Source organism: Arthrobacter sp. Bi83 (assembly GCF_918698095.1).
GTDB lineage: Bacteria > Actinomycetota > Actinomycetes > Actinomycetales > Micrococcaceae > Arthrobacter.
In genome coordinates this window covers 1-54,255 of the sequence record NZ_CAKKLY010000033.1, presented here as the reverse complement: position 1 = coordinate 54,255, position 54,255 = coordinate 1, and the positions used below count along the sequence as shown (strand labels likewise).

Genomic DNA, 54,255 nt, shown 5'->3' with positions numbered 1-54,255 from the left:
ACCCGCCCCAGTGGCACCTGCTCCTGCGCCAGCTCCAGTGCAACCTGCCCCCTCACCCGGAGGCTCCACCCAGACCGCCATTTCCGTGGCCCTGGGCAAGGTGGGCAAGCCCTACTTCTACCAATGGGGCGGCACCGGCGCCTACGGCTTTGACTGCTCGGGACTGGTTCAGAACGCCTTCGCCGCGGCAGGGAAATACCTCCCGCGGACGGCGTCGGAGCAGTTCGCCCAGGCGCCCGTCCACGTTCCTCTGTCGCAGGCGGAGCCCGGCGATCTCCTGGTGTGGGGATCCGCCCCGGGCTTCTATCACGTGGCCATCTACCTGGGCGGCGGCAGGGTAGTTCAGGCCCTCAACCCCGCCGCAGGCATCACGGTGACGGACCTGAGCGCGATGGCAGGCATGCAGCTCTATCCGGTGGCTGCGCGCTACTAGCCCGACGGTTTTCCGTGCAATGTTCGCCAGCCGGTGAACGTCAGGACAGCACGTCCTTGCTGACGAACCTGCCGTACGCCAGTGCCCCGAACACGGCGATGTAACCTGCCTGCAGGAGGGCGTTGCTGGTGAACGAATCCCACCCGATCGGCTGGCGCAGCAGGTCCGCGAAACCGAACCAGTAATGGCTGAACAGCCATGGATGCAGCCACTCCAGCTGCGGCAACTGGTCCAGCACCTGGGAGCCGACGGACAGCACGATCGTGGCGGCCATGGCACCCACCGGCACATCGGTAAGCGTGGACAGAAAGAGCCCGATTGCGGAAAGTCCCAGCAGCGACACCATCTGGTAGGCGGCGATCAGAAGCATCCGCCCCACTGCTTCGCCGGGCTCCACGACGTCGCCGGACAGCAGGGTTACCGGCCCCACGGGGAAAAGTGCCGCCCCGATAGCCGCGCCGGCGAGCGCCACGGCCACCGGGGCCGCAATACAGAAGGCAGCCGCCCCCACGTACTTCACAATGAGCAGGCGGACCCGCCCCGCGGGAGCCACGAGCATGTACCGCAGGGTTCCGAGGCCGGCCTCCCCCGCGATAGTGTCGCCCGCAACCACTCCGATGGTCAGCGGCAGGAACAGCGGTACCGAAACGATCAGCGCCGTCACTCCGACGAAGAGCCCGTTTTGGGTGATGCGGTCCAGGAACGCGGGCCCGCGGCCCGCGGGCACCGCCGTCGAGACCCGGACGACGACGGCGATCAACACCGGGATCGCAGCCAGTGCCAGCAGCAGGGCCTGGGTCCTCCTCCGGCGGAACAGCAGCGTCAGCTCCGACACAACCAGCGAAGCGCTCGACGGCGGCCGCCGGGCCTCACGCGCGGCCATGCCGGTGTCATCACTGCGCGACATCGAAGCCCTCCCCCGTCAGCGCCACGAAGCGGTCTTCCAGGCTGCCCCGCTCCACGGTGAAGCCGCGGACGCGGACGCCGTCAGCCACCAGCGCGGCGACGATCGATTCCGGTGCGAAGGTCTCTGTGCTGCGGGCGCCATTCCCCGGCAGGCCGCCGGCGCCGTCGGGCAAAGTTGCGGTGATGACCGCTCCGGCACCGTCCGGATGACCGACGACCGGGGCCATGCCGAACCGGACCAGAACGCCCGAGGCCGCAGCGGCGTCGGGCGTTAGCAGGCGGAGCTGCGCTGAACCCGCCTGGCGGAGCTCCGGCAGCGGCCCCTGTGCCACCAGCCGACCAGCACTCATGATCGCCGCGTGCGTGCAGATCTGCTCCACTTCGGCGAGCAGGTGGCTGGAAACGAACACCGTGGCGCCGTCGGCGGCCAGCGACCGGACCAGGCTGCGCACCTCCCTGGTGCCCTGCGGGTCCAGTCCGTTGGTGGGTTCGTCCAGGACCAGCAGTTCCCTGTGGGAAAGCAGGGCGTTGGCGATTCCGAGCCGTTGCTTCATGCCCAGCGAATAGGCCCGCACCTTCTTCCTGGCAGCGTGTGATAGCCCCACCCGCTCGAGGGCTTCCGCCACCCGGGCGCGCCGCGTGCCGGGCGTTGCATGCCGGTCCGCAGCGTCAAAGCGGTGCAGATTTGCTGCGCCGGAGAGGAACGGATAGAACGCCGGGCCCTCGACGAGGGCGCCCACCTGCGGCAGTACCTCGTCGAGCCGGCGCGGCATGTCCAGTCCGAGCACGGTGACCGAACCGGCCGTGGCCGCGGCGAGGCCAAGCATCATCCGGATGGTGGTGGTCTTTCCCGAGCCGTTGGGGCCCAGGAACCCGAACACCGATCCCCGGGGCACGGCCAAGTCGATGGCGTTCACGGCCAGTTGGTGGCCGAAGCGCTTGGTCAGCCCCCTGGTCTCGATGGCGAGTCCGGCGCCGCGGTCAGCGGGAGTCACCTCGCGGCAGCGGCAGCCTGCAGCCGCTCCAGCGGTACAGACCCGGCAAAGACACGGCCGTCGTCGGTCAGCAGAACGTTCAGCAGGGACGTCGAGATCGCCCGGCCGCCGGGAACAGTGATTATGGCCTGCCGAAGCAGCGGGTCCTTCAGCAGGGTATCGGCGGACGGCGCATCGGCATTCGCACCGCCGGCACGGGCGGGGAACCCGACCACGGTCTCCCAGCCGGAGCCCGTCAGCGACGGGGACTTTCCGGTCGCGTTCGTAGCTTTACCCTTGGCGTGGTGCTTGCCCATGTCCTTCGCGGCATGGGGCGTTGCCGGCAGCGCCAGGTTCTTGATCGTGGCACCGGGCGGCGGCGTGAAGTTGAAGAGGCCGGCATCCGGGGCACCCAGCGTCAGGCTGGAGAACGCGGTCCGGAACGCAGGCTCGGCCTGGCCGCGTGCCCGCACCTCCACGCTGAGCGGCAGCCCCTTCTCACCGTCCACGGCGATGGCCACGGATTCGACCAGCGTCCCCTGCGAGCGCGGAGTCAGCGTCAAATTGTAGGCAGCGCGTCCCGCCACCTCGACGTCGTTACCGACGGTCACGTCCGTGGACGAGTCGATCTTTGCCAGCATCCGGGCCGCGAGCTCCTCCGGCGTTGCCATGGTTCCCGGCGTGCGGGAGTCGGGCGATTTGTGGCCTGCGGCCTTCTCCGGCAGCGTCACGTGGGTGGCGGTGTTGTCTTTGGAGTTGTACAGCCAGACGTCGTTGCCCTGCCGCACTGCGTCACGCTCGGCGAGCCGGTCCATGACCTGGACCCGCACTTTGGTGGGGCCGTCGACGTAGACGCGCGCGCTGTGCGGTCCTGCCAGCAGTTCCGCAATCGAGCCCGTGCCGGCACCGGACGAGGGACCGATCTGGGGAACATCGGGCAAGCCGAACTCGGACGTCTGTTCCAGCGTTCCTGACAGGGACTTGGTAGTGTGCTGTCCAATCATGGCGAGCACCTGGGCAGGCGTCTTGTCGGGCAGGGGATCCCGGGCGCTGGCGGGAACGGACCCTGCCAGCACTCCGGCAGCAATTACAGCAGGTACGGCCACGGCGGGCGTCCACCGCAGCCACTTGGAGGCCATCTCAACTCCACTCCGACGTCGCAGGTTATATCCTCAGGGTACGCCTCGGCACATCCCCTGACAGCCCCTAATTCCGGCGCCGCGCTTTCGCCCGCGAACGTACTGGGCCAGACTGGACGGGACGCCGTCATCCAGCCGTGGGAGCCCGAGCAAATGAGCATCTATGCTGCCTCAACCACCCCGGCGGACGAGCTGACCGGGATAGTCGGCTTTGCCGCCCAGTCCATGGACGCGCTGGGCGAATGGGGCGTAGGGCTGTTCACGCTCGCAGAAACGATTTTCCCGCCGATCCCCAGCGAGGTCATCCTTCCCCTCGCCGGATTCCTGACCCGGCAAGGATCAATGAGCCTGGGCCTGGTCTTCCTCACCAGCACCCTGGGCGCCTACGTGGGTGCGCTGGCACTGTATTTCCTCGGAGCGAAGCTCGGGCTGGAACGGTCCATCCGCTGGCTCTCCAAGCTGCCGCTGGTTGACCGGGAGGACTTCGAAACCGCCGAGCGCTGGTTCCGGCGCCACGGCAAGTCCGCCGTCTTTTTCGGCCGGCTCCTTCCCGGCGTACGCAGCCTCATTTCGCTGCCTGCCGGCGCCGAGAAGATGCATCTGGGAACGTTCAGCGTCTTCACCATCGCTGGAAGCGGGATCTGGAACGGGCTGCTGATCGGTCTGGGTGTCCTGCTGGGCAAACAGTATTCGATGGTGGAACAGTACGCCCGCTATCTGAACTACGCGGTGTACGCCGCCTTGGCAGTCGTCGTTGTCTGGCTGGTCATCCGCTACATCCGGCGGAGGAAGTCGGCGGAGGACCCAAATTGACTCGCATTTTAGGCCGCTTTGAGCCCGCAAAACGACATTAAGTAGGCCAGTTTGGGTGCGCGGGAGCCGTCAGCTTCCGGGCAGTATGGTGCCCGCACCGCCGTCGACCGTTATGCTCTGTCCCGTCCGGAGAACCGACGTGGCGTCCGCGACGCCCACGACAGCGGGGATGCCGTACTCCCTGGCGACCACCGCGCCGTGCGAGTTGGGGCCGCCCATTTCCATGACGAGGCCTCCGGCGGTGAGGAAGAGCGGCGTCCAGCCCGGATCGGTGGAGGGCGCGACAAGGATCTCACCCGGCTCCAGGTGCGCGCCCACCGGATTCAGGATGACCCGGGCCGGAGCAGTCACAGTTCCCGCCGATGCCGGGCTTCCCGTCAGGGCACCTTCCCCGGCAGCCCCGTCCGACGAAAGCAGGGTCTCGGGCTCGGTGCCGTCGGAGAGAAGCAGCCGCGGGATTCGCCGCCGCTCCAGCTCGAGGTAGTAGGCCCCCTGCCGCCGGGCCACGAGTTCCTGCATGTCCGCGCCGTCCAGTGCTTGCCCGGCCTCGGCAAAGTCCAGGAAGAAGACGTCGTCGGCGCGGGCGATCCGCCCCTCGGCCGCCAGAGTGGCGCCCACCTCGGCCACCTGCCGCCGGACCTCGGCCAGCGCCACCACGAGCTGGTACTTGGGAAGTTCCCGCAGGCCTGCGAACAGCCGGGCCCGCCGGAGCGCCGCGCGGACGAGGGCGCCCCGGACCCGGCTCCTGGCCGTGGTCTCGGCCACCAGCCGGGCCACCTGTGCCTCCGCTTCGTCTTCCGCTTTGCGGAACTGGCGGTCCGGGGCCAGGTCCGGGTCGTCGAGCCGCAGGTAATTGGCGAGCACGCCAAGGATATGGGTCGGGTCATCCCGCCAGCGGGGCATGCCGACGTCGATTTCAGCCACAGCCCGGTGGCCGAACCGCTCCAGGAACCCGGCCAGGCCCGCCTGCGCCACGGCGGGAAGTTCGCCGGCGCTGAAACGCTGCGCGAGCACGGTCAGCGGCTGCCCGGAGAACATTCGGGCGGACCCGTCGTCGGCACGGATCGCCGCTGCCAGCCGCCACAGCTCCAGGTCCATCGCGGTGGTGACGTTGTTGGGCAGGCCCCGGAGAATCGGCTGCAGCTCGATGCTCCGTTCACTTCCGGAACGTTCCTTCCCTCCCGCAAGCTTTCCTGCGAGCGCCAGCATCGCAAAGCCGAGGGCAGGCAGCGGAAGGATGGCGGTGACTATGGGAAACATTCGGGCCAGGACTTGCTCAGCGTAGTCAAGACGCTGCCGCGGCGAAGCCCCCGGTGGCAGGTTCAGGGAATCGCTGAAGTTCCTGGTAAACGCTTCGAGGCGCCGCAGTGCGGCTTCCGGGCGGAACAGCGCGCGCAGCAGGGATTCCGGCACGTGGGCACGCACCGCCACGGGCCCCACGTGTTTCAGGAGCCCCAAGGGAGTTCGCCGGGTGATGGAAAACCGCGGGTCCACGAACACCCGGCGCAGGACCGCCGCGGAGCGCGCCTCCATCACGTCAAACACCTTAGGGACGATGCGGCGTCCCACGGTGCTCCGCGCCACGGTGGTCAGGTCGAAGAAGATGCGCTGGCCGGCCTCGACGTAGGGAGAGGGGCCATTCCGTGCGTCCGGCACGTCGAAGCCTGCCGCACGTCCAATGGAGGACGCAATGATCCGGATGGCCGCGAGCCCCATCGGAGTGATGGGCCGGGTCAGCCCCTGGGCGAGGCTGAAGCACAGGTAGACGCGGATGTCCTCCCCCGGCCTGGCTTTGTCCGCCAGCGGATACAGCGTGGTGATGGGGCGGGACTGCGTCAGCCAGGCCTTGCCGCGCGTGTCGATCGCCCACTCGGTATCCTGGGGCGATCCGTAGTGGTTTTCTGCCCGGCCGCCCAGCGCGGCCAGCTCCCGGATCTGCGGGTCCGTCAGGCAGGGCTTCCCTGCCGCAGCAGGCTGGTCCACGCTTTCAGTGCCGCCCCCGGGCAACGCGCGGACCACCAGCCGTTTGTCTCCCAGCCGGCGCTCCAGGATCTTCCCGGACGCGATGTCCACCACGAAATGGTCCGGGTTGACCGCGCCGGACACCACCGCCTCGCCCAGGCCCGGGCTGGCATCGATCACCGACTCGCGGCGGCGGCCGGTCACGGGGTTCGCTGTGAACATGACGCCCGCCGATGCGGCGTCCACCATGCGCTGGACAACGACGGCGAGCGCCACCGTGGACGGGTCAATGCCGCGGCTGGCGCGGTAGGCGACCGCGCGGTCCGTCCAGAGGGACGCCCAGCATTTCCGCACGGAGGCCACCAGGGCATCCGCCCCCACCACGTTGAGATAGGTGTCCTGCTGGCCAGCGAAACTGGCGAACGGCAGGTCCTCGGCCGTGGCCGACGACCTGACCGCCACCGGAACGTCCGGCCGGTCCGTGCCGCCCATCGCCTCGTAGGCGGCCTGCACCTGGGCGGCGATCCCCGGCGGGAGCTCGGCCGCCTCAATCAGGCTCCGGGCCCGGCCTGCCAGCTCGGCGAGCCTGTCCAGGTCATCCGTCGGGGTGGCCTCCAGGGTGCGGTGCACGTCGGCGAGCCCGAGCGGGGCCACCGCTTCAACGTACGCCTCGGTGGTAAGGCAGAAGCCGTCCGGCACGGGCAGGCCGGCGGATAGGAGCTCGCCGAGGTTCGCGGCCTTGCCGCCCACCAGGGGCAACATGTTGGCGCTGATGTCACCGAGGCCGAGAACCAGCGCGCCCATCGGCTACGAGGCGCCGAGCATGGGGCCGAAGCTGGCGCGGTCGGCAAGCCGCAGATCCTCCCTGTCCGGCACCACCATGACCGGGCTCTTGGCGTGGTGCAGGACGCCGTCCGACGTGGAACCCAGGAGCATCCCGGCGAAACCGCCGCGGCCGCGGGTGCCGACGACCACCAGCTCCACGTGGCGGCTGGCCTCAACGAGCACTTCCACAGGGGAGCCGTCCAGGAGCCGGGTTTCGATGGCGAGCCGGGGGAAGTGGCTCTGCAGCCAGGCGACGCCGGCCTTGAGCTGGATCTGGATGTCAGCAAACAGCGCTTCCCTGTCCAGCGGCGCCGGCACCCACGCCAGCGATCCGCTGTACTGGGGCACCGCGCAGATCACCCGAAGCGGCGCTCCGAGCCGCTCGGCCTGGGCCGCGGCCTCAAGTACGGCGACGCGGGCCTGCTCGGAGCCGTCCACGCCCACCACAACGACGTTCTCCACGGGAGCGCGGCCCGCTTTGGCCTGTTCAGCCCTGATGTGCTTGTCCTGCGTGGTCTCCCCCAGGCGGTCCGAGCAGATCAGGGGGACGGTCACTGTGGCGCATTTGGCGTGCGCCGGCAGCGCGCTGCTGACCGAGCCGAGGAGCCGCCCCACGAAGCCTCCGCGGCCGCGCGTTCCAACGACCAGAAGCTCGGCGGTTTCGGACATTTCCAGCAGCACCCCGGAGGCGTCGCCGTTCTCGACGGCGGCGCTGACGTCGATGTTGTAGCCGGCAACCTTGTCCGCCGCATGCTTCAGGATTGCCTCGGCACCCTCGCGGATCACCGAGTCGTCCACGGTGGCGTACCCGCCGTCGAGGCCCGACGCCGCGAAAATGGGGACAGAGTATGCGGTGACGATGTGAAGCGGACGACGGCGGCGCTCGGCTTCACGGGCTGCCCACACCAGCGCACACTGCCCATGGTCTGAACCGTCGACGCCGACCACTATCCCCTGGGGCCTGGGGGACCTGCCGTCGCCATTCCGTGCCGGGTCCGGATGCAACTCGTGTGCGCCCATTCGGTCCGCCTCCTCGCGATACTGCCCTGATGATGCGGCTATTCTGCCAGACAGAGGCACAATCGCCGTCACCCTGCAGGCCTTCTTTACCCGGGTGTAGAAAACCTGCTCCTTGACACAACTATTCTCGGTCAGAGAGTACTTAGCAAGCATGCCCGGAGCACAGCAATCGTGCCTCCGGCGACTGAATCTCAGGCCGTGTTAAGCATGGCTGCCCGGGGGCTTTACCCTGACCCAGGGCCGTTCTCCGCCAATGTTCCCGGAGGACTATCCAGAGTCCGAAAAAGTCTGTATTCTTCGAGGCACTGTTGATCCGAGATTTGTGTTTCAGAACACGTCCGGACCATATTTTGTGTCTGCTTGCTGGGGCAGCGGACCGTGCAGGGCACGGACGCCCTGCGCTTCGAAAATCTCGAGGAGGAAGCTCTAGTGTCAAGCATGCCCGGTCTCAGCGGAGCTGAACGGACCACCACGGTGGTCATCGGCGCCGGCCTTCCCGGCCTGGCAATCGCCACCGAGCTTCGGCGGCGAGGGGTGGACTCCATCATCGTGAGCGGGCTGGAGTCCCCGGGCGGCGGCCAGACGTCCCAGACGCCGCCCCTTCAACGGTGCGACGCCGCCGATGGCTCTTCGCGGGAGGAGCGCAACGAGATCCTGCGCCACCTTCGCAACTATGCTTCGAGCCACCAGCTGGACATCCGCAGCGACACCTCTGCGGTGCTGCTGGACAAGATGGGATCCGGGACAGCCGGACCCACCCTCCACCGGTGGGCCGTCCACACCCCCGACGGCGTACTGCTGGCGGACCATATCGTGCTCACGCGCTGCGCCAACAGCCAGCTCCGCAGGATGCTCACTGATCTCGGCATCTCGGTGGGTCAGAACCTGGTGGCTGCCATGCGCGCTATCGGCATCTATCTGGTAGGGGTGGGCGGGCTCATCACCCCGACACCCAAGGAAGTGCTCCGCCAGGCCAAGGTGGTGGGCCAGGCCATCTCGGCCAAGGTTCACCCGGACAGCGTCCCCTCAGTCCTCACGGGAAGCTTCGCGGCCCTCCCGGCCTCCGTCCAAGCCGTGTAACCCGGCTACGACGACAGGCCTCCCGGGCGCGCCCCGGTGCCCTCACCTTCGGAGTCAGCCGTATCCCCCGCGCCGGAATCCTCGTCGTCGCTCCCGGCCACGAGCCTGCGGCGAGCGAGGACACCGAGTGTAACCAGCAGCCCCAGCGCCACGGCTGCGAACACCACCAGGCTCCACGGGAACGGTTCCGAGGCGTCCGGCACCTTGTCCGGAGCCGGGGTGATTCCCGGCTGGGGTGTGCCTGCCGTGGGAACCGGAGCGGCCGCCGTCGAGCCTGCCGCCCCGGCGGTTGCAGTGAAAGTGAAAGTCCCCTCAATGGGGTGCGAGTCCGAACTGACCACGCGCCAGACCACCGTGTACTTGCCCGCAGGCGCGCCGTCCCGCAGCTTCTGCGAGGCCACGTTGTCAACGATCTCCACCTTGCCGTCTGCCCAGTCGCTTCCGGATGCGTCGCTGACCTTGATCTGCGAGCCCAAACCGAGCGGGTTGTTGTTAAACGTGACGGACACCTTCGCGGGAGGCGTTGCCACGGTGGCACCAGCGGCCGGGCTGCTGGACTCGGCGGCGTCATGGGCTGAGGCCGGGCCGGCGCTGAAAAGCATCGCGGCAAAAGCGACGGCGCCCAGTACGGCGATGAGCAGCTGGCGGGTGGAACGCATGGGCGGATTTCTCCTCGTGTTGGCTTCCTTACAGACTAGGCGAATTTGCCTGGGAGGATCCCTTCAACCCAATAGGATTCAACCAACCCCAAAACTCCCGGAGGACTAATGCTTAAGCAGGGCTCTGCACTGGACCGGTATTTCAAGATTTCCGAACGGGGGTCCAACTTCTCCCGCGAGATCCGCGGCGGTTTTGCCACGTTCTTCGCCATGAGCTACATCGTGGTGCTGAACCCGCTGATTCTTTCCGGCCCGGATTCCTCCGGCGCCACGCTCGGCTTTCCTGCCGTGGCTGCTGTCACCGCATTCGTGGCGGGCATCCTCACCATCCTCATGGGCGCCTGGGCCAAGCACCCGTTCGCCATGGCCACGGGGCTGGGCGTCAACGCGTTCGTGGCCGTCACCGTGGCCACCAACCCGGGGCTGAGCTGGCCGGACATGATGGGCCTGGTCCTGCTGTCCGGCGTCACCATGCTGATCCTGGTCCTCACCGGATTCCGCATCGCGGTGTTCAAGGCTGTTCCGGACGGACTCAAGACGGCGATCGTGGTGGGCATCGGCCTGTTCATCGCCCTGATCGGGCTCGTCAACGCCGGGTTCGTGCGCCGCATCCCGGATGCGGCCGGCACCACTGTCCCGGTGGGCCTGGGCTTTGACGGCAAGCTCCTGGGCTGGCCCACGCTGGTATTCGTGTTCGGCCTCATCCTGACCATCGGCCTGCTGGTCCGCAAGGTCAGGGGTGCCATCCTGATCGGCATCATCGCCTCCACCATCCTCTCCGTCATCCTGGAATTCACCCTGCACATCGGCCCGAGCTTCGACGGCAAGAACGTCAACCCGCAGGGCTGGTCCCTCGTTGCCCCAACGTTCACGGAGTGGGCTGCCCCGGACCTTTCCCTGATTGGCAAGGCCAACCCGCTTGGCGCCTTCGAACACCTGGGCTTCATCGCCGCGACACTGCTGGCGTTCGTGATCCTGCTGAGCATCTTCTTCGACGCCATGGGCACCATGGTGGGCCTGGCCAACGAGGCCGGAACCGTGGACAAGGACGGCAACATCCCCAACGTTGACCGGGTGCTGCAGGTCGACGCACTCGGCGCGATCGTGGGCGGCGGCGCGTCCGTGTCCTCCAACCAGATCTTCGTCGAATCCGGTGCAGGCATCGGCGAAGGCGCACGGACGGGCCTGGCCTCGATTGTGACCGGGCTGCTGTTCCTGGTGGCCATGTTCTTCACGCCGCTCATCAACCTGGTGCCGTTCGAAGCCGTGGCCCCCGCCCTGGTGGTGGTCGGCTTCATGATGGTGGCCCAGGTGGGCAAGATCGACTGGAAGGACTGGGGCATCGCCCTTCCGGCCTTCCTGACCTTTATCCTGATGCCGTTCACGTACTCGATCGCCAACGGCCTGGGCGCGGGCTTCATCGCGTATGTGCTGGTCCGCACTTTCCAGGGCCGCGCACGGGACGTTCACCCGCTCATGTGGGCCGTCGCCGCCGCGTTCCTCCTGTTCTTCGGCATCGGCACCCTCGAGCAGGCCCTGGGCATGGCCTAACCGCGTTCCCCTTCGCCGAGGTGGCATTTTGCGGCAGTGTTTTTCGAGAACATTGCCGTGAAATGCCACCTCGCCGTTTAAGCCGAATGGCCCGGGGCGCGGTTCCGGGATTTCAGACAGGACGACGACGGCCTGGCTGGTTTTCGCTGACTGCATGCGGTGAGCTTGAAGCATGGATTTTCCCGCGCTTTCCGTTGATGCCCAGCCCCAGCCCTGGACGGGGCGTTTCGACGGCGACGGCGATGCGCACCGCCGGTGGTGGCAGGCGGTGGCCCCCTACACGGCGGCCGCCGGCGGAGCCACCGCTCCAGACAAGGCTGCCCGCCCGGCAGTGATCCTCGGCTTCTGCAGCGATGAGGGCGTGCGGCGCAACAAGGGCCGGACCGGCGCCGCCCAAGCGCCTGCCGTCATCCGGAAGGCGCTGGGGCCCCTGGCCTTCCACCTGCGCAGGCCTGTCCTTGACGCCGGGGACGTGGCAGTCACGGACCGCGGACTTGAAGCCGGACAGGCCCGGGCCGGGGCGGCGGTCGCAGCACTGCTCGACGCCGGCAACCTCACCGTACTGCTGGGCGGCGGCCACGAAACCGCCTTCGCAAGCTACCTCGGTGTGGCCGGATCCGAGGCCGTCCTAGGGGGCAAGCGGCTCGGGGTGCTGAACCTGGATGCCCACTTCGATCTCCGCGACGAAGCCGCGCCCAGCTCGGGCACGCCGTTTCTCCAGATGGCCCGGGCGGAAGCCGCTGCGGGGCGCGAACTGAAGTACGCCGTCGTCGGCATTTCCGAACCGAACAACACGCGTGCACTGTTCGACACCGCCCACCGCCTCGGGGTGGAATATCTCCTGGATGAGGACTGCACAGCGGACGCGGTGCACGCGTTCGTTGCGGACTTTCTTGCTGACATTGATGTCCTGTACCTGACCATCGACCTCGACGTGCTGCCGGCGTCGGTTGCCCCCGGGGTGAGCGCGCCGGCGGCGTTCGGCGTCCCGCTTCCGGTGATCAGCGCTGTGTGCCGCCAGGCCGCTGCCAGCGGGAAGCTGCTGCACGCGGACGTGGCGGAACTCAACCCGGCACTGGACCTCGACAACCGCACGGCCCGCTTGTCGGCGCGGCTCGTCAACACCCTGCTGGCGTAGGCCAGCGGGCGGGTCCTCAAGTCACATCAGCACCGTTCGGCACCGTTCAGCACCGTTCAGCGGCGCGGGGCCGGCGTGGCAGGCCGGCTCGTGGCCGGGCTGCCCGGCGGGCGGGCAGGTTTAGCTGCGGGCGGCCGCGGAGCGGGGGGAGGCTTCCTGACCATTGCAGCGGGCGGCTTGGGGAAGGCCGCCGCCGGGTAGAGGCTGGCCACCCTGAGCATGTAATTTGCCCATTGGGGTCCGGCGATCATGTACCCGTCGATGCGGCTGTAGAACTTTCCGTTGATGGTCAGGTTCCTGCCGGGCCGCTGCTGACCCTCCAGCGCGTCGCCGAAGAAGGACGCTGTGGCCAGCCCGGTAGTGTAACCGAGGACCCACGTGGCGCCGTTGCTGTTGTTCGTTCCTGTCTTGGCCGCGACGGGGACCCGGCTTTGGACCTTGGGGTTGATGTAGATGCCCGATCCCACCTTAAGCACATCCTGAAGCGCCGCATTCACTCCGCGGGCCACGTCCTTGTCTACGGCGTCGCGGCAGCTGGGGGCCTGACCCGGCAGCGGCTGGCCGGCAACGTCCGCCACCCGCAGGACCGCGAACGGCTCACAGTAGCGGCCATCGGCGGCGAAAGTCGCGAAGGCATTGGCCATGTGCAGCGGTGCCACGCCGGTGGCGCCCAGCAGATTGCCCAGCTGGTGCATGTTGACCGGGGTGCCGTCCAGGCCGCTGTGGATGCCTACGGCGTCGACCATGTTCTGAATTCCGCAGAAGTCCAGCTGCGACGCTGAGGCAAACGTGGCCGTGTTGATGGAGTTGTACAGTCCGTAATTGACGGGCATCTTCCGGTAGTAGCCGTCCGAGGCGTTCTGAAGGTCGTCGGCGGCTTCCAGGCCGGCCCTTCGCTGTTTCGTGCTGTAGGCGCCGAGCACTTTCCCGCAGGAAGACCGCCAGCGGAATCCCAGCGGGTACTCCCGCTTTGAGGCGTCCACCGTCTCCGTCATGGTCCTGCCCTCGTGCAGCCATTCGGCGAAGGTGAACGGCTTCATGGTGGAACCCGGCTGGAAGCCGCCAGCGCCGTTGAGGTCGTTGCCGTTGACGTCCTTGGAATCCACGTTGAAGTTCAGCTGGGTATCGAACTTTCCGCGCTGGGGAAGGAACACCGTATTCTGCGCCATGGCGAGGATCTTGCCGGTTCCAGGCTGGACGGAGACCAGGGACGAGCCCCATTTGGCCGGATTAGCCCCGGCCGTCGAGTCCACCTGTGCCTGCGCGGCCGCCTGCAGCCTGCTGTCCAGCGTGGTGGTGATGGTCAGCCCGCCACGGTACAGCTTTTGCTCGCGCGCCTGGGTGTCCGGGCCAAACGCCGGGTTGTTGAGGATCAGATGGGTGACGTAGTCGCAGAAGTACGGGGCTATCGCGGCGGCGGCACAACCCTGCCGGGACGGCCTGACCTTCAGGCCCACGCCGGAGGCTTTGGCGGCGTCATGCTGTTTCTTGGTGATCTTGCCCTGTTCCAGCATCGCGTCCAGGACCTGGTTGCGCCGCTTGACGGAGTTCTTCGGATTGGTCACCGGATCATAGAAGCTGGGGCTGTTGACCAGCCCGGCCAGCAGGGCCGACTGCGGCAGGGTGAGTTTGCTGGCCGGAACGCTGAAGAAGTACTGGGCGGCCGCCTCGATGCCATACGCGTTGCGGTTGAAGAAGACGATGTTGAGGTAACCCTCGAGGATCTGGTCCTTCGTGTACTTCTTTTCCAGCGCCATGGCGAGCCGCATCTCGCGCAGCTTGTCCCCCATGCTCTTCTGGCCGCTGAGGACCACCTGGTCCTCGCGTCCTGCGGATATCAGGGACTCGTTGGCCACGTTGGTGACGTACTGCTGGGTGAGGGTAGACGCCCCCTGCCGCTCTCCGCGGGTGATGTTGCTGGTCAGCGCCCGGAGAACACCCTGGGTGTCCACTCCGCTGTGCTCGTAGAAACGGCTGTCCTCGATGGCCACGAGCGCGTTCCTGATGAACGGAGACATGTTTTTCAGCGGGACCCGCACCCGGTTTTCGTCATAGAAACTGGCGATCAGCTTTCCGTCCGCGGTCACCATCCTGGTGGTTTGCGCCGGCGTTTGCACCGCCAGGTCGGTTGGAAGGCTGTTGAAGTAGGAGATCGACCGGCTCACCCCGGTGCCGGCCAAGGCCGCCGCCGGTACGATGAAGCTTGCCACCAGGACCCCGCAGATACCGCTCACGACCACGAACCCGAGCATTCCCGCCAGGGCCCGGGCTGCCCGGGACAAAAACCTCTTCAGTGCCATGCTTCCAGCTCACCACGCATCCCGCTTGATTTCACGATACGCGCCGCCCGTTACCCGATCCACATCCGGCCGCCCCGGCCCGCGGGCGCTCCAATCCGGCCGTGAATCCGGCTGTAACGGGACGGGTGAAAAGGACAAGACAATGCCGGTCAAAGCGACTGTCAAATGCCAGTCATCTTACGTCTGACCCGATGGGCGGGTAGAATAGTCTCCGGCATCGGCACGAATCACAGAAAGTTTGGCACATGAGCACAGCAACAATGGAGCGCCCAACCGCTTCGTCTCCCGCGTTAGGCTCGTCGGCTTCCCGGTCCATCCACCTGGCCTTCACCAGCGCGGACCAGGTCCACGAGGGCTTGGAAAATGCGGTTGAAGCCCTGATCGAAGCAGCTGCCCAAGAAGGCACCTGCGGCATCCGGGTGACCCGGCTTGAACCCGGCCGGTACACCGTCGCCCTCGACGATTCCGTCCCCTTTGGCGAAACCCACGAGGACATCGCAGCTTAACACGCAAAGAGCCCCCGCCCCTGGTCTCGCCCCGCTGAAAAGCGGGCGACCCCGGGGCCGGGGGCTCTCTTGTGCCTAAACCCTTTTACTGACGGGTCCTGCCACGTGCGTTAGGTCCGGACCACGTGCGTTAGGCCCGGCGGACCTGCACGCCGTCGGACTTCATGTAGGGCTGCGTCTCCGAATGCCCGCTGCCTACGAGCCAGAGAACGTTGCCGCTCCGCGAAATCTCCTCAACCTCGCCTGCCGCAATGACATGCGCATGCTTGAGGATTTCGACCCGCTCGCCCGGCCGCAATGATCCCCAGTTGGAAACCGTTGCAGCGTGTGCGATGCGCCTGGACAGGACTGCCCCGCGTGCTTTCATTTGAACTTCTACCCCTTTGTGGATGTTCTTCCGCCACAGCATCGTCGATGTGACTTTCACTACACCTTCAGTTCTACTACACTCGGCGGGCTCGTTCCCGGAGCGTTGCAGAGTATTTCGGCGGCGCTGGGAAATGTTTCCCGGCGCCGCATATTGTTCTGCCTCAGGCAAGGATTCCGACGGCGGATTCGGCTGCCGCCCGCACCTCGCCGGACGCCACCAGCAGGTCCGCCGCTTCCAGTTCCGGCGACAGGAACCTGTCCGTCCCCGGACCGTCGACGACGTTGCGCAGCGCGGCGACGACGGCGGTACCGGCCGGACCCGGAGTCAGTTCACCGCCGGAAAGCTGCGTGCGCATGTCGATGGCCCGGGCAGACGTCACGAGTTCGATCGCCAGGACACGGCGCAGGTTCTCCACTGCCTTCCGGAGCTTGCGTGCGGCATGCCAGCCCATGGACACGTGGTCCTCCTGCATGGCGGAGCTCGGAATGGAGTCCACCGAGGCCGGAACCGCAAGCCGCTTGTTGTCAGAGACCAGCCCCGCCTGCGTGTACTGCGCGATCATCAGCCCCGAGTCCACGCCCGGATCACCGGCGAGGAATGCGGGCAGGCCGTGGGAGCGTGCGGGATCCAGCATGCGGTCGGTGCGCCGTTCGGCAATGGAGCTCAGGTCGGCCACAGCGATGGCCAGGAAGTCCAGCACGTACGCCACCGGAGCGCCGTGGAAGTTGCCGTTGGAGGAGACGCGGCCGTCCGGAAGCACCACCGGATTGTCGATGGCGGCTGCCAGTTCGCGCGAGGCCACGAGGGCGGCGTGGTCCACGGTGTCCCGGACCGCCCCGGCCACCTGGGGTGCGCAACGCAGCGAGTACGCGTCCTGCACCTTGGAGTCCCCCACCCGGTGGGAGGCCACAATCGGGGAATGGGACAGCACCCGCAGCATGTTGTCCGCGCTGGCAGCCTGGCCCGGGTGCGGCCGCAGGGCCGCGTGGAGTTCGGGCAGGAACACCTGATCGGTACCGAGCAGCGCCTCGACGCTGAGGGCGGCGGTGATATCCGCCGTCGTCAGCAGTAGCCGTATGTCCGCGATGGCCATGAGGAGCATTCCGAGCATGCCCTCGGTGCCGTTGACGAGTGCCAGGCCCTCCTTCTCCGCGAGCGTGACGGGTGCGATCCCGTGTGCGGCGAGGAGGTCGGCGACCGGGCGGCTGCCTTTGGCTCCGTAGAGCTCGCCGTCTGGTCCCGTCGCCTCGCCCTCGCCCATCAGCACGAGCGCGCAGTGCGAAAGAGGCGCGAGGTCGCCCGAGCAGCCCAGCGAACCGAACTCGCGGACGACCGGGGTGATGCCTGCGTTGAGCACGTCCACCATCGTCTGCAGCACCACCGGACGGACACCGGTGCGGCCGGACGCGAGGGTCTTGGCCCGCAGGAACATGATGCCGCGGACCACTTCGCGCTCCACGGCCGGGCCCATGCCGGCGGCGTGACTGCGGATGAGCGACTTCTGCAACTGGGTGCGCAGCTCATTGGGGATGTGCCGGTTGGCCAGAGCCCCAAAGCCCGTTGAGATTCCGTATGCGGGGACGTCGCTGGAGGCGAGGTCGTCGATGTGGGCCCGGACCTCGGCCACCGTCTCCAGCGCTTCGGTGGAGATGGTCACCTTCGCGTCGTGGCGCGCTACGGCGACGACGTCCTCGGGGGTCACTCCGCTGGAACCGAGGGTGACTGTCAGGGGTGCTTGCGTTGTGATGGTCATTGATATCTACCTAGGTCTAATTGTTAGCCGGTCCTCCGATCGATTGCTCCGTAACGGCCCTTTTCAAGGCTCAAAACGGCACCTACGGAGCAATCGACGAGGTTTTCGCGAGCTGGGGTTAGCGGGATTCTGACATGGGGATGCGGACGCCGCGTTCCTTGGCGACTTCGACGGCGCGGTCGTAGCCGGCGTCGGCGTGGCGGATGACGCCCATGCCGGGGTCGTTGGTGAGGAGCCGTTCGAGTTTCTGCGCGGCGAGGTCGGTGCCGTCGGCGACGGAGACCTGGCCGGCGTGGATGGAGCGGCCGATGCCGACGCCGCCGCCGTGGTGGATCGAGACCCAGGTGGCGCCGGAGGCGGTGTTGAGCAGGGCGTTGAGCAGCGGCCAGTCGGCGATCGCGTCGGAGCCGTCGGCCATAGCCTCGGTCTCGCGGTACGGGGAGGCCACGGAGCCGGAGTCGAGGTGGTCGCGGCCGATCACGATGGGGGCCTTGACCTTGCCTTCCTTGACGAGCTGGTTGAAGAGCAGGCCGGCTTTGGCGCGTTCGCCGTAGCCCAGCCAGCAGATGCGGGCCGGCAGGCCCTCGAACTCGACGCGCTCGGCGGCGGCGTCGATCCAGCGGTGCAGGTGCTTGTTCTCCGGGAAGAGTTCCTTGATGGCCTTGTCCGTGACGGCGATGTCCTCCGGGTCACCGGAGAGGGCGACCCAGCGGAACGGGCCCAGACCCTCGCAGAACAGCGGGCGGATGTAGGCCGGGACGAAGCCGGGGAATTCGAAGGCACGGGGATAGCCGCCCTTGCGAGCCTCGTCGCGGATGGAGTTGCCGTAGTCGAACACCTCGGCGCCGGCGTCCTGGAATTCGACCATGGCCTGGACGTGCCTGGCCATCGAGGCCTGGGCCTTCTTGGTGAAGCCTTCAGGATCGGCGGCGGCCTCGGCCTGCCATTCGGCCACGGTGATGCCTTCGGGCAGGTAGGACAGGGGGTCGTGGGCGGAGGTCTGGTCGGTGACGATGTCGACGGTGAGCTCGCCGGCGTTGTGGCGGCGCAGGATCTCCGGGAAGACCTCGGCGGCGTTGCCGACGTAGCCGACGGACCAGCCGCGGCGTTCTTCCTTGGCCGCCAGGACCTTGGCGATCGCGGCGTCGAGGTCAGTCTCTACTTCGTCGAGGTAGCGCTTGCCGGCACGGCGGCGCAGGCGGGTCTCGTCGACGTCGACAATCAGGCAGGCGCCGTCGTTCAGCGTGACGGCGAGGGGCTGGGCGCCGCCCATGCCGCCGCAGCCGCCGGTGAGCGTCAGGGTGCCGGCGAGTGTGCCGTTCTCATCGCCGGTGAGCTTGCGGGCGATGGCCGCGAAGGTTTCGAAGGTGCCCTGCAGGATGCCCTGGGTGCCGATGTAGATCCATGAGCCGGCGGTCATCTGGCCGTACATCATCAGGCCCTCGGCCTCGAGCCGGCGGAACTCGGGCCAGTTCGCCCAGTCGCCCACGAGGTTGGAGTTGGCCAGGAGCACGCGCGGCGCCCACTCGTTGGTGCGGAAGACGCCGACCGGCTTGCCGGACTGGACCAGCAGGGTCTCGTCCTTCTCCATGGTCTCCAGGGTGCGGGTGATGGCATCGAACGCGGCCCAGGACCGGACCGCCCGGCCGGTGCCGCCGTAGACCACAAGGTCATCCGGGCGCTCGGCGACTTCCGGGTCCAGGTTGTTCATGAGCATGCGCAGGGGGGCTTCCGTCTGCCAGGACTTGGCGGTGAGCTCGGTGCCGCGGGCTGCTTTGACCGGGCGGGCACCGGTGGTGAAATCGGCGGGTGCCATGGTGGCTCCTTCGTGTTGCTGTTTTGGGAGAGCGGAGTGCTTCTGTATCTACTAAAGCCCCTCCCCGGCGGCGTAAACAGGGGTTTCAGAGCGCACCTGTCCGGTATTCCAGACAAGGCCGCTCATCAAAAACCATGGCAGGAAGGTAGGTACACGTTGTCGCTGAAACAATCCCGTGAGTCCCACGCCGTGCCGAGGTCCATGGTTTCGTCCGCCACGATCCGGGCATGCTGCCATGAAATGCTGCCCGCCTGCAGCGCGGATGGTGTCATCTGCAGGCCGGCCGTCAGGACGGAGGCCTCGTACAGCAGGGCACTGGCGGCGCTTTCACTGACCGTCAGGACACAGGCGACCTCAGCAGGACAGTCTGAAATCGAAGACACGAACTGCCCGTGAGCCTCATCACAGCTTCGCCAAACATGGTCTGCTGGATAGCGATCCCCCTCCCAATGACGAGAAGGTATTCGCATGCAACAAGCCCCAACAGCAACCAAGCCGGCACTGGACGGAACCGACGGAAAACCCGCCGGGACCACTGGCACAGCAGTCAGCGCCGCCGTCGAAACCGTTCTGCACCGTGGTCTCAACGTCCGCCACATCCGCTTTATGGCCCTGGGGTCGGCAATCGGCACGGGACTGTTCTACGGCTCCGCTTCCGCCATCCAAAAGGCCGGTCCGGCCGTGCTGCTGGCCTACATGATCGGCGGCGCGGCGGTCTTCATGGTGATGCGCGCCCTCGGTGAAATGGCCGTGCGGCATCCCGTTTCCGGCTCCTTCGGCCAGTACGCCAGCCGGTACCTGGGCCCGTTCGCCGGTTTCGTGACCGGCTGGACCTACGTCTTCGAGATGGCGATCGTGGCCATTGCTGATGTCACGGCATTCAGCATCTACATGGGCTTCTGGTTCCCGGAGGTTGAACGCTGGATCTGGGTCCTGGCCATCATCTTCTTCCTGGCCGCACTGAACCTGCTGAGCGTCAAGGTTTTCGGCGAGTTGGAGTTCTGGTTCTCCCTGATCAAGGTTGCGGCCATCATCGGCATGATCGCCGGCGGCGCCGCCATCATTGTCTTTGGCTTCCACACCGGAGGGTCCACGGTGGCTCCCGGGCTGGGCAACCTCGTCGGACACGGCGGCCTTTTCCCCAACGGCTTCGAAGGGCTCCTTGCCTCGTTCGCCGTCGTGATGTTCGCCTTCGGCGGGATCGAAACGATCGGCATCACCGCCGGTGAGGCGGCCGACCCCAAAAAGGTGATCCCGAAGGCCGTCAACACCGTACCCGTCCGCGTGCTCCTGTTTTATGTGCTGACCCTGGGTGTGCTGATGAGCCTGTTCCCGTGGAACGAAATCGGCAGCGGCGGCAGCCCGTTTGTACAGATCTTCAGCGGGCTGGGCATTCCGGCCGCACCGCACATTCTTAACGCAGTGGTGATCACGGCGGCGCTGTCCGCGATCAACAGTGACATCTTCGGGGCCGGGCGCATCCTGTTCGGCCTGGCGCGCCAGGGCCACGCCCCACAGAGCTTCGCGAAGGTGTCCCGCCACGGGGTGCCGTGGATGACGGTGGTGATGATGACCGGCATTCTGCTGGTGGGCGTGGTCCTGAACGCCGTCATTCCGGAGGACGTCTTTGTGCTGATCGCCTCGATCGCCACCTTCGCCACAGTGTGGGTCTGGGTGATGATCCTCGCCTCCCATGTTGCGATGAAGCGCGAGATCGCCCGCAGCGGCCTCCCGGCATCGGAATTCCCTTCCCCCTGGTGGCCGGCGGCGTCGGTCCTGACCATCGGCTTCATGGCCGTCGTGATCGCCGTCCTGGGAGTTTTCGAAGACACCAGGGTGGCGCTCTACGTGGGCGCCGTCTGGCTGGGCCTGCTGTTGCTGGCCTACCGCTTGTGGGTCCGCGGCCATGGCCTGGCCCGCGCGGAGCTCGTGGATGAGACCGCGTCCCTACCCGTGGTGGACGCGGCCAGCGCATCCTCCACACACGCCCGGCGGTAAAACGTTCCGCCGGGCAACGCACAGGCGCCCGGCCGCCGCCCGCCCGGCGCCGGACTACTGCGCCGGGCGGCCGTGGATCCGGACCGACAGCTCGTTGGCCACCCTCTGCACCCGGGCGGCGAGCGCCGGCCACTGGTCCGCCGGCAGTTTGTCCTCGAGGAACGTGACGGCGACTGCCGCCGTCGGCCATCCCAGGTGATCCGTGACGGCGGCGGCGATGGAGCCGAAGCCCGGCGTGACTTCACCATGTTCCGTGGCATAACCGCGCTGGCGGACCTGGTCAAGATGCGAGGACAGCGCCGAGTATTTCATGATGGCGCCCTCCACCTCGTGCCGGGCGCTGAACGCGGCAGCGTTCGGATAGAGCGCCCGCACCTGGGACTTCGGCAGCGCAGCAAGGATGGCACGGCCGCTGGCGGTGAGATGGCTCGGAAGCCGGACGCCGACGTCGGTCACCAGCGACGGCCGGTTCTTGGCCCGCTCCTCCACGATGTACAGGACGTCGCGCCCGTGCAGGACCGCGAGGTGCGCGCTTTCGCCGATCGCGTCCACGAGCGAGGCCAGCACCGGCCGCCCCAACCGGGACAGCGGTTCCTGCCGCGAATACGCGGAACTGAGCTCGAAGGCGCTGATGCCGAGGCCGTAGCGCTGCTCCTCGTGGAGGTGCAGGACGAAGCCGTTCGCCTCCATCACGCCGAGGAGGTGATAGACGCTGGAACGCGGCAGTCCCAGGGCGGTGGCAATGTTCGACGCCGCCATCGGCCCGCGTTTGGAGGCCAGCAGTTTGAGAATGCGAAGCGTATTTTCTGCCGCCGGGACTTTCGACGCCGCCTTCGCCGCCTTTACCGGAGCCGCTGCTTCCCTTTGCAGGGGTACGACCGCTGTCATTTTTCCTCCGTCGTTCAGGTTCCGGAATGAAGTCGAGTCCGGGATACCGTACTTAATCGTGCACCTTCCGCCGGTTATAGGTATCAGGCTGAGGCGCCAAGGTGTCTGGAATGCCAGACGGCGCTCAGCGGAGCATCCCACGCCGTTCCGGCGCAATTGCCTCCACAGGCAGGTAGTACCCATGAGACCAAGTGTTACCGCTGGGAAAATTGGGGTAGTTGCTACTCGTGTGCCTCTTGGGTGCGCTGTCTAGTGTTGTTCCCACGGTGCACCCCGGCTTGGAGAACTCTCCGACAATCGCTACCGGATCCGCACCGCCAGTGAATCGACGAATGGTCACACTGCGAAGGAGTGGTTCCGATGACCCAGTTCACCGCCGAAGCCCCGGCTACCTCCATCCGAGCCGGACGGCTGTCCGGTTTCCTGAGTAAAACACTGAGCCGCGCACGGACGGCGGCCATCCCCTACAAGATCGGCGACGCAGTGGTGGGCGATGACCCATTCAACGGCCGGCGGGAAGGCATCGTGGAGCTGAGGAACGGCAATTCCGTGGGGTTGAGGTCCTCCGGGCGCGTGTACTTCTACGATTACCGGCAGCTGAGGCGGCCGGAGTAGCCGACAGCGTCCCGTCCGGCCCTACAAAGGAGTGCGTTTTCCATGTCCATTGCAAACTTACCCACCGCCTACCTGACCATCGCAGAAGTCGCCGCGGCGATGCGGGTGTCGAAGATGACCGTCTACCGGCTGGTCAAGTCCCGGACGCTGGCCTCCGTCCGCTTCGGGAAGTCCTACCGCATCCCGGAATCGATCGTGGAGGACTACATCCGGCAGTCCGGCGCACCGGCAGATTAGCAGACCTGCTGATTAGCGGGCTCAGGCAGCCTTCGGAAAGACCCCCGCGCCCGCTAGCCCGGAGCGTGGCGCCGTCCCCACTTTGGCGCAGATCCAGCGGCCGAGTTCCGTGGCGCGCACCGGATCAATGGACGTTTCGAACCCGGCACGCCCCAGCATCCACGCCAAGTCCTCCGTGGAGACGTTGCCGGCGGCACCGGGGGCAAAGGGGCAGCCGCCCAGGCCTCCTACCGCGCTGTCGAACACCCCGACGCCGGCCGCCATGGCCGCGTACGTATTGGCCAGGGCGGTGTGGCGCGTCTCGTGCAGATGCGCCCGCAGCCGCACGTCGGTTTCCGAGCGCAGCCCGGCAAACACCTCGCCGACCTGCCACGGGACGGCGCAGCCAATGGTGTCTGCGAGCGCAACCTCAGCCAGCATCGCGCGCTGCAGTGCGCTGCGGACCACCGAGAGGGTCTGCTCCTGGGACACGTCGCCCTGGTAGGGGCAGCCAAATGCGACGGCGGCCGTCACTGTGAGCGGAATCGAAGCCGCGGCAGCGATCGAGGATACTTCCTCCAGGGAGTCGAGGGCCGCGGCCACGGTGGTGTTCTGGTTTGCGGCGGCGAAGGCGTCCGTCACCGGCAGTACGTAGTTCATCTCGTCCACGCCCGCGTCAACGGCACGGACGGCACCCCTGGTGTTCAGGACCAGCCCGATGAAGCTTGCACCGGTATCGCGGGGCACCCCCGCCATGACCGCATCCGCGTCCGCCATCTGCGGGACTTTCCTTGGGTTTACGAAGCTGACGGCCTCAATCCGGCGGGCACCCAGGGAGATGAGCTCGTTGATGAGCCGCAGCTTGTCGTCGGTGCTGACGGGCACCTTCTCGTTCTGAAGTCCGTCCCGGGGACTGACGTCCACAATGGAAACGTCCCGTGCGGCCTGTACATCGTTCATCAGATGGCACCTTCGTCTTTGGCGTCCTGCAGTTCCTTGTCGGAGAGCCCGAGGAGCCCCTCGTAGATGTCCCGGTTGTGGGAGCCCGGCGTCAGCGGGCCGCTCCAGCCGATCTGCCCCGTGCTCCGCGTCAGCCTGGGAATGATCCCGGGCTGGACCACGGTACCTAGCTGTTCGTCCGGCACGTCCACCAGCATTCCCCTGGCGCGAAGCTGGGGATCCTCGAAGATGTCCTCGATGCTGCTGACCGGGCTGTTCGGTACGGAGTGCCGGTCCAGGAGCGAGGTCAGCCCGTCATGGCTATAGCCGGCCGCCCATTCGGCAATCAGGGATTCCAGCTCTTCCTGGTGCGCGCCCCGCGCCGCGTGGTTGCTGTAGCGCGGGTCGGACGTCAGTTCGGGGCGTCCCATGGCGGCAGCAAGCCGCACGAAGACCGAGTCCTGGTTTGCGGCAATCACCACCCACTTGCCGTCACTGGAACGGAAGATGTTCGACGGCGCGATCCCCTTCAGTCCCGAGCCGCTTGGTCCCGGGACGACGCCGGTTGCCGCGTAATCGGGCACGGCGCTTTCCAGGAGTGAAAAGCATGCTTCCACGAGGGACACGTCCACCACCTGGCCCGTTCCTCCCCGCGCGTCCCGCCAGTACAGGGCCAGCAAAATGCCCTGCAGGGCATAGAGCGACGCCAGGCTGTCCCCGAGCGAGATGCCGGTGCGGGGAGGTGCCTGGTCCGGATAGCCGTTGAGGTAACGCAGCCCTCCCCGGGCCTCGGCCACGGAGGCGTACCCTGGCTTTTGCGCATCCGGTCCCGTCTGGCCGTAGCCGGACACCCTGGCAATGATGAGCCCGGGATTTACCTTCCAGAGTTCCTCGGGGGCAAGGCCCAGCTTCTCAAGCGTGCCGGGACGGAAGTTCTCGAGGATCACGTCAGCTTCCTGGCAGAGTTCCAGGAAAAGCTCGCGTCCGCGCGGCGATTTCAAATCGAGCGTCACGCACTTCTTCCCGCGGGACTGCACGGACCACCAGAGCGTGTGCCCATGAACCCGGGCCCTGCCCCATTCCCGCATCGGGTCCGGCCTGTCGGGCGATTCGATCTTGATGACTTCCGCACCGAAGTCGGCAAGTTGACGGCCTGCGAAGGGACCCGCAATCAGGGACCCGAGTTCAAGGACACGCACGCCGGCCAAGGGCCCGGGGGCGTGCCGCATGGCGGGCTCGGTGGCAGTGCGGGGCTCGTCGCCTCGCGTGCCGGTCTCGGAAGCGTTCACCATTGGGGACTCCTGTTCTGCCGGCGCCGGCAAAAATCCGTGGCAGGCGTCACAGATTCGGTTAGCAGGGAGCCTATTGAGCAGTTCTCCTCGGGCGCCAGACTATTTCATATTGTGGACCTAAATCCACGATGTGGATAGCCCCTCCTGTGGAATTGTTCCCCCGATAACCCGCGTTGACTCTTCCGCCGCGGCAAGAACGGGCTCAACCCAGGAGGCGCAGACGTCGTACGGCATTCTCATGGCGGGACCCATGACAGTGAGCGCCCCATACAGTTCGGCCTGTGGCCCAAAGATCGGGGCCGAGATTCCGCTCGCGCCAGAGACGCGCTCGCCGGTGGTGATGGCGAACCCGTCAGCCTTGGTCCTGGCGACGGCGGCCTCGAGGTTTGCGGCGTCAGTGATGGTCTGGTCCGTCAGCGAGCGGAGCCCGGAGCGGTAGACCTGATCGGCCACGTCCGGGTTCCACGCCAGGAGGACGCGCCCTGCGGCACCCACGTGCAGCGGCATGATTTCGCCCACCTGCACCACTCTCCTGAGCATTCGCCGCGTCTCCGCCAGCGCTATGCATACCCGCTTTCCCTGCGACTCCCGGAAAACGCAGGCAGTCTCACCGAGCTCATCACGCAATCTCCGCAGCACGGGCGTCAGCAGTTCAAGGAAGTCCAGACCTTGGGTGGCCGGGGCGGCCCAGTGGGCCATCCGGACCCCCACGCGGAATCTGTCCCCGTGCCGGTCCAGGATGCCCTCCTGGACCATGTTCGCCACGAGGCGCTGGACGGTTGAGTGGGGCACGCCGGTCGCGGCCCGGATCTCGGCCAAGGACAGCTCTGGCTGGGCGAGGGAAAAAGCGTCCAGGATGGACGTGATCTTCCGGAGTACCAGCAAAGGCGTCGCCGATGATTCGTTGGGGCTCATGGACAAAGTGTATGAGCCCGCGGTTCAGGCGCCGGCCCATTGGTCCGCTTGGCCATCAAACTCCCGCCGGCCGTTGAGTGTGACTCGGGTTACTGCTAGCATCAGGTCCACATCATGATGGTGAACCCACGATGTGGCAATCTAGTCCCAACTCGTCAGAGCCGACGCGGCGGGGCTGGAGTCGACGCACAAAATGTCCGACCGAGTAAGAAACAGCAGCGATAACAATCGGCCACCCCCGGCCGGAAAGAGTGCAATGATGCCAGCTGCACAGGCAGACACGTCAACGTACGCGGTGGAGCTCACCGGGTGCACCAAACAGTTCCCCACGCCCGGGGGCGAGACCTACTTCGCCGTCCGCGACATCAACCTCAAAGTCGAGCCCGGCCGTTTTGTCTCGATTGTCGGTCCCACCGGTTCCGGCAAGTCCACCATCCTCAACATGGCGGCGGGGCTGCTGAACCCGAGCACTGGCGACGTGAAGAGCTTTGGGGAACCCGTGAGCGGGGTGAACCGACGCGCCTCCTACATGTTCCAGCAGGACCCCCTCCTGCCATGGAAGACGGTGCTCGACAACGTGAGCCTCGGCCTGACGATGGCCGGCGTGCCGAAGGCCGAAGCCCATTCGGAGGCACGGCGCTGGCTCGAGAAGGTTGGACTCAAGAATTTCGCAGATCGCTATCCGCACCAGCTCAGCGGCGGCATGCGCAAGCGAACAGCCATCGCGCAGGCCTGGATCGTCAACCCGGATGTCCTGCTCATGGACGAACCATTTTCAGCACTCGACGTGCAGACCCGCCAGATCATGGAGAACGAACTCCTTCAGCTGTGGCAGGAATCTGGCAAGGCCGTCGTCTTCATCACACACGACCTGGACGAAGCCATCGCCCTTTCCGATGAAGTGGTGATCCTCGGGGCGGGTCCCGGAAGCACCGTGGTGGGAAGCTACGAAATCGACATCCCGCGCCCCCGCGACCTGCTCGACATCCGTGATGACCCGCAGTTCGTGGCCCTGCACCGCGAGATCTGGGGCAGGTTGAAGATCGAAGTCTCAAAGACGTACGAAACGGCAATGGCGGAAGAGGGCGAAGTCGCGTGACTCTCGTGGGATCAAAGAAAAACGGGCTCCCGGCCGCGCTGGACGGCGGCACACGCCGGCGTGCCCGCAGGACCGAGATGTCCCCGCTGGCGATGCGAAGCACGCAACTCCTCCTCACCCTCGCGGTCCTCGGCGCCTGGGAACTTTCCGTACGGGCCGGGATCGTGGACGAATTCTTCTTCCCGCTTCCGTCGGATATCTTCCAGACCGTCTGGGCCTGGGTGTCCTCAGGATTCGTCTTCCCGCATCTGTGGATCACCATGCAGGAGGCCATCCTCGCCTTCCTGGTGGGGGCTGCCGCAGGGCTTCTCCTCGGCTTCGTCCTGGCCCGTGTGCGTTTCCTCGAGCGTCTGCTGGACCCGTTCCTGCAGATGTTCAATGCCCTCCCCCGCGTGGTGCTGGCCCCGATCTTCCTGCTCTGGTTCGGCCTGGGAATCTGGTCCAAGGTCGCGTTCGGCTTCACTCTCGTGTTCTTCATCGTCTTCTTCAACACCCTTGAGGGCGTCAAGAGCGTTGACCGGGTGCTGGTGGACAATGCACGGATGCTGGGGGCATCCGAGAAGCAGCTCCTCCGCCACGTTTTCATCCCCAGCGCCCTGACCTGGATTTTCTCCAGCCTGCACATCAGCGTGGGCTTTGCCATCACGGGCGCCGTGGTGGGCGAATACCTCGGAGCGTCTGCCGGTGTTGGCTACGCGATCGCCCAGGCACAGGGCGTCTTCGACACCAAGGGCGTCTTTGCCGGGATGTTCATCCTGATGATCGTGGTCCTCATCATCGACCTTCTCGTCAACCGACTGGAGCGACATCTGCTCCGCTGGCGCCCCGTGCAGTCTTCGTAGACAGTGCGGTCTTCCTGGACAGCCCAGCCCTCCTGGACCGTCCAATCGTCCTCAACCGCTAAGAGGCGTCCGGAGTCTCGGCGCCGAAACCAATCCACTATCACTGCCTTGAAGGGACCCCCGATGACACAGAACGAAAACCGGCAAAGGCGCCGGGGCCTCATCCGGCCGCTTACCCTCATCGCCTCCGTTGCGCTGGCCCTGTCTGCCTGCGGCGCTCCGGCCGCGGCGCCGCCGGGTCAGTCTGGCAGCGCAGGGGCCGGTGGTGCCGGCAGTTCCAAGGTGACCATCGGCATCGGTGGCCAGACGCTCCTGACGTACCTCCCCACGACGCTCGCGCAGGAGCTCGGTTACTACCAGGAGGAAGGCGTGAACGTCGAGCTCCAGGACCTGCAGGGCGGCTCGAAGGCGCTGACGGCCATGATCGGCGGCAGCACCAACGTGACCAGCGGATACTACGAGCACACCATCCAGATGCAGGCCAAGAACCAGAAGATCAAGGCGTTCGTGGACATGGGCAGGTCCTCCGGGCTGGCACTGCTGGTCGCACCGAAGAACGAAGGCAAGATCAAGACCCTTGCCGATCTCAAGGGCAAGAACGTAGGTGTGACGGCCCCGGGGTCGTCCACGGACATGTTCATCAAGTACCTCCTCGCCAAGAACGGGTTGCAGAAGACGGATGCGGCGGTGTCCGCCATCGGCGCCGGTTCATCGGCGGTCGCGGCCGTGGAGCAGGGCCAGGTCGATGCGGCCGTCATGCTCGAGCCGGACGTGTCAGTGCTGACCAAGCGGATCGGCCACGACCCCGTGATCCTGGAGGACGTCCGCACGGCCGACGGACTCAAGGAAGTCTTTGAGACTGATGCGTGGCCGTCCTCCAGCCTCTACGCTAAGACCGACTGGCTGGACGCGAACAAGGAGACGGCCGGCAAGCTCGCCAAGGCCATCAAACGGACCCTGGAATTCATCGACGGGCATTCCGGCGAGGAGATCGCCGCAAAGATGCCCGAGAAATTCGCCGGCGGCGACAAGGCCCTTTATGCCAAGGTGATCGAGGACCTGAAGAAGACGCTCAGCAAGGACGGCGCCTTCACCGAGAATGGCATCCAGGCCGTGTTGAAGACCCAGCAGGTGGCAAATCCGGAAGTCGGAAACAAGGACATCAAGCTGGAGGAAACCTACACGAACGAGTTCGTGAAGTAGGACCGCCCTGCAGAAGCACCGAGTAGGCCCGTCATCCGGAATCGGATGGCGGGCCCACTTGCTTTGAAAGCCCGACGGCGGCCCGCACGGCAGGGCGTCAGGCGTCCGGCTCATCCCGGCGTCGCAAGTCCAGGCGTCCGGTTCATCCCGGCGTTAAGAGTTCCGGCGTTGAAAGTCCCCAGGCCAATCGGACCTGCGGATCCGGCCCAGCTCCTGGACCGGCCCGAGGTGCCCCCATTCATCGCGCCCGAGCCGCGCAAGCGGTCCGAGGAGATCGATCCGGGGATGGTCGCCCTCCAGGACGTCCGCGGAGATGGCGGCATGGGTGACCTCGCCGAACACCAGGACGCAGTCGCCCATCGCGAGCGTCGAATGCAGCCGGCACTCGAGGGCCACGGGGGACTCCGCCACCCGCGGCACACCGACCGTCAGGCCAGGCTCCCGGGTCACGCCAGCGGCGTCGAACTCGCTGACTTCCGGCGGGAAGTTGGTGCCGGTCGCGTTGACCTCGGCCATGAAATCAGCCGGCGCAAGGTTCACCACGAACTCACCCCGCGCCGAGATGTTCCGCAGTGAGTCCTTCCTGCCCACCGAGGTGAACTGGATGATCGGCGGGGTCACCGACGCGACGGTGAAAAAGGAATGGGGAGCAAGATTGTCCACCCCCTCGGCGGACGTGCTGGATACCCAGGCGATGGGGCGGGGAACAACAACGGCCGTCAGGAGCCGGTAGAACTCGGCGGAGGGCATCCCGGCGGGACTGAAATCCTTGCGCACGGTCCCAGCCTAACGGCCCGGTTTTTACCGTGCTGACCAGCCGCCGTCCATGGTGTAGCTGGCGCCGGTGACCATGCCGGCGTCGTCGGAGGCCAGCCAGGCCACGAGCGAGGCGACTTCCTCGGGCTCCACGAGCCGCTTGACCGCGGACTCGGTCAGCATGACCTTGGCGAGGACTTCCGACTCCGGGATGCCGTGGACCTTGGCCTGGTCCGCGATCTGCTTTTCGACGAGGGGCGTGCGGACATACCCGGGATTGATGCAGTTGGACGTGACTCCGTGCTCGCCGCCCTCCAGCGCCGTCACTTTGCTCAGCCCTTCCAGGCCGTGCTTGGCGGAAACGTAGGCGCTCTTGAAGGGTGAGGCCCGGATTCCGTGCACGGATGACACGTTGATGATGCGGCCAAAGCCGTTGGCGTACATGTGCGGCAGGGCCGCCCTGACGAGCAGGAACGGTGCTTCAAGCATGAGCCTGAGGATCCGGCGGAAGGCTTCGGGCTCGAAGTCCTCGATGGGGCTGATTTGCTGGATGCCGGCGTTGTTCACCAGAATGTCGCAGTCGAGGCTCAGCGCCGCGAGGACGTCCACATCCAGGAGGTCCACAGCCCATGCCGTGCCGCCCAGCTGGTCGGCGAGGGCCGCGGCGCCGGCTTCATCCACGTCAGCCACCACTACCTTGGCTCCCCGCGCGGCAAGCTCCCGCGCACACGCTGCACCGATGCCGCTGGCACCGCCGGTCACCACGGCCTTCCGGCCGCTAAGGTTCTTTGCGTTCATGGTCTGCTCCTCACAGTGTCAACACTGACACGTGCCATGAATCACGGCACTCTCGGTCCACCTGAGTATTGCTGCAGAAAGTTCCGGGTTCAATAGCCAATCCAGCACGCGTTTCGTGCAAAATTGCAGATATGGAAGCCAATCCGGATGATCTGCTGGTGCTGCTCGCGGTGTCCCGTTCGGCGAAATTCACGACGGCGGCACAGGCCTTGGGACTTAACCACACCACCGTTTCGCGCAGGATTGCGGCCTTGGAGAAAGCGCTCGGCGGGCGCGTCCTCTCGCGGGCGGCAGGCGGCTGGGAGCTGACCGAGCTCGGTGCGCAGGCTGTCATGGTTGCGGAACAGGTCGAAACCGCGGTGCGTGCGCTGGGGCCTTCCGGCCGCCCGCCCGACCCGGTGACCGGCGTCGTGCGCATGACCGCGACGGACGGCTTCAGCGCCTACATCGCCGCCCCGGCTGTGGCCAAACTGCGGCGGGACCACCCCGGCCTCAGCGTCGAGATCGTCACCGTCACGAGGCGGGCGCTGCAGCAGCGCTCCGGGCTCGACATCGAGGTGGTGGTGGGTGAACCGCAGGTGCACCGGGCCGAAGCGTTCCGTCTGGGTGAATACGTGCTGGGCATGTACGCCTCCCGCTCATACCTGGAGCAGAACGGAACTCCGGACTCCGTGGAAGCCCTGACCACGCATCCGCTGGTGTACTTCGTGGACTCCATGCTGCAGGTGGACGATCTCGACGCTCCGCGGCGCCTGGTGCCGGCGATGCGGGACGGGGTCAGCTCCACCAACGTGTTTGTACACGTTGAGGCAACCCGGGCAGGAGCGGGCATCGGCTTCCTGCCCTGCTTCATGGGCGACAGGCATGCCGATCTCGTGCGCCTGCTCCCCCAGCACTTCGCCGAACGGCTCCCCTACTGGATGGTGCTGCGGCCGGACTCCATGCGGCGACCGGCTGTCGCGGCCGTGGTCCAGGCATTGCGCGAAGAGGTGACGGACCACCGGGAGTCGCTGCTGGGACGCGGCGGAACTCGCTGATCGCTCCGTAACGGCACTTTCAGGCAAAAAACGGCAATTACGGAGCAACTGTTGGGGCTGCTGGGTCGTGCCGGACCGGCGCCCCCGCGGCGAAGGCGCGCACCTTGTCGTCGTTCCAGATGTGGGCGGGCACCGCGCCGCCCAGGAGCCGGCGTGCCAGCCGGGGGTCATCGTCGAACGGCAGGTCGCTACCGGCCATCACCATGTTTCCGTAGCGGCGGCCCTTCAGCATGGCGGGATCAGCAATGATCACGGTGTGCTCAAAGGCAGCCGCGATGGTGGCGGCGTCTTGGCGTGCATTCTTCAGGTCAGGGGCATCGCCCGAATTCACCACGTAGATGCCGCCCGGTGCCAGCACGCGCCTGGCATGGCCGTTGAACTCGCTCGTAGTCAGCGGACGCGGCGTCAGCGCACCGGCGAAGACGTCCCGGATAATGAAGTCGCGGGTCTGCGGGGTGAGCGTTTCGGTCACGGCGCGTGCCTCGCCCACACGCAGCCTCAGCAGCGGAGCCTTGGGGAGGTCAAACCAGCCGCGGACGTAGTCGGCCAGCTTCCCGTCCAGCTCCACTACAACCTGGCGGGCGTCGGGGTAGGCGGCGTGGAAGTAGCGGGCCAGGGAACACGCACCGCCGCCGAGGTGGAGACCTCGCAATTTGGGCCGGGATTCCGGGGGCCAGCGGGATTCGATGAGGGCGGCCATCCAGCGCATATATTCGAAGTCCAGAAACAACGGATCGGCGAGGTCGATATGCGAACTCATGACGCCGTTGATCCGCAGCAGCCAGCCCGTCGAATTGTCCTGGTCCGCAATCAGCTCGCAGTCCCCGGTGTCGATGTAATAGACGCCCTCGACGGGACCGTCCGGTCGGGCGCCCTTGGCCAGCTCCACCACTCCACGCACCGCTGTGTCAGCCGTGCCGCCACCGAATTTGCCGCCTGATTTGCCGCGCCGTGCCATCAGTTGTCCGCCGCTTCCGTCATGATGCAAGCCTAGTTGACCTCCGTGCCGCCGGTTGAGCCAGTCGAAACCTCGATCTCGTCAGGCTCGACCAGCGAAGGCTAGGCTTCCGAAACCGCAGCACCCTCGCCGTCGCGGATGCGCTGGACCATGGCCGTGGTTGAACGCTCGGCCACATAGTCCAGGATGCATACCCGCCCGCCGTAGGCTTCCACGCCCTCGGTCTCGGCCAGCATTTCGGGTGTGTAGTCGCCGCCCTTGGCGTAGATCTCCGGATGCAGCTGCTCGATCAGCGGAATGGGCGTGGGGGTATCGAAGACCGTGACATAGTCCACGCAGCTCAGAGCCGCAATAACGGCCGCCCGGTCCGCCACGCTGTTGATGGGACGGCCTGGGCCCTTGAGCTTGCGCACGGAGTCATCGCTGTTGAGCGCCACTATCAGGATGTCCCCCAGCTGCTTGGCCTGGTTCAGGTACCGGGTGTGCCCGCTGTGCAGGACGTCGAAGCAGCCGTTGGTCAGGACCACCCGCTGGCCGTCGCTGCGGTGGGCACGGATGTGCCGTTCCAGCTCATCTGCCGTCAGGGCGGTGTCAGCGAAGCTCTCGAGGTAGCGCCCCAACTCGTGCGTGCCGCACACGGACGTCCCCGGGTGATGGACCACAACGTCGGCGGCCGCCTGCGCCAGATCCAGGCTGGCCGTCAGCGGGAGCGAGGCAGCCCGCGCCAGCGTCAGCGCGGCCACGAACGTGTCGCCCGCCCCGGACGCCTGCTTCTCGGTAGCGGGCCGGGCCCAGGTCCGGTGGGGATTGCCGGCGGACGGGATCAGGACGGTGCCGTCGCGGTCGAGCGTGACCACCACGGCCCGCGCCCCCGTGGCCTGCAGCAGCTGTTGCCCGTGCTCCGTGACGACGGCAGCGCGCTCCGGCCCGCCGGTGAGTCGGCGGTCCAGCAGCCTTGCGGCCTCCTGCGCGTTGGGCGTGGCGAGGTCCGGTTGCAGCGCCGCCCACGGGCGCGGGTCGTGCGCGTCCACCACCACCAGCCGGTCCGGTTCCCGCCGCGAGAGGCATTCTATGAGCCGGGCGCGGACAGGCCCTGCCAGAACGCCTGTCCCGTAATCGCAGATCACCACGGCGTCCTGGCGTTCGACGGCGGCCGGCACCGCCGCGGCGAGCCCCGCCAAAGCGCCGTCCGGAATGCTGGCGGCAGCGTCGTCGAACCGCAGCAGGACCTGGCCGCCGCTGCTGATGCGGATTTTCGTGGTGGTGACGATGCCCGGATGTTCGGTCAGGTGGCTCGTGTCGACGCCCGCGCCAAGCAGCTGGCGTTTCAGTTCCGCCCCGGCGTCGTCCGTTCCGATGATCCCGGCCACGCTGACGCGGGCGCCCAGGGCCGCCAGGTTCATGGCGGTGTTCGCGGCGCCGCCCGGGGAAAATTCGCGGCGGTCGATGTCCACCACGGGGGCCGGCGCCTCCCGGCACATCCGCTCGCTGCTTCCGCTCCACCAGCCGTCGAGTATGAGGTCACCCACCACCAGGACTGCGGGGCTCTCCTCTGCCAGACGCTGCGGAAGCCACGCCGCCAGGCCACGCTGTTCGGAGAGGTCCGGCCGGCTCTCGCGGGGCAGGCCGCCTCCGGCTATGCCCTGCCCCCCGGCTCCCCCTCCCGTCATTGTGCTGCGCCTTCCCCGGCGGCGGCGGAGCCGGCAGCCGACGGGCCGGCCGCGGAGGAGCCGGCAGCGGACGGGCCGGAGCTGGCAGAGACCTCGGCCGAGCGCGGGGCCAGAGGCGGCGGTGCAGCGATGTGCACCACCTTGACCCGGGTAAATTCGTCCATGAGTTCGGGGCCGTAGCCGAAGCCGTGACCGCTTTCGCCGCGTGGCTGGGCGGAACCGCCGGGAGCCCCGCCGAACACTTCATTGACTTTGACTGTCCCCACCGGAAGGACGGCGATTGCCCGCTGGGCGTGGGCGATGCTTCCCGTCAGGACCGTCGCAGCCAGGCCGTAGCGGCCCGCCGCGGCGAACTCGAGGCCCTCGTCGAAGCTATCCACCACGCGCACCGGAGCCACCGGGCCGAAGGTTTCTTCCGCCATGACGTCCATGGTGTCCGTGCAGTCCAGCAGAACCGTGGCGGGATAAAAGGCGCCGGGACCGTCCGGAACTGCTCCGCCCACCGCCGCCCGGGCGCCCAGCCGCACTGCTTCGGCAACATGGCGATGGACGGCCTCACGCAGGCGCGTATCCACCAGCGGTGCGATCCCGCCGGCACGGTTGCGCTTCCGGGCCTGCTCCGCTAGCGCCTCGCAGAACTGTACCGCCACGGCCCGGTGGACATAAATCCGCTCCACCGACGTGCAGATCTGCCCGCTGTTGCTGAAGGCTCCGATGGCGGCCTGCTCCGCCGCCCAGCCCGGATCCACCCCTTCGTCCACGAGCAGCGGATCATTGCCGCCGTTTTCCCGGATCACGTGGGCCCCGGACGCGACGGCAGCGCGCGCAATGCGTGCGCCCGTGTCGCTGGACCCGACGTGCGCAAAAACGTCAACGGTCGCCTGCTGCGTGAGAAGGGCGCCGACGTCGGATCCTCCGGTCAGGGTCAGCAGCACACCAGGCGGGAAGACGGATGCCAGCACCTTCCCGAGCCGTTCGCCCACTCCGGGGCAGCGCTCACTGGGCTTATGGACCGCGGTGTTGCCGGTGACCAGCGCCGCGCCGATCAGTCCGCACGCCACTGCCACAGGATCGTTCCACGGCGTCAGCAGCACGGCCACGCCGCGGGGTTCGGCCACTGTGTAGTCGGCCGCGAGCAGGTTGCCCCGCAGGCTGAGGCCGCGGTGCACGGGGCCAAGCTCTGCGTACTGCTCCAGGGTTGAAACTCCGGCAGCAACCCCGGCGAGAGCCTCTTCCGCGGGGCGCCCCGTCTCCCGCGCGTTGATATCCGCCAACTCCGCGGCAGCCCCGCCGAGGGCAGCGGCGGCCGCCCGCAGCAGCTTGCCCCGCTCCGCCGGTGGCGTGGCGGACCAGGCGGACCCGGCGTCACGGGCCTTCTCCACAGCCCGTGCCACATCTTCGGGCCGGGCGGCCGGGAACCTTCCCGCGACGTCGCCCGTGCGGGGGTCCCGGATGGTCAGCACGTCGTGGGCAGTGGCCAGGAAACTCTCGGTGGTCGCGTGCATGTGGCTCCTCGCTGGGTTCGCTTGGTGCGTGCCTCTACGGAGCAGGTGATCGCCCGACTCGTGATCCCGCCGTCTCCTGACCTCATCCGTACCCCGCCCTTGTCGGTTTACACGCCTGTGCCGTCAGGAGTTTTCGGCGCTGGCGGCCGGCGCTGGCGGGGACTTATGGTGGCCCCACGGGAATCCGCACACCTGACCTGATCCGTCCGTAGCCGAAGGGGCTGACGCCATGGAACACCTCAACCCCGACTTCGGCGGTGCACGCGCCACCGGCTATGGGGTGGGCCCGGTCCTGGAGAGATTCAGCGACGTATCGCGGATCGCCGTGCTGCGCGGTGGCGGCCTGGGCGACCTGATCTACGCCCTGCCGGCCGTCTCGGCGCTGAAGGCCGCCTATCCGGAGGCCTCCGTCACCCTGCTGGGCACCCCCATCCACGCAGAGCTGCTGTCCCAGATTGAAGGGCCCCTGGACGAAACGCTGATTCTGCCGTTCGCCGAGGGCGTCCGGCCGGGAGCCGAGGATCATGGCGAGCTGGACCGGTTCTTCGGCGAAATGCGCGCCAGGAAATTCGACCTCGCCGTCCAGCTTCACGGCGGAGGGCGCTACTCAAATCCGTTCCTGCTCCGCCTCGGGGCACGCCACACCGTGGGCACCAGGACCCCTGACGCGGCCCGGCTGGAGCGAACCGTGCCGTACGTGTACTACCAGCACGAGCCGCAGCGGGCGCTGGAAGTGGCCGGGTTCGCCGGGGCCCCGCCCCCTGGGCTGGAGGCGCGCGTCCGTGCCTTGCCGGAGTTCGCACAGCAGCTGGCCCCGAGACTGGACGCGCTGTTCCCGTCCGCTGAGGCGCGGGGCACTGTGGTGATCCATCCGGGCGCCACTGATCCGCGGCGCCGCTGGCCGGCGGACCGCTTCGCCGCTGTGGCCAGAAAAGCGGCCGACGACGGCTTCCGGGTCGTGGTGGTCGGCGACCACACCGAAAAGGAACTGGCGGAAACAGTGGTGGAAGCCGCCGTCGGCCACGCCAAGGCGGACTCCAAAGGGGCCAGCAACAGGGCACCGCAGGTGGCTTCCTTGGCGGGCCAGCTCGGACTGGGCGAGCTCGCGGCGCTGCTCGCTGCCTGCTGCGCCGTGGTGGCAAATGACAGCGGACCGCGCCACCTGGCCCAGGCACTCGGCACCCCCACCGTGGGCATCTTCTGGGCCGGCAATGCCATCAACGCGGCACCGCTGGGACGGACCCTGCACCGGATCCATCTCGGCTGGGCGACGCACTGCCCGGTCTGTGGAATCGACATCACCCAGGTGGGCTGGACGGCGCCGCGGTGCCGCCACGACGAATCCACCGTGGAGGCGGTCGCCCCCGACGCGGTCTATGAGGACGTCCGCCAGCTCACGGCCATGAACCTTCCTCCTCGTGGCAGATGAGCATCTCGCGGATCTCGCAGCCCGCGGGCTGTGACAGCACGAACAGGATGGCCTGGGCAACGTTGGCGGGATCGTTGAGGCGGGAATCGTCCTGCGGCTTGTACTGCTCCGCACGGTCGTCGAAAAAGCGTGTCTTCATGCCGCCCGGGATCATGGTGGTCACCCCGATCTCGCCACCCGTTTCGGCAGCAAGGGAGTGGCTGAAGCCCACCACCGCGAACTTGGAGGCGCAATAGGCCGTGGCCTCAGGGAGCGCCCGCTTGCCCAGCGTGGAGGCGATGGTCACCACCCTGCCACGGGAACGCTTCAGATACGGCAGAGCCGCCCGGACCACCGACACCGTCCCCAGAAGGTTGACGCCGATGACACGTTCCCATTCATCCGCGTCCACATCCTCGAGCTTTCCGCAGCGGTCAATCCCGGCTGCTGTGACCACTGCGTCCAGGCCGTCCAGCGTTTCTGCCGCCTGGCGAACAGCCTCGCTCACCGCCGCACGGTCCGAGACGTCAACTTCGAAGGCCTTCGCCGCCGAGACGTTCCGGATATCCCGGTCCAGCACCACCGGAGTCCCGCCCGCCCGCAACACTGCATCTACGACGGCGGCCCCCAGGCCGGAGGCCCCGCCTGTCACCAGGACGCGGCCGGGCCGAAAAGTCGATTCATTCATGGTGTTCCTTTCGTTCGGGACTGTTTCACGTTTGTCGTGTTCCTCAGCTGACCTTGGCCAGCGCGTCCGCCAGGACAGACGTGGACCGGGCCTGATGGAACGGCACCGTCACGCACCGCCCGCCCCAGCTTTCGACGAGACCCGCTTCGGGCAGCTGCGATGCCTGGTAGTCCCCTCCCTTCACCCAGATGGCCGGGCGCAGGAGATCCAGGCACGCCTGCGGGGTGTCCTCCTCGAAGACCATCACGGCGTCCACGCATTCGAGGGCAAGGAGAAGCTCGGCCCTGTCTTCCTGGCTCACGATGGGCCGCTGCTCACCCTTGATTCTGCGGACGGACTCGTCCGAGTTCAGGCACACAATCAGGCAGTCACCCAGATCCCGCGCCGCCGCCAGGGTTCGGACGTGGCCGGCGTGCAGCAGGTCGAAGCAGCCTCCGGTCGCCACCACGGTTCCCCCTTTCGCGCGCACCCTCCGGGCCAGGGCATGGGCATCCCCGTCCCGTCGGTGCCGCCAGACCGGCCGGTGGCGGTCCGGAAGGGAGGCGACTCCCCCTGCACCCAGGAAATGTGCGGCCTCGTGGATGGCAAGTTCAACGGCGTCGTCGAGGCCGCGGCCTTCTGCCAAGTGCACCGCCAGGCTGGCAGCAAGCCTGTCACCGGCACCGCAGGGATCGCTGACGTCGGTCGGCGGCGCCGGGACGATCCGCGGCGAGCGATTCCGCGTTTCCACCAGCAGTCCGCCCCGCTCCCCCATGGTGACGAGCACGGCCTTGACCTGCCAGCGGTCCAGCAGGACACCCCCCGCTTCGGCAATTTCCGCAGGCGTGGCCGCCGCACTGCCGGCTGCCTTGGCCGCCTCGGCCAGGTTCGGCGTAGCCACCGCCACACCCGGCACCGGCACCGCACCCAAGGGGTGCGGGTCCCACACGATCGGAACGCTGACTGCCAGGGCCGCGAGGAGGGACCGGATTTCCGGATTCGCGGCCAGGCCGCGGCCGTAGTCCGCAACGATAATGACTTCCGCCTGTTCAATGGCCGTCAGCATGCCCGCCGTCGCCCCCGGAACGGCCGGGCGACCGCAGTCCTCGTCCACGCGGACCACAGGGTGGCGGCCGGCCCGTACCCGCGTTTTCACCGGCGTCCGGGCACCCGAGGGTCCGGCCACCACCCGTACACCGGCGAGCGCGCCTTCCAGCTCCAGGGACGCGCCGTCGTCGGAAAGCACGGTCACCAGGGTGACGCGGTGCCCGTCATGGGCGAGCATTCGGGCCACGAGCCCGGCGCCGCCCGCCCGCCGCCGGACTTCAGCGATGTCCACCACCGGCACCGGCGCGTCCGGGCACAGCCGGGTCGCCTCGCCGTCCAGGTCCACGTCCAGCAAAACGTCGCCTACCACTGTGATCCTCATCCGCGGTCAGCCTCCAGACCGGGGACGCCGCGGCTCTTCCGGGTGACCTCGGCCTCGAACGCCCGGCACATGGCATGCAGCGCAATCAGATGCCCCTCCTGCGCGTTGGCTGATACGGCGTCGATGGCCACAGCGTCGTCGCAGCAGGCGGCCAGCGGATTTGGCGCCGGCCCGGTAAGCGCCCAGGTGGTCACGTTGAGCCGGGCAGCCGCCTCGGCGGCGCGAAGCAGGTTGGGGCTCTTGCCGCTCGTGGACAGCAGCATGAGGACATCCCCGGACCGCCCGTGCGCCCGCACCTGGCGGGCAAAAAGTTCTGCGTAGCCATAGTCGTTTGCGATGGCCGTCACGGCAGAACTTTCGGCGTGCAGCGAGATCGCCGAGAAGGGCACCCGTTCGCCGTCGAACCTGCCCACCAGTTCGGCTGTCAGATGCTGGGCCTCGGCAGCCGAGCCGCCGTTCCCGGCCGCGAGCAGCCGCTGCCCGCTGAGCAGCCGCTGGGCCAGCTCAACACCCCAGGCCGCCAGCCGGTCGGCCTGGCTTTCAAGCGACCGCAGCGCCGGCAGGACACTTTCCAGATGGATTCTGACAGCCTCCCGGGAGGCCGCTGGGACGGTGATGTCCGGATCCAGTCTCTTCCCTGTGTGCGGGAAACCCGCAGGCCCGGAATCCACCGGCGGCAGGGACGGAAGCTCAGCTTCCTGCAGGGACCATTCCGTTGTCACAGTGCCGCTCCTTCCATCGGTTCCAGGCTGCTGGACTGCGCGGTTCCGGCTATGGCCAGCTGGTACGCCGTTTCAGTTTCCGCCGCGACCCGGCTCCAGGAGTAGCGCGCCTTGGCCCGACGTTCGCCGTTCTGTCCCAGTTTCCTGCGGAGCGCGGGGCTGGACAGTAGGGCTGCCACGGCCCCGGCAATGGCCTCCGGGTCCTTCGGCGGCACGTGCAGGCCAGTTGCGTGGTCCACCACGCTGTCCGTCAGGCCGCCCACAGCTGCCGCCACCACCGGGATTCCGCAGGCCATGGCTTCCAGCGGGACAATGCCGAAGGGCTCGTACCAGGGCGTGCAGGCTACGGCATCCGCGCTCCGGAAGATCCCCGGCATGGCTTCCCGCGGCACCTGGCCGCGGAGCTCCACCTGGTCCGCCACACCCAGGTCCCGGGCAAGGTCGAGCAGGCGGCGTGCCTCGGGATCCTGGCCGTCCGCCCCTGCGCCGCCCCCGACGATGAGGAGCTCGACGTCGTCGAAGCCGGCTTCCCGAAGGTACGGCAGGGAGCGGATCACCAGGTCCACCCCTTTCCGCGGGACGAGCCGGCCCACCGACAGAATGCGGTGGGCGCGGGTCCGGGCATCGGCCGGACCTTCGCTGGAGAACAGCTCCAGGTCCACCCCGCACGGCGCAATCGAGACCTTGCCGGTAGCGATCCCCATCGACTTCAGTTCGAAAACCTCGTCGGAGCAGGTGGCAATGATGCGGTCCGCCGACCGCCCCACGGACGGCTCGAGGAAACTGCGCTCCGCCGGGCTCGTGTCATCCGCGCCCTGATACCGGCGTTTGACTGTCCCGAGGGCATGGAACGTCTGCACCACGGGGACCCGGAAACCGGCCGGCCCGCGGCGCGCGGCGTCCAGCGCGGCGATTCCGGACATCCAGAAGTGGCCGTGGACCACGTCCGGCGGCTCGCCGCCCCAGTGAAGGACCACACCGTCGGCGAGCGCGCCCATGAAAGGCAGCAGTTCGTCCTTGGGCACATGGGTGGCGGGACCGGCGTCCACGTGGACCACCTCAAGCCTGGGCTGCACCCGCACCGTTGCGGGCAAATCCGGCGAATCGCGCCTCGTGTAAACCGTTACCCGGTGGCCGCGCCGGGCCAGGGCGATGGAAAGCGCAGCCACGTGGACGTTTTGGCCTCCCGCGTCCACTCCGCCAAGCGCCGCCAAGGGACTCGCGTGTTCCGAAATCATTGAGATCTTCAATGGGTAGTCCTTTCTCGCGCCGGGGTTAAAGCTCAGGTCCTGAGTTCGGCCAACACCTTGTCCCAGTCCGCCAGGAAACGGTCAAGACCGTAGCGTTCCAAGGCGGCCTCCCGCGCTGCCTTGCCCCGCCTGCGCGCCTCTTCGGGATCGTTGATGAGCAGTTCGGCGCACCGGCAAAGCTCCTGAACGTTGGTTGAGATGCCCCCAGCCTCGGGCGGAACGGCCCGCGCCGCCTCGGTGGTGGCCAGGGCCAGGACCGGCATACCGAGGTGCATCGCTTCCAGCAGCGCAAGTCCCAGCGACGTCCACCGGAGCGGGTGCACGTAGGCCCGGCAGCGGGCCAGCTCCCCGTGGAGTTCAGCGGTTTTCAGATCGCCGCGGATCCTGAGCCTCGAGGGCGGGATGCCGGTGCTGGCGTGAAGGCCGTCGCCGCCCATCCCGAAGACCTGGAGCGGGGCGGCCGCGGCGAAGCCGGGCAGCAGGTCCGTTCCCGTCACGCGCCCCCGCCGGACCGGCTCGTTCACTACGACGCCCAGTTCCGGAACTTCGCCGGTGTAGAGGTAGCCGGGATCGGGGATGCCATGCTCGATGACCATGGTCGGCGCCCTGCCGCTGTCCCAGAAGAGCTCGTTGAAATGGGTCACGTGGACCACGGGAATCTCACGCTGGCCGGCGAGGGGATGCAGCGTAAAGGGGACATCGCCCTTGGGCGTGTTGTGCTCAACGTAGACGGCGGGCAGCCCGACGCCGGGGCGCCGTCCCAGCACGCGGGCCACCTCGGCGGCTTCCTCGGGACGCTGGAGGACGACGGCGTCAAGACCGTCCGCGTCGAGCCCCGCCAGGGAGACCTCCCGGACTGATGCCGGCCAGTCCCGGCCAGCGCGGCCAAGACCCCAGGGGCCGCCGTCGGGCAGAACCGGCAGGAGGTAGTCGTGCCGTCCACGGACGAAGGCATCCGTCCAGGAGCCATGAACATGCCAGAGGAGAATTCTCATTGGCTACGGACCTTTCTCCGGGTACTGAGGGAGGAGACACCGCGCATCAGCCGTTCAACCGCCTCCACCACCTGTTCCGGCGACACCGAACCCAGGCACGGGTGCCCCGGTACCGGGCAGATTCTTGCGCGGCTCAGCCGGCATGGCGCATTTTGATCGCCGAGCAGTTCCAGCGGAACGCCGTACGGCGCCCAACGGACCGCTGGCACCACAGGTGAGAACAGGCTCACCACAGGTGTCCCGACGGCGGCCGCCAGGTGGGCGGGACCGGTGTTGCCAGTGACCACCGCCGCCGCGTTCGCCAGTACGCCCGCGAGAGTGTCCAGATCCGTCTCCCCGCCCAGGTCAAGGCCGGAGGGGCCGGCCACCGTTGCCGTGAGCTCCCGCTCTCCGTGTCCCCCGGTCACCACCACCCGGTGGCCGGCACCCACCAGCAGTTCCACGGCGGCGGCATGGTGCAGCGGAGGCCACGCCCGCGCCGGGACTGCTGCGCCAGGATGCACCACCACGTACGGGCCCTCCCCCACGAGGTTCCGGACGTCCGGCGGCTCCTTGACCATGAGTTTTCCGTCGTCGCCTGCCGTGAGCTGGAAACCTGCCGCCCGGGCGATGCCCAGCGCACGCACAGCTTCCGGCTGGTCCTCGGGAAAGTCCTCACCCGGCTTCAGCCGGACATCCAGGAGCGATCCGGCGTAGTCCGTCGAGGCCCCGGTGATGCGTCTCACCCCCGCAAGCCGCAGGAGCAGCGCCAGCGGGAGCGGGGACTGGTGAAACGACGTGAGGATGACAGCCTCGGTGATCCGGGAATTGCGGACAAAGTTCACCAGCGTGTCCGTGTGTGGACCGGTCACGGTCGGGGCGGGATTGGTGATCCATGGGCTGTCCCACGTGAAGACGTCCGCAACATCAGGCAGCAGCGCGGCTGCGGGCCGTCCCTGCGGCCCGCAGAGCACGACTACGTCGTTGCGGCTGCCGCCGTCGGCTCTCCTGCCGTTTGCCACGGCCCTGACGGCGGGGCCAGCCAGCAGAACATCGCCCGCGCTGTCCAGCCGGGCCACCAGAACCCTGCTCATGCCGGTCCCAAAAGCAGCAGGGCGACAGCCTGCTCGAGATCCGCTGCGACCTCAAGGGCCGCAGCAACCTCCTCGTTCAGTGTCAGCGGCGTGGGAACAAGCACGCCCCTCGCTCCGGCGGCCCGTGCTGCCTCGACGTCGCTGCCGATGTCGCCGATGAACGCCACTTCCGATGCATCGATGCCGAGCCGGCTGCACGCACTGTGGATCATGCCCGGGGCCGGCTTGCGGCAGCGGCAACCGTCCTCATCAGCGTGCGGGCAGACTTCCCACACATCAAAGGGCCCCAGAAGGTCCTCCACCCTTGCGTTGACGCTCTCCACCTGCCCCCGGGTCAGGATGCCACGTGCGATGCCCGACTGGTTGCTCAGGACCCCCGTTGCCAGGCCGCGGCTGCGCAGTTCGTCCAGGACCCGCCGCGCACCGGGAAACGGCCTGACCTCGGCCGGATCGCCGTTGTAGGGCACGTCCACAACGAGTGTGCCGTCCCTGTCGAACAGCACAGCCTTGAGCGGGGAAACGTTGCTCGCCATACCCCCTCCGTTCCCCTCCCGGGGAGACCTAAACAACCGGCAGTCCACTTCTTCGGACTAGACTCCTCGTCAGGCGGCCGGCCCGGGCGGCCTTCAGCCGAGGAGGCCAGCAGTGGAAGCAATGCACGCCAATCCTGGACAGCCGGTCCTGTTGGTCCTGCGGGCGCTGAAACTGGGCGATCTGCTGGTAGCTGTGCCGGCGCTCCGTGCGCTGCGCCGCGCCTTCCCGGACCACCGTCTGCTCTACGCGGCCCAGGGCTGGCTGGCCGAAGCCGTGGACCTGGTCGGCGGGTACGAACTGCTCCCCACGCATGGCTTGGATGTTCCCATTCCGTTGGAAACCGGCCGGGTGGACGTTGCGGTGAACTTCCACGGCAGCGGCCCGGAAAGCGACGACCGGCTGGCTGAAATGAGGCCCGGAACCATTCTTGGCCACCGCGCCCCCTCTAGGCCCGGACCGCACTGGATCGAGGACATCCATGAACGTGAACGGTGGACCCGCCTGGTGCGGTGGCACGGCATCGAGGCAGACCCCGCTGACTACCGGCTGCTTCAGCCGGCGGTCCCCAGTCCCTGCCCGGGCGCCACGGTGCTGCACGTGGGCGCGGCATACGGCAGCCGTCTCTGGCCCGTGGAGAGGTTCGCCGAGGTGGCCCGGAAGCTGGCGGCCGACGGGCACGCGATAGTGTTCACGGGCAGCTCGGCCGAGCGGTCCCGGGCCTTGGATGTTGCGCGTTTGTCCGGGCTCGGAGAGAACCACGTCCTGGCCGGTACGCTGGGGCTGTCCGAGTTCGTGGCAGCCATTGCGGCGGCTGGACTCGTGGTCTCGGCCGATACCGGAGCGGCACATCTTGCCTCAGCTTATTCGCGGCCCTCGGTTGTGCTGTTCGGACCCGCACCGGTGGAAGTGTGGGGACCGCCGCCGGGACCGCACGTTGTGCTTACGGATGCTCAAGCCCGCCGGGGGGACACGTTCGCGGCGACGCCGGACCCGGCTCTCCTCGCTGTTTCAGTGGAGGACGTGCTCGGGGCCGTTCGGGGGCTGCTGCTCTCCTGATCCTCTTCGGCCAGCAGCCGGCGCTGCAGGCGCACAAGAATGCGGGACAGGCGCCGCGACACCTGCATCTGGGAGATCCCGAACCGCCTGCCCAGTTCCGATTGTGTCTCTTCGAGGAAGTAACGCCGGTAGAGCATTTCCCGGTCGTCAGGGTCCAGCTCCTGGATCGCATCACTCAGGCAGACCAATTCTTCCAAATGCTCAATGGGCGTGTCTTCTGCGATCAGCATTTCTGCCATGGGCGGCCCGCCCCACGGATCCGCGGTGTCGAGTGAATCGGGATGCATGCTGCTCGCCGCGGCCTGGGCTTCCCTGACGTCCTCAGCCGAAACGCCCAGTTCACCTGCCAGCTCGTGAACGGTGGGAATATGGCCCAGGGATTGGGTCAGGTCTGGAGCCGTGCGCAGCAATTGCGTCCGGACGTCCTGCACCCGGCGTGGGGGCCGCACGGTCCAGCAGCGGTCCCTCAGAAAGCGCTTGAGCTCCCCGCTAATGGTGGGGGCGGCATAGGCGGGAAAGCTTTCGCCCTTGTTCTCATCGAACCCCCTGGCGGCCTTGACCAGTCCCAGGTACGCCACCTGAACCAGGTCTGCGCGGTCCCTGCCCCGGGTGGCATAGCGCGAAGCAAGGGACTCGGCCAGGTCCAGGTAGTTCAGCACCAGATGGTTCCGGAAGGCATCGTGGAGGCGGCCTGCCTGAGGGGCCGGCCCCTTGCAGGCGTGCCCGGCAGACCCGTGACGAGTTCCTTCGATCTGGAAGTCACCGCTGGACACCGCTGACATGTCCACAGTGGTGAGGGGAGGATTCTCTGGCATTGTCGGGGATTCCTTCGACCTGGATCTCGAGAAAGCCTTCGGCAAGACTTAGAAGAAGGAAATCATAAGCGTGCTTATTACACAATGGCTTTGCGGACGCCGTGGTGCATTTGGCCTGGCAGATCCAGCCCAACCGCGACCTCGCGCTGCTCCACCGGACCGACGTCACGGGCACAGCCAACTCACGGACACCGCGCGAGCCCGCAGCTAACTGGGATGGGAGCCCCGGTCGTCATCACTGGAGGCCATCAAGGAAGTTATATAGGGCATGACTAAGGGTGCCGGCGTCGTTCCGTCCCCGCCACTCAAACCGCGTCGCGCGCTGCCGACCGCCGCGCGGGCATTGCTCGGCCGGGGGCGGCGGGGACGGGACTAGCCGGACTGTATTGCGTGCGGTCCGTCACTCCCGCGGAGTGTTCCGGCGCGGATCGGCCGGGTTTGCCTCTGCGTCGGTCCGCGGATCTCGTCCGGCGTCTGCGTCGGCGCGGGGATCACGGTCACGGTCAGCCCCCATGTCACGGTCAGCCCTCATGTCACGGCCGGCATCAGTCCGCTGATCGGGGTCAACAACGGCCCCGGAACGGCGGCGACCTTCATCGTCCACGTCCGGGTCCAGCGCGTCAGCCTTGGTCAGGTGCTTCTCCGAATCGCTTCGAAGGCCCTGCGCCTCGGACTGCCGCTTCTCGGCCTCCTGGCGGAGCCGGGCAGCCTCGACCTGCGCCTTCTCTGCGTCCGACTTGGCACGGAGCGCGTGGGCCTCATTTTCACGGGCCTCAAGTTCGGCATTCTCCCCCTCCCTGCGGATTTCCGCAGCGTGCTGACGGTTGGTTTCATCGCGCTTTTGCCTAAAGGCCTCCTTGCGCTTGCGGCTCGTCATGAGGAGCAAAACGATCAGGGCAACGACGACGATTCCAACAACGATCCAAATCCAGGCATCCACCGTGGATCCACCTCTTTCCATTTCCAGCACGGGCCAGCCACTGTGTCGAAGGCCGTCTTGCAGGCCTCAACTCGCGGCCGATTGAACTAGCGGCAATCGGGGTACTTACTATCTAATAGTAATCATGCTTACTATTTTACCGCCAACAAAGCCGGTTGTGATCAGCAGCCCACCTTCTTTGAAAGAGAGCGATGATGACAGAAAGCCAATGGCCTCAGGATGGGAGCGATCCTGAAACCGCGGCCGCGCAGCACGCGGCCCCGCAACACCTCGCCGACCAGTCCAGTGGGGGCGAACAGGGCACGGCATCCTCGAAAAAGGAAACAGCCAAGGAGGAGGCGGCGGGCGTCGCCCGCATGGCTGCGGATTCTGCCCGGACCGTATCCGAGTCGGCGACGACCGAGGCTGCCCATGTCGCAGCCGAAGCACAGTCCACCGCCCGGGACTTGCTTCACCAGGCCAAATCCGAGCTGACCGGCCAGGCCGTCAGCCAGCAGCAAAAAGCAGCATCAGGCCTTCGGACCCTTTCGGAGGAGCTGCAGGCGATGGCGATGGCATCCGATCAGCCGGGGGTTGCCTCTGATCTGGTGAGGAAAGCCGCTGAACGCTCCTCGGCAGTAGCATCCTGGCTGGACGGCAGGGACCCGGGGTCAGTTCTCGATGAAGCAAAGTCGTTCGCCCGTAAGCGTCCAGGCACTTTTCTCCTGCTGGCAGCCGGTGCGGGTGTCGTCGCGGGAAGGCTCGCGCGTGGCCTAAGCGCCGGGGCACCTGAGGCTCCCGGAAGCTTCGTTCCCGCGGCCGGCACCGCCATACCGCCACCCGCGGTGGACCTGCCTGGAGCCGAGGCCGCGTCCGGAAGCTTCGTTCCCGCAGCCGGTATCGCTGTACCACCACCCGCTGTGAATCTGCCGGGTCCCGACGCCACCACCGCCGGGTTCTCCGGAGTGGCCCAGTACCCGGCCGTAACCCACATGCCCAGCCCACTGAATTCACCCCAACTGGCCGAGGATGCGCGGTCCAGTACACAGATTGCGGTCGATCCTCTGGCCGGCAAAGACCTTGCCGACGAGCCACTGGGGAGCGACCCGCTAACGCGCGATCGATCCCATCCCACGTAAGCGGCCGATGATGAGTGGTCTACCACGGAACGCAGAAGCCAAGGCCAACGTCCACCAAGCCTGACCCAGTTGACTGCAGGCGGCAAATACTCCAATACGGGATCTTGCCGGCCGCAAAGTGCCCGAAAGGATGGCCCCATGGCCACGAACGAAGCCCCGGAAACCAGTACAGCCAAGGCGTCCACGGCGCCCGCCCCTGATGACGCCCGCAAGCCGGACAGCCCCACCGATGTCACCAAGCCCTCCTGGAAGTACATTGCCAAGAAGACGCTCCGGGAGTTCAGCAAGGACCAGTGCCCGGACCTCGCCGCGGGACTCACGTACTACGCCGTTCTATCGCTCTTCCCGGCGCTGCTGGCGTTGGTTTCGCTGCTCGGCATCTTCGGCCAGGCGGAAAAAACAACAGCGGCCCTCCTGGACATTGTGCAGGGCATCGCGCCCGGCTCCACCGTGGACATGATCCGTGAGCCCATTCAGGAACTGACCAGCTCGCCGGCCGCCGGCTTCACCCTGGTCATCGGCCTCGCAACAGCGCTGTGGTCCGCTTCGGGCTACGTGGGCGCGTTCGGCCGCGCCATGAACCGGATTTACGAAATCGATGAAGGCCGCGGCTTCGTCAAGCTCCGCGGAACCATGCTTGGCGTGACCTTCCTTTCGGTGGTCATTGTTGCGCTGCTCGCGGCGATGCTGGTGATCAGCGGCCCGGTCGCGGAAGCTGTGGGCGGCGTCCTAGGGCTCGGCGGCGTGTTCCTTGCCGTCTGGAACATTGCCAAATGGCCGGTCATCATCCTGCTCGTCATCGTTGTCATCGCCATCCTCTACTACGCCACCCCGAACGTCAGGCAGCCGAAGATCCGCTGGATGAGCATCGGCTCCCTCATCGCCCTGATCGCGTTCGTGCTGGCCTCGGTGGGATTTGCGTTCTACGTGGCCAACTTCTCCAATTACAACAAGACTTACGGCGCAATCGGCGGCGTGATCGTCATGCTCCTGTGGCTCTGGATCCTCAACATGTCGCTGCTGTTCGGCGCCGAGTTCGACGCCGAGATGGAACGCGGCCGGCAGCTACAGGCCGGCATCGAGGCGGAGGAAACCATCCAACTGCCGCCCCGTGACACAAAGAAGAGCGACAAGCTCCAGGAGCAGGAGGAGGAAGACATCCGGCACGGGCGGGAGCTTCGCGAGAAGCACGCCGACCAGCAGAACGGGCAGTACCGCGCCGACACCAAGTGACGCACCCGCCTTCAGCGGAAGAACTTCAGGGGAAGCCGGGGCCGGCGGCAGCCGCTCCCGGGCGTGTTGGCTAGCCGCTGCGGAGGGCGGCGGCGGTCTCCACCCCGAGCGCCCGCAGGTAGGCACCAAATCCGTGCGGCGCCCGGGCGGAGGTCCGCCCCGAGGTGAGCACGCGTGTGCTGTCCGTTGCCACGACGGCACAGCCACGGCGCCGCAGCCGGTCCACGAGTACCTTGTCTTCCGCGGAGCGCAGTTCCGGAAATCCACCGGCCAGCAGGTAGGCCGAAGCCCGGACACCCAGATTTGCACCGTAAACGTGAGGGTGGTCTTCCTCAAACGGGTGCTTGACCCGCCACCGCCGGAGGAGCTCCGGGTCCACGTCCCCGGGGTCAGGTTCCACGGAGCCCAGCACCACGTCCCAGCCGGCGTCGGCGAATTCGAGCTGGCGCCACAGCCAGCTCTCGGGGACGCACGAGTCAGCATCGGTGCTGGCGAGCCAGGTGCCCGCCAGTTCTGACTGGCGGCCGCGCAGCGCCGCCGAAATTCCGGCGGCCCTGCTTGCGCCTGCGTTGTGGAACCGCTGATGCATCATCGTGATCCGGTGGTCCAGGCTGGCAAAACGGGCCACGATCTCGGCCGACCTATCGGTGCAGTGGTCCAGCACAACGGTAATCCCGACGACGGTGGCCGGCTTCCGCTGCACTACGGCCTCCACCGCCGCCCGGAGTGCGTCAAGGGCCTGCTTCAAGTGGCGCTCCTCGTCGTGCGCCGGCATGACCACCTCAACCCGGCGGATCAGGGGACGGGCCTGCGAACGGATTGACTCAGGTGCCATGCGCCGGCTCCGGGTCCTGCTGAATCACCGGCGCGAGGAACGTCTCCAGCACGAAATCGCGCTCCCGGTAGAGTCCTGCGGTTGGCCAGCGCAAGCGGTCCCTGGCCAGTGCGTGGACGGCGTCGCCGTCGAGCTCCCAGCCGGAAACCGGGTGCCGCCAGTGGCAAAGCAGCAGCGTTCCGCCGGGCGCCAGCGCCCCAGCGATGCGCCCGAAAAGCTCCCCGAGTTCGGCGGTCGTTAGGTAGTAGCCCACTTCCGAGACCACAATCAGGTCGAAGTTGCCGTCCGGCCATTGCTGCGGAAGCGTCAGGTGCCGCGCCTCCGCGCCGGCGAAGGGTGCCAGCCGCCGTGCCGCCCGCACCAGCGCTGCGCTGCTGGCGTCGACGGCCAGGAACCGCCCGCACCGCTGTGCCAGTTCGGCACTCAGGGTGCCGATCGAGCAGCCGATTTCCAGCCCGGCGTCGTACTTTGGCTCCGGCAGCGCTGCAAGCGTCAAGGCGCGCTTGCGCTGCTCATACCAGCTGTCCTCGTACCCCCACGGGTCCGCCGCCCCGAGGTGCACGGCATCAAAGATGCCCTCAGCGTCCGCGGCGCCCCGCCTTCCGGAGACCGGGGGCTGCCAGGCAAATATCTCGAACGCCCGCTCAAAGTGGCCAAGGAACCGGTCCGTGAGGAGCACTTCGTCGCCGCGGCGCTCCGACAGTGGCTGGACCTGCGAGGAGTGGGACCGCATGGCGTCACGCTTTGCGCGCTGCTCGCCGTCGCTCAGCGGAAGTCGAAGCCAGTTCTGCCAGGCCTGGTGCTCCGGCGCTGCCCAGAGCCAGTACCAGATGGGGTATTCCAGCAGCCCGTGGCCGCCGGCCGCCGCGAGCTCCGCTGCCACAGCCCCCAACGTGTCGTGGTCGATGTGCCCGTCGCCGCGGTAAGGGGCAACCAGCGCCAGCCGCTCCGGAGGTCCGGGATGACGGCCAACGGCCTCCGCCAGGTGCCGCGCGATCACCGCGCGGTCCTGGGCGAGCTTGCCGTCCGCCAGCTCCAGGAACTGCCAGCGCCCGGCCAAGCCGAGCCCGGACATGGCAGCCGCAAACTCGGCCAGCCGGACGGCCGCAAGCTGCTCCGGCGTTGTGGTCGGAGAGCCCGGGTGGGAGGCCTCCCCTGCCGAGCACAGCAGCACCTCCACGTCGGCACCGGCCCCGGCCAGCCGGGAAAGGAGGCCGCCCGCACCGAGCGATTCGTCATCGGGATGGGCAGCGAGCAGGATGAACGTCATATCACCCAGCTCGCCGGAATCCAGCGGAAGTTCGCCCAGGCCCCCGAGCCCGCTTGTCGCCCAGGCAGCCTCATCCGTGCCGCTGTCCGTGTGGGCGAAGGTCACCACGCGTGATCCCCCTTCAGGGTCAGCGCACCGAGCTGGGCGTCATCGCGCATCGCGTGATGCTGGCGGACGTACAGCGACAGGTCCGCCATGCACTTGCCGTACCGTTCGTCGAAGGCCAGCGGCCCCGGCCCCAGGTTTTGGCTCACCAGGAGCTGGACGCGTTCGACGGCGGCAGCAACAGTTCCGCGGACGCGGAGCGCCTCGCCCCACGCACCGGGCTCCTGACCGGCCCCAAGCTCCTCCGGCGACGTTTCAGGAGACTCGCTGGCTCCACGCTTCCCCGCGCTGCCCAGCAGGCCGCGGTCGACCAGCTCAGCGGTTCTGGCGAGATGCCCGATCGCTGACGTGAGGATACGGTCCACCTCGCCAAGGCTGGCGAGGGCCACCTGATCGGGCTGACGTTGGGACTGGGTCCCCCCAATCAGGGCGGCCTTAAAGTACCTGCCCACCGCTACTGCACCCCCCAGCCAGCATGCCGCCACGCCCATGCCGCCCCAGGCGAAGCCCGGCCGCTGGAAGTACCACCCCTCGTCGCCAAGCGGCACTCCGGCCACCCGGTCGAAATGGACAGTGCCGCTGGGAATTTCCCTCAGGCCCAGGCTGGTCCATTCCGGATCGGCGCAGGTCACGCCGGCATCCCTGAGGTCAACGGCAAAGGCACCGCGGCCGCCGGCAGGAGTGTGCGCGGTGACCACGGCGTGGTCCACGAATTGTGCCAGCGAGCACCATGGCTTGGACCCGGTGAGGTGCAGCTCTCCCCGCGCGTCTCCGGACTCCGCGTTCAGCCGCGTGCCGGCGCCTTCGGCAGCAAAGACACCCCAGGTTCCGGTGAAGGAACCGGCCTTTCCTGCCTGCGCAAGGATGGCGCCGGCGTCCAGGTGCGGTTCAAGGATTCGGCCTGCCGCCACGTCGATGGAGGCAACGGAAGCCAACAGTTCCCACAGCCTGGCTGTACCTCCGTCGCCCGGCTTCGGCGCGGTCCGGCCGGCCTCGTGGGCTGCAGCCAGGAGCGCGGGAACGTCCCCTACGGCGGCGGCAAATGACTCGAGGGCGGGAGCAAGTTCGCCGAGCTGCTCCGGCGTGGAGCTGATGCGGACGGCCTGCCAGCGGCGGTGCGGCGGGCTCATCAGGCTGCTCAGTCTCCCGCCGGTGAAGTCACCGACGCCGTGGGGGTCATGATTTCCGCGTTCACCATCCATGCCAGCTGCTCCAGCCGCGTGATGGCCGCGTGCAACAGGTCGGCGCTGGTGGGGTCTTCTTCGTCCACCTCGTCATGGACGTCCCGCATGGTCTTGACGGTCTGCTCCAGCCGCGCGGTGATGAGCTTGACCGTGTCCTTCGTGGAAGTCAGGCCGCCGGGGAACTGTTCCAGCCTGGTGTCCGCTGAAACTGTCGAGCTTCTGCCGTCCGGAAGGGCGTGCAGGGCACGCATGCGTTCCGCCGTCTGGTCCGCGAACAACCGTGCACTGGCGATGATTTCGTCCAGCTGCAGATGCAGGTCCCGGAAGTTGGTTCCCACCAGGTTCCAGTGCGCCTGCTTCCCCTGCACATGGAGTTCGATCAGGTCGGTGAGGACCTTCTGAAGGTTGCTGGCCAGGGTCTGGGACGCTTTCATTTTCTTCCTCCGCTGCTGTTGCCCGGCACCGGCCGCGAGCGGCCGGCCAAGATGATTCCAAGCATACTTATCTTCCGGTGGGCGCGGGCACGGCGTCCTGCCTTCCAGAGGGCCGGGGGGTGCCGCCGTTTTCGGACTCCCACCGATCCCAACGTTGCCAAAGGTTTTCACAACTCGGGCAACGTTTATTGGTTGCCATCAGCGCCATACCTGAGGAGATATACCAATGGCAACCAACCCACCCAATGGCTCAGTCCATCAGCTGAATCCGCGGTTCTCTCCACCGTTCGCCAGCCCGATTGCCGGGCGGTTTGGCGGCCGGCGGACCATCGCGGCCGCGGCAACTGTCCTGCTGTCGGTGACAGGCGTCACCTCGGCCGTGGCCGCGACCCAGGTGACCGAACAAAATCTGGCCACCAACAAACTTGTTTCTGTCGGTCCGGTCAATGCCGAGAACGGCTTCCCCTCCTGGTACGAGGACCGGTCGGGAACACGCGTAGAGCTCTGCCTCGACGCGGAAAACCCGCTGTGCGGCTTCCTGCCTGGCGACATCCCCAATGACACAGCGCCCATTTCGTTCCCTGACAACTTCCCCGAAGAAGCGTTCTACATGCTCGCCAGCTCCGGCCTTGACCTTCCCGGCGGTGGAAAGGCCACCTTGGTGCTCGGCCTGGAGGCCGCGTTCGCCAACACGGTCACGGACGGCGACCAGATGGTCTTCGGCCGTCAGAGGATTGTGGTGAAGGGCGGTCCCGCAAATGCCACCCTTACCTTCCAGCATCCCTACGGCACCATCACAGTCGACACGGACGGCACGGGAGCCGGCAGGCTCGTCGAGGACATCTCCCCCGCCGTGGGCAACTTCACCACAGCACTTAAGAGCAACATCGGCCCCTTCCTCAAATGGGATCCGGCCACCGCCCCGGCAGCACCTGCCGGGTACCTTGGAGATCCGAACCAGGACCACACGGTGACAGGCGGCCTTCGTAACACGTTCTCCGTCAGCGGCGGCGGACTCAACCTGTCAACCAATCAGTTCACCCTCCAGGGAAAGATTGCAACCAACAGCGGCGTGAGCGCCGATTCCCTGTGTGTCAGGCTGTTGTGTGACAGGTTCCCTGTTGCTGGAGCCGGTGCTCAGGGCGGGGGGAAGGTCCGTCATGGATTTCGTTATGCCTGTTCGTGTTTCGAACCGGAAGCACTTCACTACC

General features: G+C 67.1%; 51 protein-coding genes. 18 read left to right on the top strand and 33 right to left on the bottom strand.

Annotated elements, in window-relative coordinates; genetic code table 11:
- Positions 1-433: C40 family peptidase (locus LQ144_RS15505; protein WP_230119599.1), on the top strand; the 433-nt coding region annotated here is incomplete at its 5' end.
- 40 nt (positions 434-473) lie between these two features.
- On the opposite strand, the gene LQ144_RS15500 is transcribed toward LQ144_RS15505, so the two are convergent.
- From LQ144_RS15500 to LQ144_RS15490, 3 genes are read right to left on the bottom strand one after another with little or no spacing between them, the layout of a single operon-like run.
- Positions 474-1,316 (bottom strand): ABC transporter permease subunit, encoded by an 843-nt coding sequence (locus tag LQ144_RS15500; protein WP_230119602.1) that lies wholly within the window; start codon positions 1,314-1,316, stop codon positions 474-476.
- Between the two features lie 10 nt (positions 1,317-1,326).
- Positions 1,327-2,334, bottom strand: a complete 1,008-nt coding sequence (locus tag LQ144_RS15495; RefSeq protein WP_230119598.1) for an ABC transporter ATP-binding protein — start codon at positions 2,332-2,334, stop codon at positions 1,327-1,329.
- Positions 2,331-3,452, bottom strand: a complete 1,122-nt coding sequence (locus tag LQ144_RS15490) for a hypothetical protein (protein ID WP_230119597.1) — start codon at positions 3,450-3,452, stop codon at positions 2,331-2,333. The genes LQ144_RS15495 and LQ144_RS15490 overlap by 4 nt, the downstream gene beginning before the upstream one ends.
- A gap of 153 nt (positions 3,453-3,605) precedes the next feature.
- Between LQ144_RS15490 and LQ144_RS15485 the strand changes: the two genes are divergently transcribed.
- On the top strand, positions 3,606-4,265 hold the full coding sequence (locus LQ144_RS15485; RefSeq protein WP_230119596.1) for a DedA family protein: 660 nt from the start codon (positions 3,606-3,608) through the stop codon (positions 4,263-4,265).
- Between the two features lie 69 nt (positions 4,266-4,334).
- Here the strand turns inward: LQ144_RS15485 and LQ144_RS15480 are convergent, their stop codons facing one another.
- Positions 4,335-7,031: a PEP/pyruvate-binding domain-containing protein gene (locus LQ144_RS15480; protein WP_230119595.1), complete on the bottom strand. Its 2,697-nt coding sequence runs from the start codon at positions 7,029-7,031 to the stop codon at positions 4,335-4,337.
- 3 nt (positions 7,032-7,034) lie between these two features.
- Positions 7,035-8,072 carry a universal stress protein gene (locus tag LQ144_RS15475; RefSeq protein ID WP_230119594.1) on the bottom strand — a complete coding sequence of 346 codons (1,038 nt, stop codon included), beginning with the start codon at positions 8,070-8,072 and terminating at the stop codon, positions 7,035-7,037.
- A gap of 438 nt (positions 8,073-8,510) precedes the next feature.
- Between LQ144_RS15475 and LQ144_RS15470 the strand changes: the two genes are divergently transcribed.
- On the top strand, positions 8,511-9,152 hold the full coding sequence (locus tag LQ144_RS15470) for an FAD-binding protein (protein ID WP_230119601.1): 642 nt from the start codon (positions 8,511-8,513) through the stop codon (positions 9,150-9,152).
- 5 nt (positions 9,153-9,157) lie between these two features.
- Here the strand turns inward: LQ144_RS15470 and LQ144_RS15465 are convergent, their stop codons facing one another.
- Positions 9,158-9,811, bottom strand: coding sequence for a copper resistance CopC family protein (locus LQ144_RS15465; RefSeq protein ID WP_230119593.1), 654 nt, complete (start codon positions 9,809-9,811; stop codon positions 9,158-9,160).
- Between the two features lie 108 nt (positions 9,812-9,919).
- Here LQ144_RS15465 and LQ144_RS15460 point away from each other — a divergent pair, with 108 nt between their 5' ends.
- Together LQ144_RS15460 and hutG are read left to right on the top strand one after the other, a co-directional pair.
- The gene (locus LQ144_RS15460) at positions 9,920-11,362 is read left to right on the top strand and encodes an NCS2 family permease (RefSeq protein WP_230119592.1); all 1,443 of its coding nucleotides are present in this window, start codon (positions 9,920-9,922) and stop codon (positions 11,360-11,362) included.
- Between the two features lie 172 nt (positions 11,363-11,534).
- Entirely contained in the window at positions 11,535-12,500 is a 966-nt protein-coding gene (gene hutG / locus LQ144_RS15455; protein ID WP_230119591.1) for a formimidoylglutamase, read from the top strand.
- Positions 12,501-12,556: 56 nt separating this feature from the next.
- On the opposite strand, the gene LQ144_RS15450 is transcribed toward hutG, so the two are convergent.
- Entirely contained in the window at positions 12,557-14,800 is a 2,244-nt protein-coding gene (locus LQ144_RS15450; RefSeq protein ID WP_230119590.1) for a transglycosylase domain-containing protein, read from the bottom strand.
- 245 nt (positions 14,801-15,045) lie between these two features.
- Here LQ144_RS15450 and LQ144_RS15445 point away from each other — a divergent pair, with 245 nt between their 5' ends.
- Positions 15,046-15,306 (top strand): hypothetical protein, encoded by a 261-nt coding sequence (locus LQ144_RS15445; protein WP_230119589.1) that lies wholly within the window; start codon positions 15,046-15,048, stop codon positions 15,304-15,306.
- A gap of 130 nt (positions 15,307-15,436) precedes the next feature.
- Here the strand turns inward: LQ144_RS15445 and LQ144_RS15440 are convergent, their stop codons facing one another.
- The 4 genes from LQ144_RS15440 to LQ144_RS23150 form a co-directional block, all read right to left on the bottom strand.
- On the bottom strand, positions 15,437-15,673 hold the full coding sequence (locus LQ144_RS15440; protein ID WP_230119588.1) for a hypothetical protein: 237 nt from the start codon (positions 15,671-15,673) through the stop codon (positions 15,437-15,439).
- Between the two features lie 163 nt (positions 15,674-15,836).
- Entirely contained in the window at positions 15,837-17,429 is a 1,593-nt protein-coding gene (hutH, locus tag LQ144_RS15435; protein ID WP_230119587.1) for a histidine ammonia-lyase, read from the bottom strand.
- 118 nt (positions 17,430-17,547) lie between these two features.
- The gene (locus LQ144_RS15430) at positions 17,548-19,245 is read right to left on the bottom strand and encodes a urocanate hydratase (RefSeq protein ID WP_230119586.1); all 1,698 of its coding nucleotides are present in this window, start codon (positions 19,243-19,245) and stop codon (positions 17,548-17,550) included.
- 125 nt (positions 19,246-19,370) lie between these two features.
- The gene (locus tag LQ144_RS23150) at positions 19,371-19,628 is read right to left on the bottom strand and encodes a hypothetical protein (RefSeq protein WP_354962161.1); all 258 of its coding nucleotides are present in this window, start codon (positions 19,626-19,628) and stop codon (positions 19,371-19,373) included.
- An 85-nt stretch (positions 19,629-19,713) separates the two neighbouring features.
- Between LQ144_RS23150 and LQ144_RS15420 the strand changes: the two genes are divergently transcribed.
- Complete coding sequence (locus tag LQ144_RS15420; RefSeq protein WP_230119585.1) at positions 19,714-21,243, top strand: amino acid permease; 1,530 nt, start codon at positions 19,714-19,716, stop codon at positions 21,241-21,243.
- A gap of 54 nt (positions 21,244-21,297) precedes the next feature.
- Here the strand turns inward: LQ144_RS15420 and LQ144_RS15415 are convergent, their stop codons facing one another.
- On the bottom strand, positions 21,298-22,131 hold the full coding sequence (locus LQ144_RS15415) for an IclR family transcriptional regulator (protein WP_230119584.1): 834 nt from the start codon (positions 22,129-22,131) through the stop codon (positions 21,298-21,300).
- A 360-nt stretch (positions 22,132-22,491) separates the two neighbouring features.
- Between LQ144_RS15415 and LQ144_RS15410 the strand changes: the two genes are divergently transcribed.
- On the top strand, positions 22,492-22,746 hold the full coding sequence (locus LQ144_RS15410) for a hypothetical protein (RefSeq protein ID WP_230119583.1): 255 nt from the start codon (positions 22,492-22,494) through the stop codon (positions 22,744-22,746).
- A gap of 42 nt (positions 22,747-22,788) precedes the next feature.
- The gene (locus LQ144_RS15405) at positions 22,789-22,983 is read left to right on the top strand and encodes a helix-turn-helix domain-containing protein (RefSeq protein WP_230119582.1); all 195 of its coding nucleotides are present in this window, start codon (positions 22,789-22,791) and stop codon (positions 22,981-22,983) included.
- 21 nt (positions 22,984-23,004) lie between these two features.
- Here LQ144_RS15405 and LQ144_RS15400 read toward each other — a convergent pair whose 3' ends face one another.
- From LQ144_RS15400 to LQ144_RS15390, 3 genes are all read right to left on the bottom strand, one after another.
- Positions 23,005-23,922 carry a hydroxymethylglutaryl-CoA lyase gene (locus tag LQ144_RS15400; RefSeq protein WP_230119581.1) on the bottom strand — a complete coding sequence of 306 codons (918 nt, stop codon included), beginning with the start codon at positions 23,920-23,922 and terminating at the stop codon, positions 23,005-23,007.
- A complete protein-coding gene (locus LQ144_RS15395; protein WP_230119580.1) occupies positions 23,922-25,193 on the bottom strand; it encodes a CaiB/BaiF CoA-transferase family protein in 1,272 nt (423 codons plus the stop codon). The genes LQ144_RS15400 and LQ144_RS15395 overlap by 1 nt, the downstream gene beginning before the upstream one ends.
- 117 nt (positions 25,194-25,310) lie before the next feature.
- Entirely contained in the window at positions 25,311-26,108 is a 798-nt protein-coding gene (locus LQ144_RS15390) for an IclR family transcriptional regulator (RefSeq protein ID WP_230119579.1), read from the bottom strand.
- Between the two features lie 259 nt (positions 26,109-26,367).
- Here LQ144_RS15390 and LQ144_RS15385 point away from each other — a divergent pair, with 259 nt between their 5' ends.
- The 3 genes from LQ144_RS15385 (at position 26,368) to LQ144_RS15375 (ending at position 29,252) form a co-directional block, all read left to right on the top strand.
- The gene (locus tag LQ144_RS15385; RefSeq protein ID WP_230119578.1) at positions 26,368-27,207 is read left to right on the top strand and encodes an ABC transporter ATP-binding protein; all 840 of its coding nucleotides are present in this window, start codon (positions 26,368-26,370) and stop codon (positions 27,205-27,207) included.
- Positions 27,204-28,049 (top strand): ABC transporter permease, encoded by an 846-nt coding sequence (locus LQ144_RS15380; RefSeq protein ID WP_230119577.1) that lies wholly within the window; start codon positions 27,204-27,206, stop codon positions 28,047-28,049. The genes LQ144_RS15385 and LQ144_RS15380 overlap by 4 nt, the downstream gene beginning before the upstream one ends.
- A 123-nt stretch (positions 28,050-28,172) precedes the next feature.
- Positions 28,173-29,252, top strand: coding sequence for an ABC transporter substrate-binding protein (locus tag LQ144_RS15375; RefSeq protein ID WP_230119576.1), 1,080 nt, complete (start codon positions 28,173-28,175; stop codon positions 29,250-29,252).
- A 153-nt stretch (positions 29,253-29,405) separates the two neighbouring features.
- Here the strand turns inward: LQ144_RS15375 and LQ144_RS15370 are convergent, their stop codons facing one another.
- Both LQ144_RS15370 and LQ144_RS15365 read right to left on the bottom strand, forming a co-directional pair.
- Positions 29,406-30,029, bottom strand: a complete 624-nt coding sequence (locus LQ144_RS15370) for a flavin reductase family protein (RefSeq protein WP_230119575.1) — start codon at positions 30,027-30,029, stop codon at positions 29,406-29,408.
- Between the two features lie 24 nt (positions 30,030-30,053).
- On the bottom strand, positions 30,054-30,806 hold the full coding sequence (locus LQ144_RS15365) for a 3-hydroxybutyrate dehydrogenase (protein WP_230119574.1): 753 nt from the start codon (positions 30,804-30,806) through the stop codon (positions 30,054-30,056).
- A gap of 131 nt (positions 30,807-30,937) precedes the next feature.
- Here LQ144_RS15365 and LQ144_RS15360 point away from each other — a divergent pair, with 131 nt between their 5' ends.
- Positions 30,938-31,843: a LysR family transcriptional regulator gene (locus LQ144_RS15360; protein ID WP_230119573.1), complete on the top strand. Its 906-nt coding sequence runs from the start codon at positions 30,938-30,940 to the stop codon at positions 31,841-31,843.
- Between the two features lie 37 nt (positions 31,844-31,880).
- Here LQ144_RS15360 and LQ144_RS15355 read toward each other — a convergent pair whose 3' ends face one another.
- The 3 genes from LQ144_RS15355 to LQ144_RS15345 form a co-directional block, all read right to left on the bottom strand.
- Positions 31,881-32,801, bottom strand: a complete 921-nt coding sequence (locus tag LQ144_RS15355) for a fused MFS/spermidine synthase (RefSeq protein WP_230119572.1) — start codon at positions 32,799-32,801, stop codon at positions 31,881-31,883.
- Positions 32,802-32,902: 101 nt separating this feature from the next.
- On the bottom strand, positions 32,903-34,471 hold the full coding sequence (gene rfaE2 / locus LQ144_RS15350) for a D-glycero-beta-D-manno-heptose 1-phosphate adenylyltransferase (RefSeq protein WP_230119571.1): 1,569 nt from the start codon (positions 34,469-34,471) through the stop codon (positions 32,903-32,905).
- Complete coding sequence (locus tag LQ144_RS15345) at positions 34,468-35,976, bottom strand: aldehyde dehydrogenase family protein (RefSeq protein WP_230119570.1); 1,509 nt, start codon at positions 35,974-35,976, stop codon at positions 34,468-34,470. Before LQ144_RS15345 ends, rfaE2 (LQ144_RS15350) begins: the two co-directional genes overlap by 4 nt.
- 229 nt (positions 35,977-36,205) lie before the next feature.
- Between LQ144_RS15345 and LQ144_RS15340 the strand changes: the two genes are divergently transcribed.
- Positions 36,206-37,405 carry a glycosyltransferase family 9 protein gene (locus LQ144_RS15340; RefSeq protein WP_230119569.1) on the top strand — a complete coding sequence of 400 codons (1,200 nt, stop codon included), beginning with the start codon at positions 36,206-36,208 and terminating at the stop codon, positions 37,403-37,405.
- Here the strand turns inward: LQ144_RS15340 and LQ144_RS15335 are convergent.
- From LQ144_RS15335 to LQ144_RS15305, 7 genes are read right to left on the bottom strand one after another with little or no spacing between them, the layout of a single operon-like run.
- Positions 37,371-38,072, bottom strand: coding sequence for an SDR family oxidoreductase (locus LQ144_RS15335; RefSeq protein WP_230119568.1), 702 nt, complete (start codon positions 38,070-38,072; stop codon positions 37,371-37,373). The two genes, LQ144_RS15340 and LQ144_RS15335, sit on opposite strands and share 35 nt — an antisense overlap.
- Before the next feature lie 43 nt (positions 38,073-38,115).
- Positions 38,116-39,480 carry a D-glycero-beta-D-manno-heptose 1-phosphate adenylyltransferase gene (rfaE2, locus tag LQ144_RS15330; protein WP_230119567.1) on the bottom strand — a complete coding sequence of 455 codons (1,365 nt, stop codon included), beginning with the start codon at positions 39,478-39,480 and terminating at the stop codon, positions 38,116-38,118.
- Positions 39,477-40,202: an SIS domain-containing protein gene (locus tag LQ144_RS15325; protein WP_230119566.1), complete on the bottom strand. Its 726-nt coding sequence runs from the start codon at positions 40,200-40,202 to the stop codon at positions 39,477-39,479. The genes rfaE2 (LQ144_RS15330) and LQ144_RS15325 overlap by 4 nt, the downstream gene beginning before the upstream one ends.
- Positions 40,199-41,452: a glycosyltransferase gene (locus LQ144_RS15320; RefSeq protein ID WP_230119565.1), complete on the bottom strand. Its 1,254-nt coding sequence runs from the start codon at positions 41,450-41,452 to the stop codon at positions 40,199-40,201. Before LQ144_RS15320 ends, LQ144_RS15325 begins: the two co-directional genes overlap by 4 nt.
- Before the next feature lie 32 nt (positions 41,453-41,484).
- Entirely contained in the window at positions 41,485-42,447 is a 963-nt protein-coding gene (locus LQ144_RS15315) for a glycosyltransferase (protein WP_230119564.1), read from the bottom strand.
- Entirely contained in the window at positions 42,444-43,520 is a 1,077-nt protein-coding gene (locus LQ144_RS15310; protein ID WP_230119563.1) for a glycosyltransferase family 9 protein, read from the bottom strand. The genes LQ144_RS15315 and LQ144_RS15310 overlap by 4 nt, the downstream gene beginning before the upstream one ends.
- Positions 43,517-44,053 (bottom strand): HAD-IIIA family hydrolase, encoded by a 537-nt coding sequence (locus LQ144_RS15305; RefSeq protein WP_230119562.1) that lies wholly within the window; start codon positions 44,051-44,053, stop codon positions 43,517-43,519. Before LQ144_RS15305 ends, LQ144_RS15310 begins: the two co-directional genes overlap by 4 nt.
- Before the next feature lie 121 nt (positions 44,054-44,174).
- On the opposite strand from LQ144_RS15305, the gene LQ144_RS15300 reads away from it, so the two are divergent.
- The gene (locus LQ144_RS15300; protein ID WP_230119600.1) at positions 44,175-45,110 is read left to right on the top strand and encodes a glycosyltransferase family 9 protein; all 936 of its coding nucleotides are present in this window, start codon (positions 44,175-44,177) and stop codon (positions 45,108-45,110) included.
- On the opposite strand, the gene LQ144_RS15295 is transcribed toward LQ144_RS15300, so the two are convergent.
- Both LQ144_RS15295 and LQ144_RS15290 read right to left on the bottom strand, forming a co-directional pair.
- On the bottom strand, positions 45,005-45,925 hold the full coding sequence (locus tag LQ144_RS15295) for a sigma-70 family RNA polymerase sigma factor (RefSeq protein WP_230119561.1): 921 nt from the start codon (positions 45,923-45,925) through the stop codon (positions 45,005-45,007). The genes LQ144_RS15300 and LQ144_RS15295 overlap by 106 nt on opposite strands.
- Positions 45,926-46,325: 400 nt before the next feature.
- The gene (locus tag LQ144_RS15290) at positions 46,326-46,865 is read right to left on the bottom strand and encodes an MSCRAMM family adhesin SdrC (protein ID WP_230119560.1); all 540 of its coding nucleotides are present in this window, start codon (positions 46,863-46,865) and stop codon (positions 46,326-46,328) included.
- Positions 46,866-47,059: 194 nt separating this feature from the next.
- Here LQ144_RS15290 and LQ144_RS15285 point away from each other — a divergent pair, with 194 nt between their 5' ends.
- Together LQ144_RS15285 and LQ144_RS15280 are read left to right on the top strand one after the other, a co-directional pair.
- Entirely contained in the window at positions 47,060-47,983 is a 924-nt protein-coding gene (locus LQ144_RS15285) for a hypothetical protein (RefSeq protein ID WP_230119559.1), read from the top strand.
- Between the two features lie 138 nt (positions 47,984-48,121).
- Positions 48,122-49,216 carry a YihY/virulence factor BrkB family protein gene (locus tag LQ144_RS15280; RefSeq protein WP_230119558.1) on the top strand — a complete coding sequence of 365 codons (1,095 nt, stop codon included), beginning with the start codon at positions 48,122-48,124 and terminating at the stop codon, positions 49,214-49,216.
- Positions 49,217-49,286: 70 nt separating this feature from the next.
- On the opposite strand, the gene LQ144_RS15275 is transcribed toward LQ144_RS15280, so the two are convergent.
- From LQ144_RS15275 to LQ144_RS15260, 4 genes are read right to left on the bottom strand one after another with little or no spacing between them, the layout of a single operon-like run.
- Positions 49,287-50,051, bottom strand: a complete 765-nt coding sequence (locus LQ144_RS15275) for a glycosyltransferase (RefSeq protein ID WP_230119557.1) — start codon at positions 50,049-50,051, stop codon at positions 49,287-49,289.
- Positions 50,041-51,429, bottom strand: a complete 1,389-nt coding sequence (locus LQ144_RS15270) for a bifunctional PIG-L family deacetylase/class I SAM-dependent methyltransferase (protein ID WP_230119556.1) — start codon at positions 51,427-51,429, stop codon at positions 50,041-50,043. The genes LQ144_RS15275 and LQ144_RS15270 overlap by 11 nt, the downstream gene beginning before the upstream one ends.
- Entirely contained in the window at positions 51,423-52,556 is a 1,134-nt protein-coding gene (locus tag LQ144_RS15265; protein WP_230119555.1) for an acyl-CoA dehydrogenase family protein, read from the bottom strand. Before LQ144_RS15265 ends, LQ144_RS15270 begins: the two co-directional genes overlap by 7 nt.
- 8 nt (positions 52,557-52,564) lie before the next feature.
- The gene (locus LQ144_RS15260; RefSeq protein WP_230119554.1) at positions 52,565-53,044 is read right to left on the bottom strand and encodes a DNA starvation/stationary phase protection protein; all 480 of its coding nucleotides are present in this window, start codon (positions 53,042-53,044) and stop codon (positions 52,565-52,567) included.
- A gap of 226 nt (positions 53,045-53,270) precedes the next feature.
- On the opposite strand from LQ144_RS15260, the gene LQ144_RS15255 reads away from it, so the two are divergent.
- A partial coding sequence (locus LQ144_RS15255) for a hypothetical protein (protein WP_230119553.1) occupies positions 53,271-54,255 on the top strand: 985 nt, incomplete at its 3' end.

Coding starts and splice junctions, on each gene's coding strand:
- LQ144_RS15500 (WP_230119602.1), bottom strand. CDS start 1,316: ATGGCCGCGCGTGAGGCCCGGCGGCCGCCGTCGAGCGCTTCGCTGGTT.
- LQ144_RS15490 (WP_230119597.1), bottom strand. CDS start 3,452: ATGGCCTCCAAGTGGCTGCGGTGGACGCCCGCCGTGGCCGTACCTGCT.
- LQ144_RS15485 (WP_230119596.1), top strand. CDS start 3,606: ATGAGCATCTATGCTGCCTCAACCACCCCGGCGGACGAGCTGACCGGG.
- LQ144_RS15480 (WP_230119595.1), bottom strand. CDS start 7,031: ATGGGCGCGCTGGTTCTCGGCCTCGGTGACATCAGCGCCAACATGTTG.
- LQ144_RS15475 (WP_230119594.1), bottom strand. CDS start 8,072: ATGGGCGCACACGAGTTGCATCCGGACCCGGCACGGAATGGCGACGGC.
- LQ144_RS15470 (WP_230119601.1), top strand. CDS start 8,511: ATGCCCGGTCTCAGCGGAGCTGAACGGACCACCACGGTGGTCATCGGC.
- LQ144_RS15465 (WP_230119593.1), bottom strand. CDS start 9,811: ATGCGTTCCACCCGCCAGCTGCTCATCGCCGTACTGGGCGCCGTCGCT.
- LQ144_RS15460 (WP_230119592.1), top strand. CDS start 9,920: ATGCTTAAGCAGGGCTCTGCACTGGACCGGTATTTCAAGATTTCCGAA.
- hutG (WP_230119591.1), top strand. CDS start 11,535: ATGGATTTTCCCGCGCTTTCCGTTGATGCCCAGCCCCAGCCCTGGACG.
- LQ144_RS15450 (WP_230119590.1), bottom strand. CDS start 14,800: ATGGCACTGAAGAGGTTTTTGTCCCGGGCAGCCCGGGCCCTGGCGGGA.
- LQ144_RS15445 (WP_230119589.1), top strand. CDS start 15,046: ATGAGCACAGCAACAATGGAGCGCCCAACCGCTTCGTCTCCCGCGTTA.
- LQ144_RS15440 (WP_230119588.1), bottom strand. CDS start 15,673: ATGAAAGCACGCGGGGCAGTCCTGTCCAGGCGCATCGCACACGCTGCA.
- hutH (WP_230119587.1), bottom strand. CDS start 17,429: ATGACCATCACAACGCAAGCACCCCTGACAGTCACCCTCGGTTCCAGC.
- LQ144_RS15430 (WP_230119586.1), bottom strand. CDS start 19,245: ATGGCACCCGCCGATTTCACCACCGGTGCCCGCCCGGTCAAAGCAGCC.
- LQ144_RS15420 (WP_230119585.1), top strand. CDS start 19,714: ATGCAACAAGCCCCAACAGCAACCAAGCCGGCACTGGACGGAACCGAC.
- LQ144_RS15415 (WP_230119584.1), bottom strand. CDS start 22,131: ATGACAGCGGTCGTACCCCTGCAAAGGGAAGCAGCGGCTCCGGTAAAG.
- LQ144_RS15410 (WP_230119583.1), top strand. CDS start 22,492: ATGACCCAGTTCACCGCCGAAGCCCCGGCTACCTCCATCCGAGCCGGA.
- LQ144_RS15405 (WP_230119582.1), top strand. CDS start 22,789: ATGTCCATTGCAAACTTACCCACCGCCTACCTGACCATCGCAGAAGTC.
- LQ144_RS15400 (WP_230119581.1), bottom strand. CDS start 23,922: ATGAACGATGTACAGGCCGCACGGGACGTTTCCATTGTGGACGTCAGT.
- LQ144_RS15395 (WP_230119580.1), bottom strand. CDS start 25,193: ATGGTGAACGCTTCCGAGACCGGCACGCGAGGCGACGAGCCCCGCACT.
- LQ144_RS15390 (WP_230119579.1), bottom strand. CDS start 26,108: ATGAGCCCCAACGAATCATCGGCGACGCCTTTGCTGGTACTCCGGAAG.
- LQ144_RS15385 (WP_230119578.1), top strand. CDS start 26,368: ATGCCAGCTGCACAGGCAGACACGTCAACGTACGCGGTGGAGCTCACC.
- LQ144_RS15375 (WP_230119576.1), top strand. CDS start 28,173: ATGACACAGAACGAAAACCGGCAAAGGCGCCGGGGCCTCATCCGGCCG.
- LQ144_RS15365 (WP_230119574.1), bottom strand. CDS start 30,806: ATGAACGCAAAGAACCTTAGCGGCCGGAAGGCCGTGGTGACCGGCGGT.
- LQ144_RS15360 (WP_230119573.1), top strand. CDS start 30,938: ATGGAAGCCAATCCGGATGATCTGCTGGTGCTGCTCGCGGTGTCCCGT.
- LQ144_RS15355 (WP_230119572.1), bottom strand. CDS start 32,801: ATGGCACGGCGCGGCAAATCAGGCGGCAAATTCGGTGGCGGCACGGCT.
- rfaE2 (WP_230119571.1), bottom strand. CDS start 34,471: ATGACGGGAGGGGGAGCCGGGGGGCAGGGCATAGCCGGAGGCGGCCTG.
- LQ144_RS15345 (WP_230119570.1), bottom strand. CDS start 35,976: ATGCACGCGACCACCGAGAGTTTCCTGGCCACTGCCCACGACGTGCTG.
- LQ144_RS15340 (WP_230119569.1), top strand. CDS start 36,206: ATGGAACACCTCAACCCCGACTTCGGCGGTGCACGCGCCACCGGCTAT.
- LQ144_RS15335 (WP_230119568.1), bottom strand. CDS start 38,072: ATGAATGAATCGACTTTTCGGCCCGGCCGCGTCCTGGTGACAGGCGGG.
- rfaE2 (WP_230119567.1), bottom strand. CDS start 39,480: ATGAGGATCACAGTGGTAGGCGACGTTTTGCTGGACGTGGACCTGGAC.
- LQ144_RS15315 (WP_230119564.1), bottom strand. CDS start 42,447: ATGAGAATTCTCCTCTGGCATGTTCATGGCTCCTGGACGGATGCCTTC.
- LQ144_RS15310 (WP_230119563.1), bottom strand. CDS start 43,520: ATGAGCAGGGTTCTGGTGGCCCGGCTGGACAGCGCGGGCGATGTTCTG.
- LQ144_RS15305 (WP_230119562.1), bottom strand. CDS start 44,053: ATGGCGAGCAACGTTTCCCCGCTCAAGGCTGTGCTGTTCGACAGGGAC.
- LQ144_RS15300 (WP_230119600.1), top strand. CDS start 44,175: ATGCACGCCAATCCTGGACAGCCGGTCCTGTTGGTCCTGCGGGCGCTG.
- LQ144_RS15295 (WP_230119561.1), bottom strand. CDS start 45,925: ATGCCAGAGAATCCTCCCCTCACCACTGTGGACATGTCAGCGGTGTCC.
- LQ144_RS15285 (WP_230119559.1), top strand. CDS start 47,060: ATGACAGAAAGCCAATGGCCTCAGGATGGGAGCGATCCTGAAACCGCG.
- LQ144_RS15280 (WP_230119558.1), top strand. CDS start 48,122: ATGGCCACGAACGAAGCCCCGGAAACCAGTACAGCCAAGGCGTCCACG.
- LQ144_RS15275 (WP_230119557.1), bottom strand. CDS start 50,051: ATGGCACCTGAGTCAATCCGTTCGCAGGCCCGTCCCCTGATCCGCCGG.
- LQ144_RS15265 (WP_230119555.1), bottom strand. CDS start 52,556: ATGAGCCCGCCGCACCGCCGCTGGCAGGCCGTCCGCATCAGCTCCACG.
- LQ144_RS15260 (WP_230119554.1), bottom strand. CDS start 53,044: ATGAAAGCGTCCCAGACCCTGGCCAGCAACCTTCAGAAGGTCCTCACC.